The 56,640-nt window shown below is 68.0% G+C and carries 48 protein-coding genes (2 of these 48 running past the window's edge); 25 read left to right on the top strand and 23 right to left on the bottom strand.

The features are described 5' to 3' along the window. On the top strand, positions 1-439 hold the 3' portion of the coding sequence (gene rpiA, locus AVMA1855_RS11260; protein WP_284425760.1) for a ribose-5-phosphate isomerase RpiA. 251 nt of this gene lie to the left of the window's left edge; the window shows 439 of its 690 coding nt (coding positions 252-690); the start codon falls outside the window, past its left edge; the stop codon is at positions 437-439. Between the two features lie 116 nt (positions 440-555). Here rpiA and AVMA1855_RS11265 read toward each other — a convergent pair whose 3' ends face one another. The 5 genes from AVMA1855_RS11265 to AVMA1855_RS11285 all read right to left on the bottom strand — a co-directional run bounded on the left by AVMA1855_RS11265 (position 556) and on the right by AVMA1855_RS11285 (position 7,447). Further along, positions 556-1,191 (bottom strand): glutaredoxin domain-containing protein, encoded by a 636-nt coding sequence (locus AVMA1855_RS11265; RefSeq protein ID WP_284425761.1) that lies wholly within the window; start codon positions 1,189-1,191, stop codon positions 556-558. A gap of 42 nt (positions 1,192-1,233) precedes the next feature. After that, positions 1,234-3,273, bottom strand: coding sequence for a M3 family metallopeptidase (locus AVMA1855_RS11270; protein ID WP_284425762.1), 2,040 nt, complete (start codon positions 3,271-3,273; stop codon positions 1,234-1,236). Positions 3,274-3,331: 58 nt separating this feature from the next. Then, positions 3,332-4,183, bottom strand: coding sequence for a bifunctional methylenetetrahydrofolate dehydrogenase/methenyltetrahydrofolate cyclohydrolase FolD (gene folD, locus AVMA1855_RS11275; protein WP_272569139.1), 852 nt, complete (start codon positions 4,181-4,183; stop codon positions 3,332-3,334). 82 nt (positions 4,184-4,265) lie between these two features. Then, on the bottom strand, positions 4,266-4,892 hold the full coding sequence (locus AVMA1855_RS11280; protein WP_092739228.1) for a response regulator transcription factor: 627 nt from the start codon (positions 4,890-4,892) through the stop codon (positions 4,266-4,268). After that, positions 4,889-7,447, bottom strand: a complete 2,559-nt coding sequence (locus AVMA1855_RS11285; protein ID WP_284425763.1) for a PAS domain-containing sensor histidine kinase — start codon at positions 7,445-7,447, stop codon at positions 4,889-4,891. The genes AVMA1855_RS11280 and AVMA1855_RS11285 overlap by 4 nt, the downstream gene beginning before the upstream one ends. Before the next feature lie 164 nt (positions 7,448-7,611). Between AVMA1855_RS11285 and aceE the strand changes: the two genes are divergently transcribed. The 5 genes from aceE (at position 7,612) to AVMA1855_RS11310 (ending at position 16,360) form a co-directional block, all read left to right on the top strand. Continuing rightward, positions 7,612-10,335, top strand: a complete 2,724-nt coding sequence (gene aceE, locus AVMA1855_RS11290) for a pyruvate dehydrogenase (acetyl-transferring), homodimeric type (protein ID WP_284425764.1) — start codon at positions 7,612-7,614, stop codon at positions 10,333-10,335. A 103-nt stretch (positions 10,336-10,438) separates the two neighbouring features. Further along, complete coding sequence (gene aceF / locus AVMA1855_RS11295; protein WP_284425765.1) at positions 10,439-12,133, top strand: dihydrolipoyllysine-residue acetyltransferase; 1,695 nt, start codon at positions 10,439-10,441, stop codon at positions 12,131-12,133. Between the two features lie 13 nt (positions 12,134-12,146). After that, positions 12,147-14,018 (top strand): dihydrolipoyl dehydrogenase, encoded by a 1,872-nt coding sequence (lpdA, locus tag AVMA1855_RS11300; RefSeq protein ID WP_284425766.1) that lies wholly within the window; start codon positions 12,147-12,149, stop codon positions 14,016-14,018. 201 nt (positions 14,019-14,219) lie between these two features. Beyond that, entirely contained in the window at positions 14,220-15,185 is a 966-nt protein-coding gene (locus AVMA1855_RS11305; RefSeq protein WP_284425767.1) for a tripartite tricarboxylate transporter substrate binding protein, read from the top strand. A gap of 224 nt (positions 15,186-15,409) precedes the next feature. After that, entirely contained in the window at positions 15,410-16,360 is a 951-nt protein-coding gene (locus AVMA1855_RS11310; protein WP_284425768.1) for a class I SAM-dependent methyltransferase, read from the top strand. 61 nt (positions 16,361-16,421) lie between these two features. On the opposite strand, the gene AVMA1855_RS11315 is transcribed toward AVMA1855_RS11310, so the two are convergent. Further along, entirely contained in the window at positions 16,422-17,321 is a 900-nt protein-coding gene (locus AVMA1855_RS11315) for a LysR family transcriptional regulator (RefSeq protein ID WP_284425769.1), read from the bottom strand. 122 nt (positions 17,322-17,443) lie between these two features. Between AVMA1855_RS11315 and AVMA1855_RS11320 the strand changes: the two genes are divergently transcribed. Continuing rightward, positions 17,444-18,394: an NAD-dependent epimerase/dehydratase family protein gene (locus tag AVMA1855_RS11320; RefSeq protein WP_284425770.1), complete on the top strand. Its 951-nt coding sequence runs from the start codon at positions 17,444-17,446 to the stop codon at positions 18,392-18,394. A gap of 34 nt (positions 18,395-18,428) precedes the next feature. On the opposite strand, the gene AVMA1855_RS11325 is transcribed toward AVMA1855_RS11320, so the two are convergent. The 3 genes from AVMA1855_RS11325 to AVMA1855_RS11335 form a co-directional block, all read right to left on the bottom strand. Further along, complete coding sequence (locus AVMA1855_RS11325; protein ID WP_284425771.1) at positions 18,429-18,935, bottom strand: 2OG-Fe(II) oxygenase; 507 nt, start codon at positions 18,933-18,935, stop codon at positions 18,429-18,431. Between the two features lie 152 nt (positions 18,936-19,087). Continuing rightward, the gene (locus AVMA1855_RS11330; RefSeq protein ID WP_284425772.1) at positions 19,088-19,855 is read right to left on the bottom strand and encodes a hypothetical protein; all 768 of its coding nucleotides are present in this window, start codon (positions 19,853-19,855) and stop codon (positions 19,088-19,090) included. A 46-nt stretch (positions 19,856-19,901) separates the two neighbouring features. Continuing rightward, positions 19,902-20,765: a DUF2167 domain-containing protein gene (locus AVMA1855_RS11335; protein ID WP_284425773.1), complete on the bottom strand. Its 864-nt coding sequence runs from the start codon at positions 20,763-20,765 to the stop codon at positions 19,902-19,904. 509 nt (positions 20,766-21,274) lie between these two features. Here AVMA1855_RS11335 and AVMA1855_RS11340 point away from each other — a divergent pair. After that, positions 21,275-22,396, top strand: a complete 1,122-nt coding sequence (locus tag AVMA1855_RS11340) for a sensor histidine kinase (protein WP_284425774.1) — start codon at positions 21,275-21,277, stop codon at positions 22,394-22,396. A gap of 45 nt (positions 22,397-22,441) precedes the next feature. On the opposite strand, the gene AVMA1855_RS11345 is transcribed toward AVMA1855_RS11340, so the two are convergent. Next, positions 22,442-23,125, bottom strand: coding sequence for a TetR/AcrR family transcriptional regulator (locus AVMA1855_RS11345; protein WP_284425775.1), 684 nt, complete (start codon positions 23,123-23,125; stop codon positions 22,442-22,444). A 120-nt stretch (positions 23,126-23,245) separates the two neighbouring features. On the opposite strand from AVMA1855_RS11345, the gene AVMA1855_RS11350 reads away from it, so the two are divergent. Both AVMA1855_RS11350 and AVMA1855_RS11355 read left to right on the top strand, forming a co-directional pair. Continuing rightward, positions 23,246-23,677, top strand: coding sequence for an ABA4-like family protein (locus AVMA1855_RS11350; protein ID WP_284425776.1), 432 nt, complete (start codon positions 23,246-23,248; stop codon positions 23,675-23,677). 19 nt (positions 23,678-23,696) lie between these two features. Further along, positions 23,697-24,536 carry a hypothetical protein gene (locus tag AVMA1855_RS11355; RefSeq protein WP_284425777.1) on the top strand — a complete coding sequence of 280 codons (840 nt, stop codon included), beginning with the start codon at positions 23,697-23,699 and terminating at the stop codon, positions 24,534-24,536. 68 nt (positions 24,537-24,604) lie between these two features. Here the strand turns inward: AVMA1855_RS11355 and AVMA1855_RS11360 are convergent, their stop codons facing one another. The 4 genes from AVMA1855_RS11360 to AVMA1855_RS11375 are packed head-to-tail and all read right to left on the bottom strand — an operon-like array spanning position 24,605 to position 28,570. Continuing rightward, the gene (locus AVMA1855_RS11360) at positions 24,605-25,471 is read right to left on the bottom strand and encodes an isocitrate lyase/PEP mutase family protein (protein WP_284425778.1); all 867 of its coding nucleotides are present in this window, start codon (positions 25,469-25,471) and stop codon (positions 24,605-24,607) included. Between the two features lie 4 nt (positions 25,472-25,475). Continuing rightward, positions 25,476-26,927 (bottom strand): bifunctional 2-methylcitrate dehydratase/aconitate hydratase, encoded by a 1,452-nt coding sequence (locus tag AVMA1855_RS11365; protein WP_284425779.1) that lies wholly within the window; start codon positions 26,925-26,927, stop codon positions 25,476-25,478. A gap of 57 nt (positions 26,928-26,984) precedes the next feature. Further along, the gene (gene prpC, locus AVMA1855_RS11370) at positions 26,985-28,148 is read right to left on the bottom strand and encodes a bifunctional 2-methylcitrate synthase/citrate synthase (RefSeq protein ID WP_284402829.1); all 1,164 of its coding nucleotides are present in this window, start codon (positions 28,146-28,148) and stop codon (positions 26,985-26,987) included. Then, entirely contained in the window at positions 28,145-28,570 is a 426-nt protein-coding gene (locus AVMA1855_RS11375) for an acyl-CoA thioesterase (RefSeq protein ID WP_284425780.1), read from the bottom strand. The genes prpC and AVMA1855_RS11375 overlap by 4 nt, the downstream gene beginning before the upstream one ends. 120 nt (positions 28,571-28,690) lie before the next feature. On the opposite strand from AVMA1855_RS11375, the gene AVMA1855_RS11380 reads away from it, so the two are divergent. From AVMA1855_RS11380 to AVMA1855_RS11410, 7 genes are all read left to right on the top strand, one after another. Beyond that, on the top strand, positions 28,691-30,157 hold the full coding sequence (locus AVMA1855_RS11380; RefSeq protein ID WP_284425781.1) for a short-chain fatty acyl-CoA regulator family protein: 1,467 nt from the start codon (positions 28,691-28,693) through the stop codon (positions 30,155-30,157). Between the two features lie 154 nt (positions 30,158-30,311). Continuing rightward, positions 30,312-30,890 (top strand): sigma-70 family RNA polymerase sigma factor, encoded by a 579-nt coding sequence (locus AVMA1855_RS11385; protein WP_284425782.1) that lies wholly within the window; start codon positions 30,312-30,314, stop codon positions 30,888-30,890. Positions 30,891-30,965: 75 nt separating this feature from the next. Next, entirely contained in the window at positions 30,966-32,054 is a 1,089-nt protein-coding gene (locus AVMA1855_RS11390; protein ID WP_284425783.1) for a FecR domain-containing protein, read from the top strand. A 161-nt stretch (positions 32,055-32,215) separates the two neighbouring features. Beyond that, positions 32,216-34,660, top strand: coding sequence for a TonB-dependent siderophore receptor (locus tag AVMA1855_RS11395; protein WP_284425784.1), 2,445 nt, complete (start codon positions 32,216-32,218; stop codon positions 34,658-34,660). 46 nt (positions 34,661-34,706) lie between these two features. Continuing rightward, the gene (locus AVMA1855_RS11400) at positions 34,707-36,356 is read left to right on the top strand and encodes a PepSY-associated TM helix domain-containing protein (RefSeq protein WP_284425785.1); all 1,650 of its coding nucleotides are present in this window, start codon (positions 34,707-34,709) and stop codon (positions 36,354-36,356) included. Positions 36,357-36,442: 86 nt separating this feature from the next. After that, positions 36,443-36,658, top strand: coding sequence for a DUF3649 domain-containing protein (locus tag AVMA1855_RS11405; protein ID WP_284425786.1), 216 nt, complete (start codon positions 36,443-36,445; stop codon positions 36,656-36,658). Positions 36,659-36,685: 27 nt separating this feature from the next. Beyond that, positions 36,686-37,552 (top strand): alpha/beta hydrolase, encoded by an 867-nt coding sequence (locus AVMA1855_RS11410; protein WP_284425787.1) that lies wholly within the window; start codon positions 36,686-36,688, stop codon positions 37,550-37,552. 50 nt (positions 37,553-37,602) lie between these two features. Here the strand turns inward: AVMA1855_RS11410 and AVMA1855_RS11415 are convergent, their stop codons facing one another. The 5 genes from AVMA1855_RS11415 to AVMA1855_RS11435 all read right to left on the bottom strand — a co-directional run bounded on the left by AVMA1855_RS11415 (position 37,603) and on the right by AVMA1855_RS11435 (position 42,787). Next, complete coding sequence (locus AVMA1855_RS11415; RefSeq protein WP_284425788.1) at positions 37,603-38,355, bottom strand: hypothetical protein; 753 nt, start codon at positions 38,353-38,355, stop codon at positions 37,603-37,605. A 121-nt stretch (positions 38,356-38,476) separates the two neighbouring features. After that, positions 38,477-38,974 carry an EVE domain-containing protein gene (locus AVMA1855_RS11420; protein ID WP_284425789.1) on the bottom strand — a complete coding sequence of 166 codons (498 nt, stop codon included), beginning with the start codon at positions 38,972-38,974 and terminating at the stop codon, positions 38,477-38,479. A gap of 132 nt (positions 38,975-39,106) precedes the next feature. After that, positions 39,107-41,938 (bottom strand): DEAD/DEAH box helicase, encoded by a 2,832-nt coding sequence (locus AVMA1855_RS11425; RefSeq protein ID WP_284425790.1) that lies wholly within the window; start codon positions 41,936-41,938, stop codon positions 39,107-39,109. A 61-nt stretch (positions 41,939-41,999) separates the two neighbouring features. Further along, a complete protein-coding gene (locus AVMA1855_RS11430; RefSeq protein ID WP_284425791.1) occupies positions 42,000-42,521 on the bottom strand; it encodes a hypothetical protein in 522 nt (173 codons plus the stop codon). Between the two features lie 14 nt (positions 42,522-42,535). Continuing rightward, the gene (locus AVMA1855_RS11435) at positions 42,536-42,787 is read right to left on the bottom strand and encodes a GlsB/YeaQ/YmgE family stress response membrane protein (RefSeq protein WP_284425792.1); all 252 of its coding nucleotides are present in this window, start codon (positions 42,785-42,787) and stop codon (positions 42,536-42,538) included. 285 nt (positions 42,788-43,072) lie between these two features. On the opposite strand from AVMA1855_RS11435, the gene AVMA1855_RS11440 reads away from it, so the two are divergent. After that, the gene (locus AVMA1855_RS11440) at positions 43,073-43,456 is read left to right on the top strand and encodes a hypothetical protein (RefSeq protein ID WP_284425793.1); all 384 of its coding nucleotides are present in this window, start codon (positions 43,073-43,075) and stop codon (positions 43,454-43,456) included. Between the two features lie 50 nt (positions 43,457-43,506). On the opposite strand, the gene AVMA1855_RS11445 is transcribed toward AVMA1855_RS11440, so the two are convergent. Continuing rightward, positions 43,507-44,058 carry a C40 family peptidase gene (locus AVMA1855_RS11445; RefSeq protein WP_284404595.1) on the bottom strand — a complete coding sequence of 184 codons (552 nt, stop codon included), beginning with the start codon at positions 44,056-44,058 and terminating at the stop codon, positions 43,507-43,509. Between the two features lie 259 nt (positions 44,059-44,317). On the opposite strand from AVMA1855_RS11445, the gene AVMA1855_RS11450 reads away from it, so the two are divergent. The 5 genes from AVMA1855_RS11450 to AVMA1855_RS11470 all read left to right on the top strand — a co-directional run bounded on the left by AVMA1855_RS11450 (position 44,318) and on the right by AVMA1855_RS11470 (position 47,745). Then, on the top strand, positions 44,318-45,424 hold the full coding sequence (locus tag AVMA1855_RS11450; protein ID WP_284425794.1) for a PQQ-dependent sugar dehydrogenase: 1,107 nt from the start codon (positions 44,318-44,320) through the stop codon (positions 45,422-45,424). Between the two features lie 127 nt (positions 45,425-45,551). Then, complete coding sequence (locus AVMA1855_RS11455; RefSeq protein ID WP_272569259.1) at positions 45,552-46,154, top strand: isochorismatase family protein; 603 nt, start codon at positions 45,552-45,554, stop codon at positions 46,152-46,154. Between the two features lie 158 nt (positions 46,155-46,312). Beyond that, positions 46,313-46,768, top strand: coding sequence for a hypothetical protein (locus tag AVMA1855_RS11460; RefSeq protein ID WP_284425795.1), 456 nt, complete (start codon positions 46,313-46,315; stop codon positions 46,766-46,768). Between the two features lie 164 nt (positions 46,769-46,932). Continuing rightward, a complete protein-coding gene (locus tag AVMA1855_RS11465) occupies positions 46,933-47,301 on the top strand; it encodes a VOC family protein (RefSeq protein WP_284425796.1) in 369 nt (122 codons plus the stop codon). A 36-nt stretch (positions 47,302-47,337) separates the two neighbouring features. Next, the gene (locus AVMA1855_RS11470) at positions 47,338-47,745 is read left to right on the top strand and encodes a GFA family protein (RefSeq protein ID WP_284402811.1); all 408 of its coding nucleotides are present in this window, start codon (positions 47,338-47,340) and stop codon (positions 47,743-47,745) included. A gap of 191 nt (positions 47,746-47,936) precedes the next feature. On the opposite strand, the gene AVMA1855_RS11475 is transcribed toward AVMA1855_RS11470, so the two are convergent. After that, entirely contained in the window at positions 47,937-48,863 is a 927-nt protein-coding gene (locus AVMA1855_RS11475; RefSeq protein ID WP_502870313.1) for a DMT family transporter, read from the bottom strand. A gap of 95 nt (positions 48,864-48,958) precedes the next feature. Here AVMA1855_RS11475 and AVMA1855_RS11480 point away from each other — a divergent pair, with 95 nt between their 5' ends. After that, a complete protein-coding gene (locus AVMA1855_RS11480) occupies positions 48,959-49,828 on the top strand; it encodes a LysR family transcriptional regulator (RefSeq protein WP_284425797.1) in 870 nt (289 codons plus the stop codon). 178 nt (positions 49,829-50,006) lie between these two features. On the opposite strand, the gene AVMA1855_RS11485 is transcribed toward AVMA1855_RS11480, so the two are convergent. Next, entirely contained in the window at positions 50,007-51,626 is a 1,620-nt protein-coding gene (locus tag AVMA1855_RS11485) for a methyl-accepting chemotaxis protein (protein ID WP_284425798.1), read from the bottom strand. A gap of 283 nt (positions 51,627-51,909) precedes the next feature. Here AVMA1855_RS11485 and AVMA1855_RS11490 point away from each other — a divergent pair, with 283 nt between their 5' ends. After that, positions 51,910-53,841 carry a propionate--CoA ligase gene (locus AVMA1855_RS11490; protein ID WP_284425799.1) on the top strand — a complete coding sequence of 644 codons (1,932 nt, stop codon included), beginning with the start codon at positions 51,910-51,912 and terminating at the stop codon, positions 53,839-53,841. Between the two features lie 156 nt (positions 53,842-53,997). On the opposite strand, the gene AVMA1855_RS11495 is transcribed toward AVMA1855_RS11490, so the two are convergent. Next, positions 53,998-56,640, bottom strand: the 3' portion of a protein-coding gene (locus tag AVMA1855_RS11495; RefSeq protein WP_284425817.1) for a sensor domain-containing protein. The gene runs 1,206 nt beyond the window's last position; the window shows 2,643 of its 3,849 coding nt (coding positions 1,207-3,849); its start codon lies off the right edge, out of view — the gene reads right to left on this strand; its stop codon occupies positions 53,998-54,000.

A 56,640-nucleotide genomic window follows, 5' to 3' on the forward strand; every position in this document is an offset into this window, starting at 1 on the left:
CTACATCGACGGCGCCGACGAGATCGACGGGCGGGGCCACATGGTCAAGGGTGGCGGCGCTGCGCTCACGCGCGAAAAGATCGTGGCGGCGCTGGCCCGGCAGTTCGTGTGCATTGCCGACGAGTCGAAGCGGGTGGATGCACTGGGCCAGTTTCCGCTGCCCGTGGAAGTGATTCCCATGGCGGCTCAGCAGATTGCCCGCCGCTTCTCGGCCCTGGGCGGCCAAGCCACGCTGCGCCAGAAAGACGGCGCGCCTTTGGTGACGGACAACCAGCAGCACATTCTGGATGTGCGTGGCCTGCGCATCACCGATCCACTGGCTTTCGAGTCGGAGGTGAACCAGTGGCCGGGCATTGTGACCGTGGGCGTGTTCGCGCACCAGAAAGCCCATGTGTGCCTGCTGGGCACGGCGCAGGGCGTGCGCACCGTTCAATACTGAACACCCTCAGGGCCGGGCCGCCGCCGGCCTGATGGCCCGCTACCGAATGGCACTGCAGACCGTATTGCAATCTGCGGGAGTGACGCCGCGCCCGGTCTGCAGTGCCGAATGTTGCGTCAGAACGTGATGCCTGCCGGGTTGCTTGGCGTTCTGCCACCATTGCCGCTCGGTGCGGCGGGGCGTGGTGCTTCCGCCGGCGCGGCAGGTGCCGCCGCCGCTGCGGGGGTTGCCGGCTTGGCGGCGACCATCGGTGCCGCAGGGGCGCGGCGATAGCTCGGCGGCAGCTGCGATTGCTTGGGGTAGCCTGCCGCGTCGAGGTACTGCATCCACTCGCTGTCCGAAAAGCCGACGAGCTGTTGAGAGCCGATGGTGCCGAACGGCAGGTTGGTCGAGCCGCTGAGGCGCTTGAGCGCATCGGCATCTTCTTCGGTGTTCACCGTGCGTTCGGTGAATGGTACGCCGCGGTTCACCAGCAGGTTGCGTGCGCTCACGCAAGGCGCGCAGTCATTGCCGGTGTAGAGCGTGACCGGAAAACGGGTGGCGACCTGCTGCAGTTCATAAGGCAGGGCCGGGTCGCTGGCGCGTCCGCCGCCGACCTGGGCCGGTGGCGTCTTGGCATCGGGCGCGCGGTCCGAGAAGGTCACTTTTCCATCGGGGCCGACGATGCGGTACACCTGCTGTGCCTGGGCGGGCAGGGCGGTCACGGCCAGGAAAGTCGAAGCCAGCGCGAGGGCGAAGAGCGGTTGCTTCATGTCGTAGGACTCCAAAGGGAACAGTCTCGGGTATCGATGGGCTCAGGCGTTGCCGGCCATGCCCTGGTGGCGCAGCAGCGCATCCAGGCTGGGCGCGCGGCCGCGGAACGCCTTGAACGACTCCATGGCCGGACGGCTGCCGCCCGCTTCCAGAATGGCCTGGCGGTAGCGGCGCCCGGTCTCGGCGCTGGGCAGGCCGTCCGCACCGGCCGTCTCCTCGAACGCGGCATAAGCGTCCGCGCTGAGCACTTCGGCCCATTTGTAGCTGTAGTAGCCTGCGGCATACCCGCCTGCGAAGATGTGGCTGAAGGTGTGGGCGGTGCGGCTGAAGGCCGGCGGCGTCAGCACCGACACCTCGCTGCGGACCTGGGCCAGCAAGGGCATGAAGTCCTGCGACGGGTCGTGCGAGGTGTGCAACAGCATGTCGAACAGCGCGAATTCGATCTGCCGCAGCGTGCCCATGCCGCTCTGGAAATTCTTCGCCGCGATCATCTTGTCGAACAGCGCGCGCGGCAGCGGCTCGCCAGTCTCCACATGGGCGGTCATGTGCTTGAGCACGTCCCACTCCCAGCAGAAGTTTTCCATGAACTGACTGGGCAGCTCGACCGCATCCCATTCGACGCCGCTGATGCCCGAGACATCGCGCTCGTTGATCTGGGTGAGCATGTGGTGCAAGCCGTGGCCGAACTCGTGGAACAGCGTGATGACGTCGTCATGGGTCAGCAGCGGCGGCGCGCCGTTCACGCCTTCGGCGAAGTTGCACACCAGATGCGCCACGGGCGTTTGCAGCTTGCCCGTGTCGGGGCGCAGCCAGCGGGTGCGCACATCGTCCATCCAGGCGCCGCCGCGTTTGCCGTTGCGCGCCGGTTGGTCCAGGTAGAACTGGCCCACCAGCTCGGTGCCACGCTCGATGCGGTAGAACTCCACGGCCGGGTTCCAGACGGGCGCGCTGTCGCGGCGAATGGCCACTTCGAACAGCGTCTCGACGATCTTGAACAGGCCGGCCAGGGCCTTGGGCGCGGTGAAATACTGTTTGACCTCCTGCTCGCTGAAGGCGTAGCGCGCTTCCTTGAGCTTCTCGGAGATGTAGGGCCAGTCCCAGGCCTGCGGATCGGCAATGCCGAGATCCTTCGCGGCGAACTCGCGCATGTCGGCGACGTCTTTTTCGGCGTAGGGCCGGGCACGGCGGGCCAGGTCACGCAGGAAGTCGATCACCTCCTTGGGTGAGTCGGCCATCTTGGCGACGACCGACACCTCGCCGAAATTGGCGTAGCCCAGCAGTTGCGCCTCTTCTTTACGCAGTGCGAGGATTTCGCGGATGAGGGCGCTGTTGTCGAAGCGTTTGGCATCGCCTTCGGCCTGGTCCGAGGCGCGGGTGACATAGGCGCGGTACAGCGTTTCGCGCAAGGCGCTGCTGCGGGCGAACTGCATCACCGGCAGGTAGCAAGGCATCTTGAGGGTGAGCTTGTAGCCGGCCTTGCCCTCGGCTTGCGCGGCGGCCAGTGCGGCCTGCTTAACGTCTTGGGGCAGCCCGTCGAGCTCGTCTTCCCGGGCGTAGTAGGCGAAGGCGTCGGTGGCGTCGAGCGCGTTTTCGCTGAACTTCTGGCTGAGTTCCGCCTGGCGTTCCTGGATTTGCGCGAATCGTTCGCGCGCCGGGCCCTGCAGCTCGGCGCCCGACAGCACGAAGTTGCGCACGGCGTTGCGCAAGGCCTGGCGCTGCTCGGTGTTCAGCGTCTGCGGATCGATGGCCTTGTACTTGGCGTACAGGCGTTCATCGGCGCCCAGGCGGGTCCAGAACTCGGTGACGCGGGGCAGGGCCTCGTTGTAGGCCGCGCGCAGTTCGGGGGTGTCGGCCACGCTGTTGAGGTGGCTCACCGCGCCCCAGGAGCGCCCCAGCGCTTCGGTCGCGACATCCAGCACCTGGGCAATCGATTCCCATCGCGCCGGAAAGTCGGGCGCCGTGACGGTTTCCAGTGCCGCGCTCGCACGTTGCAGCAGCACATCGACCGCCGGAGCCACGTCGCTGGGCTGGATGCGGTCGAACAGGGGGAGGTCGGAGGGGGCGAGGAGGGGATTGCTCATGCGCGGATAGATGGCGTTGGATGGGTCAGGTTCAAGCCGGCCGTGGCAGCAAAAATGGTCAGGCGGCTGCGCGCTCCGCGGCTTCGAGCGTGTTGACGAGCAGCATGGTGATGGTCATGGGGCCGACGCCGCCGGGCACGGGCGTGATCCAGCCGGCCACCTCGCTCACGCCGGCGAAGTCCACGTCGCCGCAGAGCTTGCCTTCGTCGTTGCGGTTCATGCCCACGTCGATCACCACCGCGCCGGGCTTGACCATGTCGGCCGTGAGCACGTTGCGCTTGCCCACGGCAGCCACGATCACGTCCGCCTGCAGGGTCTGCGCCTTCAAATCTTGCGTGGCGCTGTGGCACACGGTCACGGTGGCGTTCTTTTGCAGCAGCATGAGCGCCATCGGCTTGCCCACGATGTTGCTGCGGCCGATGACCACCGCATGCTTGCCCTGCAGCGAGTAGCCGATGGATTCGAGCATCTTCATGCAGCCATAGGGCGTGCAGGGCCAGAAGCCCGGCATGCCGGTCATGAGCGCGCCGGCGCTGGCGATGTGAAAGCCGTCCACGTCCTTGGCGGGCGAGATCGCCTCGATGACCTTCTGCGCGTCGATGTGCGCGGGCAGTGGCAACTGCACCAGGATGCCGTGGATGGCCGGGTCGTTGTTCAGTGCCTCGACGCGGGCGAGCAGCTCGGCCTCGCTCATCGTGGCATCGTACTTTTCCAGCACCGAATGCAGCCCGCTGTCCTCGCAGGCCTTGACCTTGTTGCGCACGTAGACCTGGCTGGCAGGGTTGTCACCCACCAGCACCACGGCCAGGCCGGGGACGGTGCCGCGCGCTTTCAAGGCAGCGGCGCGCTGGGCCACTTCGGTGCGCAGTTGACGGGAGAGGGCGTTGCCGTCGATCAGTTGGGCTGTCATTCGTCGAGAAACTCAGGTTGGCAATGAAAACGGCTGCCTGCCGGCGTTTTGATTGTGCTGGCAGCTATCAAATCAGGAGCAATCAGCCTTTGGGCGCATTCTGGCCGAGGGCGATCTTGAGCAGGTCGGCCACGGTGTTGGCGTTCAGCTTTTCCATGATGTTGGCGCGGTGCGCCTCCACGGTCTTGATGCTGATGCCCAGGTCGTCGGCGATCTGTTTGTTCAGGCGGCCGGCGACGATGCGCTCCAGCACCTGGGCTTCACGGCCGGTGAGCTTGGACAGCAGGGCGTCGCGGCTGGCGGCCTGCTGGTGGCCGGCGAACGATTCGCGCGCCCGGTCGAGCATGCGGTCCACCAGGCCCACGAGCTCTTCCTCGTTGAACGGCTTCTGGATGAAATCGAGCGCGCCTTTCTTCATGGTGTTCACGGCCATGGGCACGTCGCCGTGGCCGGTGATGAAGACGACGGGCAGGGGGGACTTGCGTTCGAGGAGCCGGTCCTGCAATTCCAGGCCGGTCATGCCGCCCATGCGGATGTCGACGATGAGGCAGGCGACTTCGCGGGGGTCGTAGCGCGAGAGGAAGGATTCCGCCGAATCAAAGCAGCGCACCCGATAGTCCTTGCCTTCCAGCAACCACTGCAGGGAGTCGCGGACGGCTTCGTCGTCATCCACGACGTAGACGGTGCCTTTTTTCGGAATCAAGCTCATGCAGGGGTCCTTGGATGTGATGCGTTTGCTACAGAATTCGTAGTGGCATCCGCAGGCTGCGCCAGCGGAAGCCAGAAGGAGAACCGGCAGCCGGTGACCTCCGGGCCATTGTAGAGGTTCTCCGCCTGCATCCTTCCCTGGTGAGACTCGACGATGCTGCGGCACAGGTTCAGGCCCATGCCCATGCCTTCCTGCTTGGTGGAGAAGAAGGCCTCGAACAGATGCTCCAGCACTTCGGGGGCCAGGCCCTTGCCGGTGTCCTGCACCGTGAACTCGATCACCTCGCGGCCTTCGACCTGGCGGGGCACGACACGCAGTTCCACGCTGCGCCGGGGCGGCGGGCGCTGGGCGTGCTCGATGGACTCGGCGCCGTTTTTCATCAGGTTGACCAGCACCTGCTCGATCAGGATGGTGTCGGCCATCACCTGGGGCAGTCGCGCCGCCACGTAGTGGGTCAGGCGCACGTTGTGCCGGCGCAGTTCGATGTCGGCCAGCTCGACCGCCTCGCTGACCATGGTATGGACATCCGCCAGGGCGCGATTGGGCTCGCTGCGCTTCACGAAGGCGCGGATGCGCTGGATGATCTGCCCCGCGCGCTGCGCCTGATGGGCGGTCTTTTGCAGCGCGGACAGCAGCGCCTCTTCGGTGATCTGCCCGCTTTCGATGCGCGAGACCATGCCGCTGCAGTAGTTGCTGATGGCGGTGAGCGGCTGGTTCAGTTCGTGCGCCACGCTGGAGGCCATCTCGCCCATGGTGATGAGCCGGCTGACCGACTGGGCGCGCTCGGCCTGCCGCGCGGCCTGTTCCTCTGCCTGGCGGCGCGGCGTGATGTCGGTGGCGATCACCATCTGGGCCAGGCGCCCGTCCACCCAGTTCAGGTAGCGCGATCGCACTTCGAGCCACTTGCCCAGGTCCGGCAGGTAGATCTCGGCGTTTTCGGACCGGGCGCTGGTGAGCGGATCGGTCGGCAGGCCCATCAGCCCGTCCTCGTCGTCCATGCCGCGCGCGCTGGCAGTGGTGGAGGGCAGCACGCCCGCCTGTGCGACCAGTTGCAGATGCCCGCCCGTCTGCGAGCCGAACCACTGGCGGTACAGCTTGTTGGCGAACAGCAGTTCCTCGCTGCCCAGCGGTGCGACCGACACCGAGGCATCGAGCGACTCCAGCACGATGGTGAAGCGCTCGTGCGATGCGGACAACTGCTCGCGCACGCGGTTGGGCTCGGTGATGTCGGTCATCGACGTCATCCAGCCGGTCTGGTGGCCATGGGCGTCGATCAGGGGCGAGACATACAGGCGCGCGTCGAACAGCGTGCCGCTCTTGCGCTTGACACGCACCTGGAACCCGCCCAGCGTGACCTTGCCGCTCAGCTCGTCGCGCAGCTTGGCGTGCAGCGCCTCGTGGTCGCTCTCGGGCCAGTAGGTATAGGGCGGCGACTGGCCGACCAGATCGGCCTCGTTCCAGCCCGTCATCTGGCAGAACGCAGCGTTCACGTAGGTGATGCGCCCCTGCATGTCCAGGGCGCGCATGCCGGTGAGGATGGAGTTTTCCATCGCCCGGCGGAAGTTGGTTTCGGCCACCAGCGCCTGCTGGGCCTGCATGCGCCGGCGCGTGTGGCGCCAGGTGGCGATCAGCAGCCAGGCCGTCATGGCGCTCAGCGTGCCGACCAGCCAGAACAGCCCGCTGCCCACCACGCCGAGCGAGGTGCGGTAGGCCTGCGCGCGCAGCACGAGGCCGTTGCCCACGGGCGAGACCGGCACTTCGTATTCGTTGGCGCGCGCGGTCCACGGCAGCAGCCCGGAGGCGCTGCGCGGCGTGAGCGCGCTGCCCGCCAGCACCTGGTCGTGCCCGTCCAGCATGGTGACGGCGTAGCGCGCCAGCACCTCGGTCGGCGTGCCGTAGCGCAGCAGGCTGTCGATGGAGTATTCCGCCAGCACCACGCCGGTGAACTTGCCCTGCGCGGCCAGCGGCACCTGCAGCTGCAGCAGCGGGGCGGTTTCGCCTTCGGTGCCGTTGGGCTGGGCGTACACGGGCTGCTGCAGGTCCCGGGCGAGGCTGAAGGTATCGGCGGTGTCGCCGTTCTTGAGCACCTCGCCCGCCACGCGCAACTGGCCGCTGGTGACGGTGGGCGCCGCATGGCTGGCGCGGATGCGCCGACGGTCGTCGATCCAGCTGATGGCCTGCAGTTCAGGGTATTGGCTGATGAGGCCCTCGGCACGCGCCACGAAGTCGGCGCGCTCCAGGTCCTGGTTGGAGAGGTCGCGCGCGATGCGCATGATCTGCTCCTGCCGTTCCAGCAGGCGCAGCCGCACGCGCTGCTGCGCGTATTCCACGTCGCGCTTGAGGGCTTCCTGCTCGCGCTCGCCTTCTTCCATGCGCAAATACCAGAACGCCGCCACGATGGCCGCCAGGAACATCAGCACGGCGGCCAGTGGCGCGAGGGCCGCGAAGCGGTCCTGGCGCGTGGGGGAGAGGCTGCGCCACCAGGTGCGCCACCAGCGCACGGGGGCGACCACAGCGGGCCCGGTGGCCGGGGGCGGAGAAGGCAGACGTTCCATGGGCGGAGTGTAGGGGAGCACTGGAGGCCCTCTTTCGGGGTGAAAAATGTGCACTTGCAGCAATATTTTGCATTATGAAAATGAAAAGCACAATTTGAAATACCAAAAAAATATGAGACACTCGCCCGAAATTTCCAACGCCAGCACCCATAAAGGAGACAGGCATGTCAGCTCAGACCGACCCCCAGGCCGGAAACCCGGCGTCGTCCACCCCCGACACCGATCAGCAGGAAACCCGTGAGTGGATGGATGCGCTGAGCGCCGTCATCGACAAGGAAGGTGCAGAGCGCGCCCACTTCCTGATCGAGCAACTGCTCGAACATGCCCGCCAAAGCAGCATCGACCTGCCTTTCTCCGCCAACACCGGCTACGTGAACACCCTGGAGTCGAACCAGGAAGCCCGTTGCCCCGGCAACCTCGAAATCGAAGGCCGCCTGCGCGCCTACATGCGCTGGAACGCCATGGCCATGGTCGTCAAGGCCAACCGCCACCATCCGCCCGAAGGCGGCGACCTGGGCGGACACATCGGCTCGTTCGCCTCGCTGGCCAACATGTTCGGGGCCGGCTTCAACCACTTCTGGCACGCCGAGAGCGAAAACCACGGCGGCGACCTGCTGTACATCCAGGGCCACGTGTCGCCCGGCATCTACGCCCGCGCTTACCTGGAAGGCCGCCTGTCCGAAGAGCAACTGCTCAACTTCCGCCAGGAAGTGGACGGCAAGGGCCTGTCCAGCTACCCGCACCCCAAGCTGATGCCCGAGTTCTGGCAGTTCCCTACGGTGTCGATGGGCCTGGGCCCGCTGATGGCGATCTACCAGGCGCGTTTTCTCAAGTACCTGCACGCCCGCGGCATCGCCAACACCGAAAACCGCAAGGTCTGGGTGTTCTGCGGCGACGGCGAGATGGACGAGGTCGAATCGCTGGGCGCCATCGGCCTGGCCGCGCGCGAGAACCTGGACAACCTGATCTTCGTCATCAACTGCAACCTGCAGCGCCTGGACGGCCCGGTGCGCGGCAACGGCAAGATCATCCAGGAGCTGGAGAGCGAGTTTCGCGGCTCCGGCTGGAACGTCATCAAGCTGCTGTGGGGCAAGGGCTGGGACGATCTGCTGGCGCGCGACAAGGACGGCGCACTGCGCAAGATCATGATGGAGTGCAACGACGGGGACTACCAGTCGTTCAAGGCCAACGACGGCGCCTACGTGCGCAAGCACTTCTTCGGCCGCGATCCGCGCACGCTGAAGATGGTCGAGCACATGAGCGACGACGAGATCTGGAACCTGCGCCGCGGCGGCCACGATTCGCAGAAGGTCTATGCCGCCTTCCACGCCGCCAACGAGCACAAGGGCCAGCCCACCGTGCTGCTGGTCAAGACCGTCAAGGGCTTCGGCATGGGCAAGATCGGCGAGGGCAAGAACACCGTCCACCAGACCAAGAAGCTCGGCGACGAGGACATCAAGGCCTTCCGCGACCGCTTCAACATCCCGATTCCGGACAGCCAGATCGCCGACCTGCCGTTCTACAAGCCGGCCGACGACACCCCCGAGATGAAGTACCTGCACGAGCGCCGCAAGGCCCTCGGCGGCTACCTGCCCAAGCGCCGCGTGAAGGCCGACGAGAGCTTCACCGTGCCCGCGCTGGAAACGTTCAAGGCCATCCTCGAGCCCACGCCCGAAGGCCGCGAAATCTCCACCACGCAAGCCTACGTGCGCTTTCTCACGCAGCTGCTGCGCGACCAGGCCCTGGGCCCGCGCGTGGTGCCCATCCTGGTGGACGAGGCCCGCACGTTCGGCATGGAAGGCCTGTTCCGCCAGATCGGCATCTACAACCCGCACGGTCAGCAGTACACCCCGGTCGACAAGGACCAGGTCATGTACTACAAGGAAGACAAGGCCGGCCAGATCCTGCAGGAAGGCATCAACGAAGCCGGCGGCATGAGCAGCTGGATCGCGGCCGCCACTTCGTACAGCACCAACAACCGCATCATGGTGCCGTTCTACGTGTACTACTCGATGTTCGGCTTCCAGCGCATCGGCGACTTGGCCTGGGCGGCGGGCGACATGCAGGCGCGCGGCTTCCTGCTGGGCGGCACCTCGGGCCGCACCACGCTGAACGGCGAAGGCCTGCAGCATGAAGACGGCCACAGCCACATCCTGGCTGGCACCATCCCCAACTGCGTGAGCTACGACCCGACGTTCGCCCACGAAGTCGCGGTGATCATGCACGACGGCATGAAGCGCATGGTCGAGCGCCAGGAAAACGTCTTCTACTACCTCACGCTGCTGAACGAAAACTACCCGATGCCCGGCCTGCAGCCCGGCACCGAAGAGCAGATCATCAAGGGCATGTACCTGTGCAAGCAGGCGCCGGCCCTCAAGAAGGACGCCCCCACCGTGCAATTGCTGGGCAGCGGCACGATCCTGCGGGAGTCGTTCTTCGCGCAGGAACTGCTGGAAAAGGACTGGGGCGTGGCCGCTTCCGTGTGGAGCTGCCCGAGCTTCAACGAGCTGACCCGCGACGGCCAGGACGCCGACCGCTGGAACCTGCTGCACCCCACTGAAACGCCGCGCGTGCCGTTCGTGGAGGAGCAGTTGTCCAAGACCACCGGCCCGGTCATCGCCTCCACCGACTACATGAAGGCCTACGCCGAGCAGATCCGCCCCTTCATCCCCAAGGGCCGCGCCTACAAGGTGCTGGGCACCGACGGGTTCGGGCGCAGCGACTTCCGCCGCAAGCTGCGCGAGCACTTCGAGATCAACCGCCACTACATCGTCGTGGCGGCGCTCAAGGGCCTGGCGGACGACGGCGTGGTGCCGGCGGCCAAGGTGGCCGAGGCGATCCAGAAGTACGGCATCAACACCGACAAGATCAACCCGCTCTACGCTTGAACACCGATCGGAGACGCACGGTGAACCCCCACGCTCATATTCATTCGCTGCCCCCCAAGGGGGCACATGCCTCCTTTGAGGCGGCTCGGCAGGAGGCATAAACATGGCATTGGTAGATATCCAGGTCCCGGACATCGGGGATTTCGACGAAGTGGGCGTGATCGAGTTGCTGGTCAAGCCCGGCGACACGGTCAAGGCCGAGCAATCGCTCATCACGGTGGAATCGGACAAGGCCTCGATGGAAATCCCATCGAGCCACGCCGGCGTGGTGAAAGAACTGAAGGTCGCCGTGGGCGACAAGGTCAAGCAGGGCTCTGTCATCGTGGTGGTCGAAGCCGCCGATGGGGCCGCTGCCGAGTCCAAGCCGGCCCCAGCGAAGGCCGAGGCCGGGCAGGGCGCTGCCCAATCGGCCGCACCCGCCCCGGCTGCGGCGCCTGCCGCCGCTCCGGCACCCGCTCCCGCAGCGTCGGGCCCGGTGGAAGTGCACGTGCCCGACATCGGCGACTTCAAGGACGTGGCCGTCATCGAACTGCTCGTCAAGGTGGGCGACACGGTCAAGGCCGAGCAGTCGCTGTTCACCGTCGAATCCGACAAGGCGTCGATGGAAATCCCGTCGCCCGCGGCCGGCGTGATCAAGGAACTCAAGGTCAAGATCGGCGACAAGCTCAATGTGGGCGATCTCGTGGCGATCATGGAAGGCGCCGCAGGTGCAGCCCCCGCGGCGGCGGCCCCTGCGCCTGCTGCTGCGGCCCCCGCACCGCAGGCCGAGCCGAAAGCATCGGCCGCCGAAGAGGCTGCGCCCCAGGCCAGCGCCAAGCCGGCTGCAGCGCCCGCGCCGCACGCCCCGGGTGCCGCGCCCGTCGGCTTGCCGCACGCCAGCCCCTCGGTGCGCAAGTTCGCCCGCGAACTCGGCGTGCCGCTTGAAGAGCTCAAGGGTTCCGGCCCCAAGGGACGCATTACGCAGGACGACGTGCAGGCCTTCACCAAGCAGGTGATGAGCGGCGCCACCCAGACCAAGGCCCAGGCCGCCAAGGCCCCGGCCGGTGGTGGCGGCTCCGGTGCCGGGCTGGACCTGCTGCCCTGGCCGAAGGTGGATTTCGCCAAGTTCGGCACGGTCGAGCGCAAGGACCTGTCGCGCATCAAGAAGATCAGCGGCGCCAACCTGCACCGCAACTGGGTGATGATTCCCCACGTCACCAACAACGACGAGGCCGACATCACCGAGCTGGAAGCCTTCCGCGTCTCCACCAACAAGGAGAACGAGAAGTCCGGCGTGAAGGTGACCATGCTCGCCTTCGTCATCAAGGCCGTGGTGGCCGCGCTCAAGAAATTCCCCGAGTTCAACACCAGCCTGGACGGCGACACGCTCGTCTACAAGCAGTACTACCACGTCGGCTTCGCGGCGGACACGCCCAACGGCCTCGTGGTGCCGGTGCTGAAAGACGCCGACAAGAAGGGCATCCTCCAGATCAGCCAGGAAATGGGCGAACTGGCCAAGAAGGCCCGCGACGGCAAGCTCGGCGCGGCCGACATGCAGGGTGGCTGCATGTCGATCAGCTCGCTGGGCGGCATCGGCGGCACGCACTTCACGCCCATCATCAACGCACCCGAAGTGGCCATCCTCGGCCTCTCCAAGGGCCAGATGAAGCCGGTGTGGGACGGCAAGGCCTTCGTGCCGCGCCTGGTGCTGCCGCTGTCGCTGTCGTACGACCACCGCGTGATCGACGGCGCCAGCGCCGCGCGCTTCAACGCCTACCTCGGCCAAGTGCTGGCGGATTACCGCCGCATCCTGCTGTAAAGGAGCATCCCCTATGGCAGTGATCGACATCAAGGTGCCCGACATCGGCGACTTCGCCGAAGTGGGCGTGATCGAAGTGCTGGTGAAACCCGGCGACACCATCCAGGCCGAGCAGAGCCTCGTCACCGTGGAGTCCGACAAGGCATCGATGGAAATCCCGTCGAGCCATGCCGGCGTGGTGAAGGAGCTCAAGGTCAAGATCGGCGACAAGGTCGCGGAAGGCTCCGTGCTGCTCACGCTGGAGGCGTCCGATGCCGCCAGCGCGCCGGCCGCGGCGCCTGCACCTGCAGCAGTGCCTGCAGCAGCTTCCGAGCCAAAACAGGCTCCAGCACAATCAACACTAGGGCATGCCGCTGCAAAAAGCGTAGCAACCGTTCCGGCGGCCAGCTACGGCGGCACGGTCGACCTGGATTGCGACGTGCTCGTGCTGGGCGGTGGCCCCGGCGGCTACAGCGCCGCGTTCCGTGCGGCCGACCTGGGCCTCAAGGTGATCGTGGTCGAGCGCTACGCCACCCTGGGCGGCGTCTGCCTGAACGTGGGCTGCATCCCCTCGAAGGCGCTGCTGCACGTGGCGGCGGTGATCGACGAGGTCAGCCACCTGAAGGCGGTGGGCATCGATTTCGGTGCGCCCAAGGTGGACATCGACACGCTGCGCGGCCACAAGGAAAAGGTCATTGGCAAGCTGACGGGCGGCCTCGCGGCCATGGCCAAGATGCGCAAGGTGACCACCGTGCGCGGCGTGGGCCAGTTCGTGGGCGCGAACCACCTCGAAGTGGAAGAAACCACCGGCGCCACGGGCCAGGAGAAGACGGGCAGCAAGAAGGTCATCGCCTTCAAGAACGCCGTCATCGCCGCCGGCTCGCAGGCCGTGCACCTGCCGTTCATGCCCAAGGACCCACGCGTGGTGGACTCCACCGGCGCGCTGGAACTCAAGTCGGTTCCGAAGCGCATGCTCATCCTGGGCGGCGGCATCATCGGCCTGGAAATGGGCACGGTGTATAGCACGCTCGGCGCGCGCCTGGATGTGGTCGAGATGATGGACGGACTGATGCAGGGCGCCGACCGCGACCTCGTCAAGATCTGGCAGAAGATGAACGCCAAGCGCTTCGACAACATCATGCTCAACACCAAGACGGTGGGCGCCGAAGCCACGCCCGAGGGCATCAAGGTGACCTTCGCCGCGGCGCAAGAGGGCGGCACCGCGCCGGAACCCCAGGTGTACGACCTGGTGCTGCAGGCCGTGGGCCGCACGCCCAACGGCAAGAAGATCGGCGCCGACAAGGCCGGCGTGGCCGTCACCGACCGCGGCTTCATCGACGTGGACATCCAGATGCGCACCAACGTGCCGCACATCTTCGCCATCGGCGACATCGTGGGCCAGCCCATGCTGGCGCACAAGGCCGTGCACGAGGCGCACGTGGCGGCGGAAGTCATCGCGGGTGAACTGCAGGGCAACAAGGAGCTGGCCGCCGCCGCCTTCAACGCCCGCGTGATCCCGAGCGTGGCCTACACCGACCCCGAAGTGGCCTGGGTGGGCCTCACGGAAGACCAGGCCAAGGCGCAAGGCATCAAGGTCAAGAAGGGCCTGTTCCCCTGGAACGCCTCCGGCCGCGCCATCGCCAACGGCCGCGACGAAGGCGTGACCAAGCTGCTGTTCGACGATTCGCCCGAGGCCCATGGCCACGGCCGCATCCTGGGCGGCGGCATGGTCGGCACGCATGCGGGCGACATGATCGGCGAGATCGCCCTGGCGATCGAGATGGGCGCCGACGCGGTGGACATCGGCAAGACGATCCATCCGCACCCCACGCTGGGCGAGAGCATCGGCATGGCGGCGGAGATCGCGCACGGCTCCTGCACGGACGTGCCGCCGCAAAAGAAGTGAGTCCGGCGCCACTGCGGCGCCCGCATTCTGCAAGGCAGCTTCGGCTGCCTTTTTTCATGGGCCGGAAGGTCGCGATTGGCCGGAGCGTAGGCGCCGAGGGGTCGCCAGCGGCGGCCTATCATGGGTCGAAGTTCGGGCCCGGCGCAACAATGCCGTCACGCGCTGCGATGGACTCGAATCCACCACAGGAGACATTTCCCCATGCGATTGAAATTCTGCGCGCCGGCCGTTCTGCTGGCGCTGTCCAGTGCCGCCATGGCGGCCTGGCCCGAAAAGCCCATCACCCTGGTCGTTCCCTTTCCGCCCGGCCAGGCCACCGACATCTTCGCCCGGGCGCTGGCAGAAAAGCTGGGCGCTCGCCTGGGGCAGCCGCTGGTGGTGGACAACAAGGCCGGCGCGGGCAGCAACATCGGCACCGAGCAGGTGGTGCGCGCCAAGGCGGACGGCTACACGCTGGTGATGGCCGGCAGCGCGATGGCGGTCAACCAGACGCTGTACCGCAAGGTCAACTTCGATCCGCGCAAGGACCTGCAAGGCATCAGCCTCGTCGCCAAGGTGCCGCTGGTGTTCCTGGCGCACCCCCAGTCCGGCATCAAGTCCATGCAGGACCTGGTGGACAAGGCCCGGGCCGAGCCGGGCAAGCTGAGCTATGCCAGCGCGGGCATCGGCGGCACGCAGCACCTGAGCGGGGAAATGGTCAAGGCGCGTGCCAGGATCGAGATCGAACACATTCCCTACAAGGGCAGCGGGCCGGCGCAGGCCGATTTCATCGGCGGGCAGGTGCCCTTGATGGTGGATTCAGTGACGGCGGGCCTGGCCAACATCCAGGCGGGCAAGGCCGTTGCGCTGGGCGTCACCTCTGCCACGCGCTCCAGCCAGCTGCCGACCGTGCCGGCGATCGCCGAAACCGGCCTGCCGGAGTTCAAGGGCTTTGAAGCCGTGGGCTGGCTGGGCCTGATGGCACCCAAGGGCACGCCGCGTGCCATCGTGGACCGCTTGAACCACGAGGTGGTGGACATCCTTTCCAGCGCCGAGATGCAGAAGTTCATCCGCGACCGCGGCTCCGAGCCGTCGCCCAGCACGCCCGAGGCCATGGACCAGTTCGTCGCCCGCGAAATCGTGGAGTGGGGCAAGGCCGTGAAGCAATCCGGCGCGTCGGTGGACTGATCCGGCGCGCTCGCGGGGCGGGCCGGGCAAGGGATGGCCAGGGTGAAAGCGTGCGCAGGCGGCCCTGCGCTTCGGAGTGGCGACAGTTCGTTGGCGCACCGGCCCGCGAACGCGATGGGTGGGCACGCCAGGGATGGCGGTTGCTATGGAATTGGTAGCTGGTGGGTTCGGATCGGCAAGCGGCGGAGGGCTTTTCGCCCTGGTTTCTTTGCCACAATCGCACCATGCAACCCTTGCTCGACGCCATCGCCACGATGGCCTTCCCCACGGACGCCCAGCGCATCTTCCACGGACGCGGCGGCCGGTTTCCCGGCTGCGAACATTGGGCGCTGGACGCCTACCCGCCGGTCTTCGTGCTCACCAGTTTTCTGCCCGTGGCCGAAGAAGACCTCGCCACCATCGGCGCCGCATTGCAAGGCCGATGGGCTCAGATCGCGCCGGGCGAGCCGCTGAACTGGGTGTTCCAGTGCCGCCACGAGCCACTGCGCTTGCAGGGCCGCGCAGAAACCAGGCTGATGGCAGGCGCCGTGCCGGACCCGCATGTGGTCACGGAGCAGGGCGCGCGCTTTCGCGTGCACGTGCTCAAGGGGCAGAACCACGGCCTTTTCCTGGACATGGCGGAAGGCCGGCGCTGGGTTCGGCAATGCGTCGCAGCGCACCAGGCACGCGAACCGCGCGGTGCCAAGGTGCTGAACCTGTTCGCCTACACCTGCGCGTTTTCGGTGGTGGCACTGCAGGCGGGCGCCCGGCAGGTGGTGAACGTGGACATGAGCCACGGCGCCATCGCCATCGGGCAGCAGAACCACCAGCTCAATGGACTGACCACGGGCGCAAGCTTTCTGGCCCATGACATCTTCAGCACCTGGGGCAAGATCACGCGCGGCGGCCCCTACGGCCTGGTGATCGTGGACCCGCCCAGCTACCAGAAGGGTAGCTTCGTCGCCACCAAGGACTACGCGCGGCTCATGCGGCGGCTGCCGGACCTGCTGGCGCCGGGCGGGCACGCGCTGCTGTGCCTGAATGCGCCGGAGCTGTGCCTGGATTTTCTGCAAGGGCAGATGCAGGCGCTGGCGCCGGACTTGGCGTTGGTGGAGCGGTTGGCCAACCCCGAGGTGTTCGCGGACGTGCAGGCGGAGCGGGCCCTGAAGGTGCTGGTGTACAAGGCGCCGGATTGATGCCCGGTAGAGGGCCCATGCTTCTGCGCGGGTGGCCGAATCGCCTCGTGGGTGGGCCGCTTCAGTCGCCGTTCTGGATGTAGCGCCTGAGGCCCGCCGCCAATGCGGCGAAGGTGGCTGCGCAGCGCGGGCTCTCGCGCAGGTCCTCATGCATGGCGATCCAGGTGTCCAGCGCGGGCGAAAACACCGGCTGCAGCACGCGCACCAGCGACTTGTCCCGGGCCGCCAACCCGACCTGGCAAGCACCGATGCCGAAGCCTGCCCGGATCGCTGCCAGTTGCGCCAGATCGCTGTCTGCCCGAAACGCGAGCCCGGGGCGAGCGAACACCGGGAATTGCGCCTGCATCCTGCGCAGAAAGGGCGTCTCGTGGTCGAACCCGATCATCGTGTGGCCGGCCAGATCGTCCATCGACTTCGGCACCCCGTGGGCCGCCAGGTAGCGCTTGTGCGCATACAGCCCCAGTTCCACAGCGCCGATGCGCCTGGCCACCAGGGCCTCCTGCGTGGGCTGGAACATGCGCACGGCAATGTCGGCCTCCCGGTGCAGGAGGTCGTCCGCCGCATTCGACAGCACCAGCTCGATGGTCAGTTGCGGGTGCGCGCTGCGCAGGGCCGACAGGATCGGGGGCAGCACCTCGACCCCGACGATCTCGCTGGCCGTGAGGCGTACCGTGCCGCGCACGCCGGATCCATGGCTGCTGGCCACGCGGCGCAGCGCCGCCGCGGTGGACGCCAGGCCGGCCGCATAGGGTTGCAGTTCCAACGCGGCTTCGGTGGGCTTGAACCCATCGAACGAGCGCGTGAACAGCTTCAAGGCCAGGGCGTTTTCCAGGCTGTCGACATGGCGGCCAACGGTGGGCTGCGTCAAGCCCATCGCCCGGGCGGCAGCCGACAGCGAACCGGTTTCCAGCACCTGCAGGAAGGTCCGGTACCACTCCCAACTCGGTTCGGGATCGGCCATGGTATGCATTGATGAATAGTGGGGATGCGATTTTAGGCAATTTTCTTTTGCCCACCCCGCTCGCAAACTGCAGGCTCGCACCGCTGAAGCACCGGCGGTCCACGATTCAGCAGGACATCACCATGCCACCCATCGCACTCTTCGGCGCCGCAGGCGCCATTGGACAGAGCATCGCCGCTGCGCTTCGCGCCAAAGGCCAGCCCTATCGCGTCGTCGGCAGGACCCGAGCCAGCCTGAGCCAGGCTTTCGGCGCCGATCCGCTGGCCGACATCGTGACCTGGAACCCCGACGACCCGGCTTCGGTGCAAGCGGCCGCGTCGGGCGTGGAGACGCTGGTCTACATGGTGGGTGTGAACTACTGGCAGTTCGAGCTGCACCCGGACGTGATGCGCAAGACGCTGGCGGGCGCCATCGTGGCCGGTGTCCGGAACATCGTTCTCATCGGTACGGTGTATCCGTATGGCCGCCCGCGGACACAGCCGGTGCGCGAAGACCACCCCCGGGCGCCGCACACGTTCAAAGGCCGCATGCGCAAGGCACAGGAAGACCTGGTGATGCAAGCCCATGCCGAAGGCCGGATCCGCGCGACAGTGCTGCGCCTGCCGGATTTCTACGGCCCCGGCGTGCAGGCCAGCCTGCTGCACGGGGCCGCGCAGGCCGCCGTGCAGGGCAGCACCGCCGACATGGTGGGGCCCATCGACCGCCCGCACGAGTTCGTCTACGTGCCGGATGTGGGCCCGGTGGTCGTCCAGCTGGCGAACACTCCCGCGGCATTCGGCAAGATCTGGAACCTGGGCGGAGCCGGCGTGACCACGCAGCGTGAAATGGTGTCCGAAATGGAGCGCCAGACCGGCAGGGCGCTCAAGCGGCGGGTGGTGGGCAAGACCATGCTGCGCCTGATCGGCCTGTTCAACCCGTTCATGCGCGAGATGGTGGAGATGCACTACCTGCTCACCGACCCGGTGCTCATGGACGACTCGGCTCTGCAGCAACTGCTGGGGCCGATCCACAAGACGCCTTATGCGCAGGGCATCCGGCAAACGCTGGCGGCCGCGGCCGAGCGCGGGGGTTGATGCCTGCCTCTTTCATGCAGGGCGTCCAGGTGGTTCAGACGATGGCCGGGCCCTTGGGGTACAGCACATCCGACCGCAGCACGTACTTGGTGCCTTCCACCAGCGTGCCGCCTTCGTGCCAGGTGTCGTGGATGAACACGAGGGCCGTGCCTTGCCTGGGTTGTACCTGGAAGGTCTTGAAGTCGGTGGCGCCTCCCTCGAAGCCTTCGTTCAGGTACACCAGGAACGTGAGCGCGCTGGTCAGGCCGCCTTGATGCCATGGGCCGTCCTTGTGCATCTTGAACCGCTGGCCGGGCGCGTATTTGTAGAAGCGCAGATCCTTGGGCAGGCCCGCCGCATGGGCACCCTCGATCTCCGGCAGTTCCACCTGCGACAGCCTGTGCCACAGCAGCGCCACCCAGTCCGGGCTTTCCACCATCGTGCGCTGGTTGTTGCGCACCTGGGGCAGGGGTCGGGGCCCGCCGTGGGTGCGTACCTCCGCCGCGGTGAAACCCGTGTCTTCAGCCAGCTGGATGAGTTGACCGCACTCGGTGGGCGTCAAAAACTGGGGGATGGTGAAAACGCGAGGACTCAGTGTCACCCGATGCATGGTTCGATCTCCGCCAAAAAAACGTCCGAAGCGCAGCCAAAGGCCAGCGCGCAGGCTGCGTGTTTCGATGGTCTCACAGTGTGTGGAGATGCTGGCTTTGGGGGCTACGGCACATGCCCATCCGCACTGGCCCCGCTGCTGGCTTGCAGCCGGCCGCGGGCTGCGCTGAGCCGCTGAAGCGTCTGGGGGTTGTCCTCGGCCTGCGCCTGGTCCATGCCCGCTTCGACGACGGCCTGCGCGCGCTCCGCCAGGTCGCGCCACGCACCCGGCTCCAGCAGAGCATGGGCTGCCTGAAGCCAATCGCAATGGGGTGGGTAGGCTGCCGACAGCTTGCGCACGGCGTTGAGTGCAAACGGCGGGCACAGGATGGCCTGCACCGCCACCGAGCGCGCGGTGTGCTGTGGCGTATGGCCGCGCCGCCCCTGCCGCAGGGCCAGCAGCGCGATCCAGAGCGCGAACCCGTAGATCAGCGCGAGGCAGCCCAGTTGCGCGGCCTCGCTCGGCCAGAGGAACAGCACCGCGGGCAGCAGCACGAACAGGGTGGCTCCGAGGCCATACAGCGGCCACGCGAAGCCGGCGAAACCCGTGGCGTGCTGGCGCAGGCCCTCGATCGCCCGCGCATCGCCTGGCAGTTGGACACGCTCCGCGTCCCACCGCAGCGTGTAGACGGGCTGGTGCGGCAGCAGCAAAGCAGGCCAGGCCAGGTAGGCCCAGCGGACCTCGAAACCCTGCGTCGCCAGCAGCCCGTGCCAACCCCGCCGGCCCCGGCGCAGCAGGCCGGCATCTGCGGCCAGCGGTACGCAGGCGTCATACCCATAGAAGGCGCAGATGGCGAGCATCACCTGCGCTTCGGGGGCCAGCAGCGTGAACACGGGGTGTCAGAGGTCGGAGGCGAGGGGGCCGTAGCGGGCGCGGTGCTCAGGCTTCCTTCTTGCCGCGGCCGAACAGCTTGCCGATGGCACCGAAGACCGCGGCCACGCCGACGAGCAGGAACTTCCAGAACGCGGCGATGAAACCGCCGATGACCGTCCACAGGCCCTTCTTGGACGCCACGGCCGCTGCGCCGCCCAGCACCAGCGCACCCAGGCCGATCTTGGCGAGCTTGTCACCGTTCTTGAATTCGGCGTAGGTCTGGCCGCTGTTGTAGTTGAAGCCCGTGAGCACCTGCTTGAACTGCTCCGTGTCCTTCGCGAGGTTTTCGGGATCGGACACCAGGATGGCGCTCATCACGCCGGTGCGGCCCAGGATGCGCGAGGTGTAGTTGATCGCCTGGTGGCCGCTTTCATCGCGCAGGCGCAGGCCCCATTCCAGGCGCTTGCTCTGCGCGTCGTAGTGCGGCTCGACCTGCCAGCCCTCGGTGTACAGGGCCTCCATGCCCAGCTTCTTGCGCTGCTGGTTGCCCTCCGCATCCGCGGCCTTGATGGACGACAGCAGTTCGGGGGCGTTGATCTTCTCGTCGTCCTTGATGTAGCCGGTGTCGTCGAACGAAAACACCGCGAACCAGTCCAGCGAACGCGGGGCGATCAGGTAATGGTTGGGCGTGGGCGGATTGCCATACAGCTGCAGCAGTTTGGCCGTGTCCTTTTCGTCCAAAAAGGCGTATCCCTTCGGGATCTTGATGGTGGCGTTGCTGCCGATTTCGCCCTGGCCCTGGTCGATCCAGTGCAGTGCCTTGACTTGCTCCGCGAGTTTTTCCTGGCGCTGCTGCGATTCCGGCGCCTGGGCCCAAAGGGCCATGGACATGCTGATGCCCAAGATGGCCGTAGCCAACGACTTGATCATTTCTTACCCTGTTATGAATTGGTTTTTGGAGTGTGCGCACGGGCCTTGCGCCCAGCCCGTGGCTGGAGCAGACACCTCTCCCGCCCGGCGCCACGGCAAATGTACCCGGTGCGCCACACCACCCAACCGCCCCGGACAGGGCACGAAGATGGCCATGATCCGGTCAGCATCGAAGGGTTGCGTCAGGGCGTTGTCGAAATCCGGAATGCCCTCGTGCTGCGCTGCGCCACTGCTGCAACGCCACTCGAGCAGGCCAGCGACAGAGGGGGAATTTCGTTCGGCACGAGGTCAAGAATGACTACATCGAAATGGCCACCGGGCGCCTGCGGCAGCCCCCGCCGGCCATCGTAAGCTGGCCTGTGCGGACCGAACGGGATTTCGAATCATCGGCGGTTCGCAGAGCAGGCCTGCGCAGTCACGGTGCCCATCGACACCACCCCGCGCTCGGGCTTCATCTTGTCTTGGTAACCACCACGTTACTTATCGTTAAGGCCGATAGGAGTATTGCCATGCGCCTTGCGCAGTTCATTCGCCACGCTCGGGAAGAAATCCTCGCCGAGTCATTTGCCTACGCGACCCGCATCCCCTCGCTGCAGGGCTCGGCTGCAAGCGTCTTGCGCAATCACCTTCCGCTGGTGCTGGACGCCATCGCACTGGACCTGGAGCAGCCGCAAAGCCGGGAACAGTCCATCGACAAATCCCTGGGGCATGCCGCGCCCCCTGCCGAGGAGTCCGCCGCGCAGTCCCATGGCACGCTGCGGGCCCGCATCGGACTGGACATAGAGCAGCTGGTGGCGGAGTACCGCGTGATTCGCTCCTGCGTGCTGCGCCTGTGGATGGAATCCGGCCAGCCGACCGCCTTCGCGATGGACGACACGGTGCGCTTCAACGAAGCCATCGACCAGGCGGTCGCGGAGTCGGTGGCGTTCCATGCGGCCGAGGTCGCCAAGTGGCGGCATATCTTTCTCGGCGTGCTGGGCCACGACCTGCGTGGCCCCCTGAACGCCATGCTGCTGACCGCGCAATTGCTGGAGCGGGTCGGGAGCCAGAACCCTGAGCAGGCGACATACCTGGTCGGCGCATTGCTGCGCAATGGCCGCTACCTGAATGTGCTGCTCGACTCACTGCTGGAATACAACAAGGCCACGCTGGGCGTGGGCACGCCGCTGCATCGCCAGGCGGTCGACTTGGGCGCGGCCTGCCAGGAAGAATTAGAGATGCTGCAGCAGGCTTTTCCCAAGCGCCGGATCCGCTGGCAGATCACGGGCGATGCCCGGGGCGACTTCGACCCGTCGCGTGTGCGGCAGGCGGTCTCCAACCTGGTATCGAACGCAGCCCAGCACAGTCCGGAGGGCAGCGAAGTCGCCGTGATCGTCGCGGGGCAGGCGGCAGCGGTGGAGATCACCACGGAGAACCTGTCCGATCCGATTCCCCCGGAAGTGCTCGATACCTTGTTCGACCCCTTGCGACGCAACGCCAGCCCTTCAGGGGCTTCGTCGGGGAACCTGGGCCTGGGCTTGTTCATCGTGCGGGAGATTGCCAAGGCGCACCAGGGCGAGGTGACCGCCTCGACGGCGGACGGCGTCATCCGGTTCAAGATGGTGTTGCCCAAATCTTCAAAGGCGGCCTGAGGCCCCTGCGCGCGCTACCCGGTCGCAGTAGCGCGCGCTTTGGTGCTATGAGGTGGGCCCAATGGCCAACGCCAGTTGGTCGATGGCGCGGTCGATGATTGCCTGCCGCTCCTCTTCGGCAAAGGCCTGCAGGAAGCCTGCAGTTCCTTCGATCAACAGGTAGGAAAGGCCGTGGACAAGGCCCCAACTGGAAGCCACCGCCGTGGCCGCCTCGATAGGCGAGGCGGCGGGCCCCAGCGCAGCCTCGATGCACGACCGCAGCAGCGCCAGCGGGTTGGCAGGGCCTTGGGGTGCGCATTCCGTCGGCTCCTGGGGAAGCCGCTGGCCGAAGAACATCAGCCTGAAAAGCTGCGGATGGGCCCGCGCAAACATGACGTAGGCCCTTCCAGAGGATGCCAATCGCGCTTGGGGACCAGGTTTGCCTTGCGCCATTTCGCGCTCCATCGCCTCCGACAACTGGTCAAAGCCCCGATGCGCCAATGCGGACAGCAGGGCTTCGGTGTTCGGGAAGTGGTGCGCGGGCGCCGCGTGGCTGACTCCCGCACGCCGTGCCGTGCCGCGCAGCGAAAAGCCCGCAATGCCCTTGTCGTCGAGTTCAGCCGCGGCCGCATCGAGCAATGCGGCACGCAGATCGCCGTGGTGATAGCCGCGCGGCGCTGGCAGCGGGGCTGGGGCGGGCCGGGCGCGTCGTTTCGCCGTGGCAACTGCGGGTGTCTTGCTGGTGGGCATGTCTTGCTTGTCCAAAAAACGTCAGGCATGAAAAAACCCGAGTTTATCTAGACGCTGTAAAAATTAATGTTTACAGTGCCTAGATTCAATGCCTTTAACCGAATTCATCCGAAGCCTGCCATGACACTGGACTCCATTTTTTCAATCTCCTCCGGGCTGGCTCTGCTGGGCTGGATGGTCTTGGTGGTCAGCCCGGTCATGCCCCGATGGTCCAACCGCCTGGCGGCCTGGGTGATTCCCTCGTTGCTTGCCACGCTCTATACAGCGCTCATGCTGGCGCATTTCGCCGCAGCGCAGGGCGGCTTTTCTTCGCTCGATGACGTGGCGCGCCTTTTCGCTTCAAGGCCGGTGCTGCTGGCGGGTTGGCTGCATTACCTTGCCTTCGATCTGGCCATCGGTGCGTGGGAAGTGCGGGATGCGCGCCGGCGATCGGTCAGGTTCTGGCTCGTCCTGCCCTGCCTGGCGGCCACCTTTCTGTTCGGCCCGGCCGGCTTTCTCCTGTACCTGATCGTGCGCAGCACCGCGCCACGGCGCCAGACCGAGGCAGGCTGACGTGTCCGATACAAGCACCATGGCTGTCGCTGCCGAATTCACCCCGTCTCTGCGACCACCCTGGCGGTCGTCGCTCGCGCAGTGGGATGGCCCAATGGTCCGGCTCGGTGGCGCGCTGCTGGCCGGTCTGCCTGTGCTGGTGCTGGCCGGTCTGCTGGACGACCGGGAATGGCACGGGCTTACGCTGTGGACGAAGCCGATCAAGTTTGCGATCGGCTTTGCCCTCTACCTCATGAGTCTGGGCGGCTTTGCCGCCTTCATCGACCCGGCTTGGCGACAGCGGCGGGTGTTCCGGGTGGCGATCTTTGCCGGCCTGTTGGCCATCGCCATGGAGCAGGCCATCATCACCCTGCAGTCGGCGCGGGGCGTGGGCTCGCATTTCAACATCGCCACGGCCTTCGACGCGGCGCTTTACAGCGCAATGGGTGCGGGTTCCCTGGTGCTCCTGGCCATGGTGCTGCCCATTGCATGGGGTCTTGCACGCCATCCCGGCATCCGGCCGCTGTCCGCGAGCATGCGCCAAGCGCTGGTTGCCGGACTGCTGTTGACTTTCGGGCTCACGCTGATCACCGCCGGGACCATGGCGGTGATGGGAAGCCATCGTGTCGGTGCAGTGCCTGGCACCAACGAGGCGATGGCGTGGATGGGCTGGCTGCCACATGCCGGCGACTTGCGCGTGCCGCATTTCTTTGCCACCCACGCCATGCACGCCGTCCCGCTCGCAGTGCTGATGCTGGGCCCGCTAATGCGGTTAGGCCAGCGCGGCGTCGTTGGCGTGGCTGCGATCTACGGCGCTGTCGTCCTGGCGATGTTCGTGCAGGCTTTGCAAGGCCATGCGTTTCTTGCGTTCATCGGATAGCGCGCACCATCGGCTTCGAAGGACCGTGTATCCACGGCTGGCGAGGGGGATTCGGCTACCCGGCCGCATCAGACATAGCGCTGCTCCAGGGCATCCCACGCGGGCTTGCCCACCAGGCGCTGGCGCTCGGTAAAAGGGACCACCAAGGCCGGGTCTTCGCCGAGGCACTTCGTCTCGCGCAGCACGGTGAGCGCCTTCTGCATGCCGGCCACCGCGCCCTGCAGCGCCGCGTTGGCATACAGCACGATGCCGTAGCCCAACTGGCCCAGTTCCTCGGCCCCGACGATGGGCGTGCGCCCGCCGATCACCATGTTCATGAGCTGGGGCGTGGCCAGGCGCCCGGGCAGCGCGCGAATGTCCTCGGCCGTGGTGACGGCCTCGACGAACAGAAGATCGGCCCCGGCTTGCGCGAAGCGCTCGGCACGCTCGATGGCCGCCTCAAGGCCCAGCGTCGCGGCCGCGTCGGTGCGAGCCATGATGAGCAGGTCGGGATCGGTGCGCGCATCCACCGCCGCCTTGATCTTGCCGACGGCCTCTTCGCAGGCGATCACCTCCTTGCCGGCAAAGTGCCCGCAGCGCTTGGGTGCGACCTGGTCTTCGAGCTGTATGCAATCGGCGCCGGCCCGCTCCAGCACGCGCACGGTGTGCCGCACGTTGAGCGCGTTGCCGAAGCCCGTGTCGGCATCGACGATCAGGGGCAGGGCGGCCGCGTCGCGAATGCGCGCCGTGTGGTCGGCGATCTCGTGCAGGCCCATGAAGCCCTGGTCCGGCAGGCCGAACCACATGTTGGTCACACCGGCACCTGTGACGTAGAGCGCTTCGAAGCCCAGGTCTTCGACGATTCGGGCCGACAGCGCATTGAAGGCGCCCGGCACCAGCACGCCGCGGCGGGCCTCCACCAGTGCGCGCAGATGTTTGCGTGGGTTGTGGGCCATGGCGTCAGATCACGTAGAGGTCGATGTATTCGTGCACCGGCAGCGCCTCCAGCGTCTGCGCATCGAGTGAGGCCGCCAGGATCGCGTCCTGCTGCTTCGGGGGGAAGCTGCGCGCGAGGTTGCGGCGGAACTTGGCCTCCAGCAATGGAATGCCTTCGGCGCGCCGGCGCCGGTGGCCGATGGGGTATTCGACCGCCACTTCGGGCAGGGCGCTGCCGTCGTTGAACACCACGGTCAGCGCATTGGCGATGCTGCGCTTTTCCGGGTCGTGGTAGTCGACGGTGTAGCGGGGGTCTTCCACGCAATGGATCTTGGCGCGCAGCGCATCGATGCGCGGATCGGCCGCCACGCCGGCTTCGTAGTCGGCCGCGGTGAGCCGGCCGAAAATCAGTGGCACCGCCACCATGTACTGGATGCAGTGGTCGCGGTCCGCCTCGTTGTTCAGCGGGCCCTGCTTGTCGATGATGCGGATGCAGGCCGCGTGCGTGCGGATGGTGATTCGCTGCACGTCGTCCACGGTCTTGCCTGCATCCCGCAATTGCTGGTGCAAAGCCATGGCGGCTTCGACCGCGGTCTGGCTGTGGAACTCGGCCGGAAAGCTGATCTTGAACAGCACGTTCTCCGCCACATAACTGCCGTAGGGGCGCTGGAAGCGGAACGGCTGGCCCTTGAAGGACACGTCGTAGAAGCCCCAGGTTTTCGCGGTCAGTGCCGAGGGGCAGCCCATCTCCCCGGTCTGCGCGATCAGCGCCAGGCGCACGGCACGGCTGGTGGCGTCACCCGCCGCCCAACTCTTTCGGCTGCCTGCGTTGGGCGCGTGGCGGTAGGTCCGCAGGCTTTGTCCATCGACCCAGGCCAGCGACACGGCGGCCAGCGTCTCGTCGCGCGACAGGCCCAGCAATTGGGAGACGACCGCGGTCGATGCCACCTTGACCAGCACCACATGGTCGAGCCCGACCTGGTTGAAGGCGTTTTCCAGCGCGATCACGCCCTGGATCTCGTGGGCCTTGACGATGGCGGTGAGCACGTCGCGCATCACCAGCGGTGGCTTGCCCGCCGCCACGGCGGTGCGGCTGAGCCAGTCGGCCACGGCCAGGATGCCGCCCAGGTTGTCCGACGGATGGCCCCATTCGGCGGCCAGCCAGGTGTCGTTGAAGTCGAGCCAGCGGATCGACGCACCGATGTTGAACGCGGCCTGCACCGGGTCGAGCTGGAACGCGGTGCCCGGCACCTTGGCGCCCTGGGGTACCGAAGTGCCCTTGACGATGGGACCGATGAGCTTGCGCGCCGCGGGGTATTCCAGCGCCTCCAACCCGCAGCCCAGGGTGTCGATGAGGATGTGGCGGGCGGTGGTGAGCGCGAGTTCCGAGGTCACCTCGTAGCGGAGCGCGTAGTCGACGATATCGACGATGACCTGGTCGTATTCGGGGCGGATGTTGCTGATGGGCGCGGACATGGGGCAGGGGTGTCGAGTGGTGTTGAACAAAGAAGAATGGAATGCGCCGATGCGGCTTCAGGTGCGGTCCGCCAGGGCGACGAAGGCCTGGTCTTCGGGCCCCGTGTAGTTCGCGCTGGGCCGGATGATCTTGTTGTCGATGCGCTGCTCGATCACGTGCGCGGCCCAGCCGCTGGTGCGGGCGATGACGAACAGGGGCGTGAACATGGCCGTGGGCACGCCCATCATGTGGTAGCTCACGGCGCTGAACCAGTCCAGGTTGGGGAACATGTTCTTGGCCTCGCGCATCACCGCCTCCAGCCGTTCGGCGATGTCGAACATGCGGGTCGATCCCGCCTCCTGCGACAGGGTTTTGGCCACGCCCTTGATGACCGCATTGCGCGGATCGCTCACGGTGTAGACCGGGTGCCCGAAACCGATCACCACCTCCTTGGCCTCGACGCGGCGGCGGATGTCGGCCTCGGCCTCGTCGGGGTTGTCGTAGCGCTTCTGGATCTCGAAGGCCACCTCGTTGGCGCCGCCGTGTTTGGGGCCGCGCAGCGCGCCGATGGCACCCGAGATCGACGAATACAGGTCGCTGCCGGTGCCGGCGATGACGCGTGCGGTGAAGGTGGAGGCATTGAACTCGTGCTCGGCATACAGGTTGAGCGAGGTGTGCATGGCGCGCTCCCAGCTCGCCGGCGGCTTGCGGCCATGCAGCAGGTGCAGGAAGTGCGCGCCGATGGAGTCGTCATCGGTTTCGACGTCGATGCGCCGGCCCTGGGTGGACCAGTGATACCAGTACAGCAGCATCGAGCCGAGCGATGCCAGCAGCCGGTCGGCGATGTCGCGCGCGCCGGGCGTGGGGTGTTCGTCCTTTTCGGGCAGGGTGCAGCCGAGCGCCGACACGCCGGTGCGCATCACGTCCATCGGGTGGGCATGCGCAGGGATCTGCTCCAGCGCCGACTTGACGCTGGCCGGCACCCCGCGCATCGCCCGGAGCCGGGCCTTGTAGGCGCGCAGCTCCGCGGTGGTCGGCAGTTTGCCGTGCACCAGCAGGTGGGCGATTTCCTCGAACTCGCAGACCTCGGCGATGTCGAGGATGTCGTAGCCGCGGTAGTGCAGGTCGTTGCCGGTGCGCCCGACGGAGCACAGCGCCGTATTGCCGGCCGTGACGCCGGACAGCGCCACGGATTTCTTGACACGGGCGCCCGGGGGCGCGGTGGGGGTCGCGAGGGTCATGCGATTTCCTTTGCATAGGGGAGGGGATCGTTGGGCAATGCGGCATCGGAGCGGGGGATGGGTGCGGGGCGCCCGGCGGCGTCCACCGCCACCATTTCGAACACGCCCCGAAGCACCTCCTGCTGCGGCCCACCCAGGGCCTGCGCCAGGCCGGTCACGCAGACGGTCATCGAACTGCGGCCCACCCGGCTCACGCGGGCCTGCAGCGTGAGCACATGGCCCACCGGCACAGGCGACACGAAGTCGATGCCGGTCACGCTGGCCATCACCACATCCCGCTGGGCCACGCTGCGTCCCACGAGGAACGCCGCTTTGGCCATGGATTGCAGGGCATGGCCTGCGAACAGCTTGCCGTGGTGGTTCGCCTGGCAGGGAAAGACGATGTCCTGGAACGCGAAGAGGGGGCCGCTGGGGGTTGTCATGCTTCGCAATCTACGCACAATGAAGGCATTGATAAAGCACTGAAAAGGCGAAGCTTTGCGAATGAAAAACAGCCGGTTTGCAAATTCTGCGAATTTTTCTTCTGGGTGGCGGGCGACACGATGAAGAAAACCTTCATGGGGGTGCGCCTGCGCAAGCTGCGCGCCGAGCGTGGCCTGTCGCAGATCGCCATGGCGCAGGCGCTGAGCCTGTCGCCCAGCTACCTGAACCAGCTGGAACAGAACCAGCGGCCGCTCACCGTGGCCGTGTTGCTCAAGGTCAGCCGCACGCTCGGGGTAGACGTGCAGCAGTTCTCCGAAGACGAAGAGGCGCGCATGGTGGCGGGCCTGCAGGAGGCGCTGGCGGACAACCCCGGGGGTGAGTCTGTCGCGCTGCCGGAGCTGCGGGAGATCGCCTCGCAGATGCCGGCCGTGGGCCGCGCGCTGCTGGCGCTGCACCGGCGCCACCTCGAAGCCACGCAGCGACTGGAGGCACTCGCCGTGCGCCTGGGCGATGGCCGGGGGGAAGAAGGGGGGCCGGACAATGGCCAGGCCCCCCTTGCACCCGTGCAGCCCATGGCCTTCGAGCGCGTGCGTGACTTCTTCCTTTCGCACCAGAACTACCTGGATTCCATCGACCGCGCCGCCGAGCAACTGGCCGCCGAAGCGCAGGCCGAGGGCGGTCTGCTGTCCGACTGGCTGGCGCGGCGCCTGCAACAGCAGCACGGTGTGCGCACCGTACCCTCGCAGGACGACATGGGCACGCACCTGCGTAGCTACGACCCGGGCAGCAAGGTGCTGCGGCTGTCCCCGTCGCTCGACCCCGGCCAACTCGCGTTCCAACTGGGCACGCAGTGGGCGCTGCTGGCGCAGTCAACGCTGCTCGATGCGCTGGTGGACCTGCCGGAATTCCGGCACGACCCGCAGGCGCGCTCACTCGCGCGCATCGGCCTTGCCAACTACTTCGCGGGGGCCTTGCTGCTGCCCTACGCCGTGTTCCTGCAGGCCGCCGAAACCGCGCGCTACGACATCGACCGGCTGGCGCGGCGCTTCGGCGTCGGCTTCGAGACCATCTGCCACCGGCTCAGCACGCTGCAGCGGCCCGGTGCGCCGGGCGTGCCGTTCTTCTTCATCCGCGTGGACCGGGCCGGCAACATCTCCAAGCGCCAGTCCGCCACCCATTTCCATTTCTCCAAGACGGGTGGCACCTGTCCGCTGTGGAACGTGTACGAGGCGTTTTCGCAGCCCGGCAAGATCCTGCCGCAACTGGCGCGCATGCCGGACGGGCGCAGCTACCTCTGGATCGCCCGGACGGTCTCCACGGGCCAGGGCGGCTTCGGCGCGCCGAGCAAGACCTTCGCGGTGGCACTGGGCTGCGACATCCGCCATGCGCCCCGGCTGGTCTATTCGCGCGGCATGGACCTGGACGATCCCGAGATCGCCACGCCCATTGGAATGGGCTGCAAGGTGTGCGAACGCATCGGCTGTCCGCAACGGGCCTTTCCATTCCTGGGCCGGCCGCTGGATGTGAGCGAGAACGAAAGCCGCTTCACCCCGTACCCGGCCGGGGACAGGGCGGGCCGTGGGTAGCCGCGCACCGTGGCACGGGCCGATGAGCGCATCGGCGAACATGGCGCATGCAGTTCGAAGTGAATCTCATTCACTGCATCTCCTATACTGCGGCCTTCACTTGCCTTTTGCGCCATCGATCCTGCGTTCGCGGGGTCTGGCCATGTCGATGGGCATGGCCCATTCCCTGGTTCAGATTTCCGTGTTCGCGCGCTATTACCGAGAGTTGCTGAGGTTCCTGCAGGGGTCCGTCCAGGATCGCGAGATGGCGGCCGACCTGGCGCAGGAAAGCTATGCGCGGGTACTGGCAGTGCAGCGGTCGGGCGAGAACATCTCGGAGCCACGGGCGTTTCTGTACCGCACTGCGCGCAACCTCGTCATCGACCAGTACCGCCGCGACGCGGTGCGCGGCCAGCATGCCCCGCTGGACGGAGACGATGGCTTCGAGCAGGCCGCGCAGGCCTTGGCCGGTCCACGGGCCTGCGAGCCCGAGGTGGCGGCCATGTCCTCCCAGACCGTGAACGCTTTGCTGGCTGCCATCGGCGAACTGCCGCTGCGCTTCCGCGAGGCCTTCATCCTGCACAAGTTCGATGGCCTTGCCCAGGCGGACATCGCGCGCCGCATGGGCATCTCGGTGACGATGGTGGAGCGCCACATCCAGCGGGGCATGCAGGCCTGCCGCGACTGCCAGGACCGGCTGGGAGGCACGCCCCGCACATCGGCACAGCCCACGCCAAAGGAAAGCCCGCGATGACGCGCTGCCCATTCCTGGGTCCGCAAGGTTGGGATGGCGCTGCGCCGTGCGTCTACTGCCAGGTACCCTTTTGAAATGTCCATGACCGATCCCCACCGCGCGGCCCCCTCGTCCAGCGACCTCGATACCGAGGCGCTGGCGTGGTTCGCCCGTCTGGACCGGGAACAGGGCGCCGAGCAGAACGCCGAATTCCAGGCCTGGCTGGCCGGGCACCCCAGCCGACAGGCGGCATTCGCCCGCTGGCAGGCCGACTGGCAACGGCTGGACCAGCTGCCTGCGGCCGGCGTGGCGCAACTGCGGCGGCAACTGGCGGCCGAGCAGGCCCAGGCGGACCGCAAACCCGCGCTGGCGCCCACCGGGCGCAGGGCGTGGCTGCAGGGTTGGTCGGCCCTGGTGCCGCAGGCCGCCGTGGCGGCGGTGGTCTTGCTGATGGCCGGGGGCGGCAGCTACCTGGCCTGGGACCACTGGCAGCAGCAGCCGGTTTTCGTGCAGAACTTCTCGACGGAACGCGGCCAGCAGCTGGACGTGCAACTGCCCGACGGCAGCCGCCTGCGGCTCGATACCGCCACGCGGGTGGAGGTGGCGCTGTACCGCCAGCGGCGCGAGGTGCGCCTGCCCGAGGGGCAAGCCGTGTTCCAGGTGCAGGGCGATGCGGCCCGGCCGTTCGATGTCCTCGCCGGTGCCGTGAAGGTGACGGTGGTGGGCACGCGTTTTTCCGTGCGCCACACCGCCAGCGTGCCCGGCGACAACGGCGTGCGCGTGGCCGTGGAGGAGGGACGGGTGCGCGTGGCGGCGGCCGGCGGCGCCGTGAGCCCACCCGGGCAGCCTGGTACGGCCGCGGTGGTGCTCACCGCCGGGCAGCAGGTGGCGGCCGATGCCGAGGGCCGCATGGCGCCGGTCGGCCCGGTGGCGACGGCCGGCGTCGCCCCCTGGCGCGACGGGCGCATCACCTTCGACGATGTGCCGCTGGCGCAGGCTCTGGCGGAGTTCGAGCGCTACGGGCCGACCGGCCTCGTGGTGCGCGATGCGGCCGTGGGCGCACTGCGCATGACCGGCACCTTCGACCCGCGCCGCCTGGACAACTTCCGGCAGGCGCTACCCAAGGTGCTGCCGGTGCGCCTGCAGGGCGAGGCGCCGCACACCGAAATCGTCGCGGCGCACTGAGCCGGCCTTGCGCCAGGCGTGCGCGCACGTGCGGTCCGACCCCGGGGCCAAGCCACTGAATCGCCTTTCTAAAAAAAGCGCAAAACCCAGGTTGGGGTTTTGCCAAGCCATGCGTCTACCTGAGAAGGCTTCTTATTCCCAACCTTCCGGAGATCGTCCGCATGTCCCGTTTTCGTTTCCATCCTGCCCCGTTGGCCGTGGCGGCCGCCCTGGCGCTGGGCACCTTGCCCACCCATGCCCAGTCCGGGGCCGGTGCGCAGGCTGCGGCATCCGTGCCGGTGGACATCCGCATCGCGGCCCAGCCCCTGGCCCAGGCCCTGGATGCGCTGGCGCGGCAGGCGCGCCTGGAGCTGATGGTGCAACCCGCACTGGTGGAGGGCAAGGTGGCGCCGGCCGTGCAAGGGCGCCTCACCGCCCGCGAGGCCCTCAACCGCCTGCTGGCGGGCAGCGGGCTGTTCGCGGAGATCGAAGGCACCTCGGTGGTCGTGCGCCGCGTGCCGCAAGGCGCAGGCACGGCCACGCTCGCACCCGTGACGGTATCGGCCCAGGCCGAGCGCCCGGTGGCGACCGAGCACACGGGCTCGTACACCACGCGCGCCATCACGGTGGGCAAGGGCGCCCAGGCGCTCAAGGACATTCCCCAGTCGATCAGCGTCGTCACGCGCCAGCTGATGGACGAGCAGAACATTACCTCGGTCTACGACGCGCTCGCCAGCACCACCGGCATCACGCTGGCGCAAAGCCCGCAGGGCGGCAAATACATCTATTCGCGCGGCTACGACCTGACCACGGTGCAGTACGACGGGGTTCCACTCAACCGCGGCATGTACGGGCGGGCGAGCAACTATTCGTCCAGCATGGCGATCATCGACCGGGCCGAGGTCCTGCGCGGCGCTGCCGGCCTGCTGCAGGGCGAAGGCAGCCCCGGCGGGGCGGTCAACCTGGTGCGCAAGCGTCCTCTCGGCACCAACGTCACCACCGTGGAGGCCCGCGTGGGCTCGTGGGACCGCTACGGCGCGCAGTTGGACGCCAGCCGCGTCCTGAACGAAGAGGGCACGCTGCGCGGCCGCGCGCTGATCGACTACGAAGACCACCACTCGTTCATGGACTACGTGAACCGCCGCAGCCCGACCGTGTACGGCACGCTGGAATACGACGTCTCGGCCGCCACGCGCATCAACTTCGGGGCCAGCTCCGAAGAAACGCGGGGCCGCCCCTCCATGAACGGGCTGCCGCGCTACGCCACCGGCGGCGACCTGAACCTGCCCCGCTCTACCTACCTGGGCGCCACCTGGAACCGGCAGGAGTCGTCCAACCGCGGGCTGTACTTCGATGCGGCGCACCAGTTCAACGACGACTGGAAGCTGCAGTTCACGGCGATGCACCTCAAGGAGGAGCACGACCTGAAGTACGCCGGGGTCAACCGGGCGGTCAACCCGGCGCTGATGCAGAGCGCCAACATCGTGGCCCGGTCCATCGCCGACATCGAGACCTCGGGCATCGACGCGAACCTGACCGGAAAATTCGACGCCTTCGGCCGGCGGCACGAACTGGTGAGCGGGGTCAACTACACGCACACCACGAACGACACCATCTACGGCTTTCGGACCAACTACAACATCTTCGGCCTGAACAGCTACAACCCCGACTTCCGCGAACCCACGGACGCCGAGATCTACACCGGCACCCGCGAGGCGCGGCAGGGCAAGGCCCGGCAACTGGGCTTCTACAACGCGGTGCGCCTGCAACTGACCGACCCGCTCAAGCTGGTGGTCGGCGCGCGCGTCAGCTGGTTCCGCACCGACTGGGACACCGTCACCACCGGCGCGGCGCCGTCCACCTCGGCCACCCACAGCCGCGAGAACGCCAAGGTCAACCCCTATGCCGGGCTGATCTACGCGCTCGACCCGCAATGGTCCGCCTACGTGAGCTATGCCGACATCTTCAAGCCGCAGTCCGAGCTGAACGAGGCGGGCCAGTTGCTCAAGCCCATGGTGGGCGCCAATTACGAAGCGGGCCTCAAAGGCGAGCTGATGGACGGCAAGGTGAATGCCTCGTTCGCCCTGTTCCGCGTGGACCAGAAGAACCGCGCGCAGGAAGACTTCAGCACCAGCCCCACCTGCCGCAGCGACTACTACTGCTACACCGACACGGGCGAGGTGCGCAGCCAGGGCCTGGATGCCGAGGTCAGCGGCGAAGTCGCGCGCCACTGGAACCTGTTCGCCGGCTACACCTTCAACCAGACCAAGTACCTCAAGGACGTGAGCAGCCAGGGCCTGTCCTTCAACAGCTACACGCCCAAGCACCTGTTTCGCCTGTGGAGCACCTACCAGCTGCCGGGCGAGTGGAACGCCATCACCCTCGGGGGCGGCGTCAACGCGCAAAGCGGCAGCTACCGCCAGATCGGCGCCGTGCGCGTCACCAACGGCGGGCGGGCGGTGTGGAATGCGCTGGTCAAGTACCAGATCAACCGCCACTGGACCGCGGCACTGAACGTGAACAACGTCTTCGACAAGCGCTACTACAGCTCGGTCACCGCGCTGGTCAACGGCAGCTACTACGGCGACCCGCGCAACGTGATGCTGACCCTGCGCGGCGCGTTCTGACCGTGCGCAGTCGATCGCGCAGCGAACGGCCAGGGATGGGGCCCGCATGAAAGGCAACGGCAACTTCCGCCAGTCCATGTCGTGGCTGCACACCTGGTGCGGCCTTGTCTGCGGATGGCTGCTGTGCGCCATCTTCCTCACGGGCACGCTCAGCGTGTTCCGGGAGCCGATCACCCGCTGGATGGAGGCCCGGCCCGTGCTTGCGGACGCCGGGGCCGGCACACAGGGGGCCGTGCCGCACGCTCTGGCCCAGGCCGTGCGGCACCTGGCCGCGCAGGCACCCGGCGCGCGCTTTTGGCGCATCGAGCTGCCCCAGGCCCCGGGCGATGCCCTGCTGCTGGCGTGGCGCGATGGCCGCGCCAACCAGATGGCCGCGCTGCACCCGGTGACCGGCGCCGTGCTGCCCTTGCCCTGGGGGCGGGCGACCGAAGGCGGGCGCCACTTCATGTCATTTCACTACATGCTGCAATGGAACGCGCTCGGCTTCTGGGTGGTCGGCTGGGTGTCGATGGCCATGCTGGTGGCGCTGGTGTCCGGCGTGGTCGTGCACCGGCGCATCTTTCAGGATTTCTTCACGCTCCGGCCGGGCAAGGGCCAGCGCTCGTGGATGGACGCCCACAACGCCACCGCCGTGCTGACGCTGCCCTTCCTGTTCATGATCGTCTACACCGGGCTGGCGATCTTCTACACCTCGTACATGCCCTGGCCCCTGCAGGCGGCCTACGGCAGCGGCGAGACGGCCTATGCCCGGTTCCAGGCCGAGTTGCACCACGGCGAGGGCGAAGCGCTGCGCCGCCCCCGCACGGGCCGGCCCGCGGCCTTGCACGATCTGGCACCGCTGCTGCAAAGGGCCCGCGACCTGACGGGCCAGCCACCGCGCATGGTGGTGATCGAGGCACCGGGCGATGCGAATGCCACGGTGCGCGTGCTCGGCCCCCGCGAAGCCGAGCCGGGCGCAGGCCAGCGCCGCGCCTTGCTGAACCTGGTGGCCACCGCGGTGTTCGACGGCGTGATCGGCACCGTGCTGCAGGTGCGCCGGCCGGACCCCGACGTCGCCTTCGCTTCGGAGCAGGTGCACGCCGTGATGGAGTCGCTGCACTTCGCCCGCTTCGGTGGCTGGCCGATGAAGTGGCTGTACTTCGCCAGCGGTCTGCTCGGCACCGTGATGGTGGCCACCGGCACCGTGCTGTTCAGCGTGAAGCGGCATCGCGCCTGCGGCAACGAGTTCGGCCGTGCCACGGCCGGCGTCTACCGCGCCATCGAGGCCCTGAACGTCGCGGCCGTGGCAGGCATCGGGGTGGCCTGCATCGGCTACCTCCATGCCAACCGCCTGCTGCCCGCCGAACTGCCCGGCCGCGCGCTGTGGGAGATCCGGGCCTTCCTGGCGGTCTGGCTGGCCACGCTGCTGCACGCCGCGCTGCGCCCGCCGCGCCGGGCCTGGGTGGAGCAACTGGGCGCGGCGGCGGCGCTGTGCGTGGCGCTGCCCGCGCTGAACGCCTGGACCACCGGCCAGCACCTGGGCCGCTACGCCCTGGCGGGCGATGGGCAGCGCGCCGGCGTGGAGCTCGCCGCGCTGGCCTTCGGCGCGGCGCTGGCGTGGGCCGCGTACCGCACCGGGCAGGGCTGGCACGGCGCGCGCAAGGCGGTGCCAGGCGTGCCCCGGCGCCCTGCGCCGCGCGGCGGGGTGCAGGGATGAGCCGCCCCCTTCGGCCAGCGACGCGTTCAGCCAGCCGGCTCGGCGTTGCCAGCCGGGTGCTGGCCGCGTGCGCGGGGGGGTACGCCGTGGCGTCCCTGCTTGCCGCCGTGCTGGCGCTGGCCGCGCCGCGCCTGTGGGGAGGGAGCCGAGCGGATGGCGTGTTGCTGGCGACGTTGCTCAGCTTCGTGGTGTACGCGGCCATCGCGCTATGGGTGTTCTGCGCGCGCAGCGCGACGCGGGCCTGGCTGGGCCTGGGCGTGGCGGCAGCGCCCTGTGTTGGCCTGCTGTGGTGGTGGCGGTGACCCCATGGGCCGCTAGCATCGCTGCCCATGAAACCTCGAAGAATCCTCGCGGCACTCGCTGCCGCTTTTTTGTGCCTCGCGGTTTTGCTCGGTGCGGGCGAAGTCCTGAGCCAGCCGCACCACCGGCCCGTGGGCGCGGCCCCGGGCGATCTGCCCGCGAGCCCGGTGCGGTTCGATACCGTCACGGGCCAGTCCCTTGCGGGCTGGCTGGTCCGTGGCGATGCCGGGGCCGGGGCGGTGCTGCTTTTGCATGGCATCGGTGCGGACCGGCGGCAGATGCTGGGCCGGGCCCGGTTTCTCCATCGCCTGGGCTATTCGGTGCTGCTCATCGATCTGCCCGCCCATGGCGAGAGCGCCGGGGACCGGGTGACCTTCGGCTGGAACGAATCGCAAGGCGTGGCGGCGGCCCTGGACTACCTGTCCGACGCGCTGCCCGACGAGAAGATCGGCGTGATCGGCGCATCGCTCGGGGCGGCGTCGCTCGTGCTGTCCCTCCCTGACGTGTCCCTGGAGGCCGTCGTGCTGGAGTCGATGTTCCCCACGATCGAAGACGCGGTCTCCGACCGCCTGGCGATGTACCTGGGGCCGGCGGGCCGGTGGCTCACGCCGCTGCTGCTGTGGCAGCTTCCCGTGCGGCTGGGCGTTTCCGCGGATCAGCTGCGGCCCATCGCCGACCTGCCGTCGCTGCACGTGCCGCTGCTGATCGCGGCCGGATCGGAAGACCGCCACACCCCCCTGGCGGAAACCCGGCGCATCTACGCCGCGGCCGACGACCCGAAGGCGTTGTGGGTGGTCGATGGTGCGGCGCATGTCGATCTGCATGCGTTCGATCCGCCGGCCTACGAGGCGCGGATTTCGGCGTTCCTCGCGAAACACCTGCGCGACAGCGACTGAGGCGGTACGCCGTGCCGGGCGGACTCGGGTGTGAAGGGTGGGCGAGCCCCTCAGCGCCCGCTAGCGGCCGACGTGGCGGGTCCTTCGTTGTCGGCCGGGTCACCACCGGGCGGGTGGGTTGCCACTCCCATCCCGCTCCCTCCGGCCCCCATATCAACGCCGGCGCCGCCCCCACTGCCTCGCACACCGCCATCGGCATTGGCGCGCCGGGCGCCCGCGCCACCGCTTCCTCCGGGCCGCAGCGGCCCCTGCACGGGAATCGGCAGGTGCTGTGCAATCGGCTCCAGGTCCAGCGCCGCCCGAATGAACTGCCGCAGCGACACCACCAGCTGCGCCGTTTCGATGCTGCGGCCGGCCACCATGTCCTGCGCGGCCTGGGCGGCAAGCTGCACCTGCTCTTCGGTGCCCAGCAGGATCACGTCGGACAGCGCGGCCTCCACCGCGTCGCGCACGCGGCGTTGGCGCTGGGTGCTGGTCAGCGGTGCCAGCGCCTCTTCTCCGGTGGCCGGATCGCCTTCTGCAGAAGCCAGCGATGACATTGGGTTGGCAGCCGGCCGGCGCAGGTCGCGCATGTGCGCCGGGCTCACCTGCAACTGCCCGGTGAACGAGCCGCCCAAGGTCTTGTAGGCGGCGATCAGGGTCTTGAGCCGCTCGTTGATCTGCCGGTTTTCGCGTTGTTGGCGGCGCTGGATGGTCTGCATGAACACGAGCCGGATGCCCACCATGAGCAGCGAGGCCAGCAGCAGCCCCAACGCGGTGGTGAGCAGGGTGTGCCAGGAACTGAAGTCGAGCATGTTGCGCATGGCGGACGCGGGGCGCTGGCGCCGCCGCGAAAGGAGAGTGGAGGGCAGGCCATGATAGGCACGGGCACCAGGCGCTGCGCCCGTAGCCGGGCGGCACCGTTGGGCCCTCGCAGGGTGCGGCTCAGGCGGGCGGCGCCGCGTCCAGCACGTCGACGACCCGCTTCCAGTCCGCCGCATCGACCGGCGTGATGGACAGGCGGCTGCCTTTTTGCAGCACCTGCAGACCGGCGAGCTCCGGCCGGGCGCGCAATTCGGCCAGGGGCAGCAGGCGGGTCTTGCGCAGCGCCTGCACGTCCAGCAGCAGCCACCGCGGTTGGTCCGGGCGGGATTTGGGGTCGTGGTAGGGCGATTCGGGGTCGAACTGCGTCGGGTCCGGCCGCGTGGCGGAGGCCACGCGCGCCAGGCCGGCAATGCCCGGCTCCGGACAGCTGGAGTGATAGAACAGCACGCCGTCGCCCACCTGCATGCCGTCGCGCATGAAGTTGCGCGCCTGGTAGTTGCGCACGCCGGTCCAGGGCACGGTGGCATCCGGGGCGGCCAGGGCGTCGTCGATGGAGCATTCCTGCGGCTCGGACTTCATGAGCCAGTAGCGGGGTTCGGGGGGCGGGGTCGTCGTCATGGCGCCATTCTGGCGGGATGCGGTGCAAGGATCGAGCCCTTCCTGCCGTCAGAGGGTCGTTGCTATTTATTTAATAGCAATGAAGGCATGATTCACTAGGGCATGGGGCCAAAAACACCCTTATTCGCGAATTCACCGCATGCGCGCCGGTCCCGTGCCGCCCCACCGGATCGCATCGTGCGCCGGGATGGCCAGTGGGTTGTCCTGGGGTTCCGACAAGGGGGCGAGCAGGGCGTTCAGGTCCGCCTCGCTGAACTTGGCCGCACCCGCGGCGTCGTGCCCCAGCACCCCCTGCGCCAGCGCCTGCTTGCGGGCCTGCAGTTCCAGCATGCGTTCCTCGATGCTGCCTTCCACCACGATCTTGTAGACGAACACCGGCTGGTCCTGCCCGATGCGGTGGGCACGGGCGGTGGCCTGCTCCTCCACGGCGGGGTTCCACCAGGGGTCCAGGTGGATCACCGTGTCGGCGGCGGTCAGGTTCAGGCCCACGCCGCCGGCCTTGAGGCTGGCCAGCAGGACGGGCGGCGCGCCCGCATCGCCGCGGTCCTGGAAGCGCCGCACCACGGCGCCGCGCGCGCGGGGCGGTGTGTCTCCGGTCAGCGCGAGGAAGGGCAGGGCGAGCGCCTCCAGCGTTTCGGCCACCAGGGCGAGCATTTCGGTGAACTGCGAGAACACCAGCACGCGGCGCCCTTGCGCGACCAGGGCGGGCAGCGCGTCGGCCAGCCATTCGAGCTTGGCGCGCTCCATGGTGGCGGGCTGCGCCCGGGCGGCCTCGCTGCCCTTGACCAGGCGCGGATCGCAGCACACCTGCCGCAGCTTGAGCAGCGCATCCAGCAGGGTGATCTGCGCGCCGTCGAAGCTCTGGCGCTGCAGCACGCGGCGCACCTGCTTGTCGGCGGCGGCACGCACCGCTTCGTACAGCTCGCGCTGGCGGCCCTGCAGCGGCAGCCGCAGCACGACGTCGGTGCGCGGCGGCAGTTCGGTGGCCACGTCCTGCTTGCGGCGGCGCAGGATGAACGGGCGCACGCGCCGGGCCAGCACCTCGGCCCGCAGGGTTTCGCCGTTCTCCTCGATGGGCTTGCGCCAGCGCTGGGAGAAGCTGCGCGCATCGCCCAGAAAGCCGGGCATGAGGAAGTCGAACTGCGCCCACAGCTCGCCCAGGTGGTTCTCCAGCGGCGTGCCGGTCAGGCAAAGCAGATGCGGCGCGTTCAGGCGCCGCAGGGCGCGGGCACTGCGGCTGCCGGCGTTCTTGACCATCTGCGCCTCGTCCAGGATCAGCAGGTGCCACGGCTGCGCGGCCAGCACGTCGATGTCGCGCCACACCAGCGGGTAGGTCGTCAGCACCAGGTCATGTTGGCCGATGCGGGCAAAGCGCTCGCGCCGGTCCGCGCCGTGCAGGCTGAGCACGCGCAGGCCCGGGGCCATGCGCTGCGCCTCCGCTTGCCAGTTGAAGACGAGCGAGGTGGGCAGCACCACCAGCGCAGGGTGCGCCAGCCGGTCCGCTTCCTTTTCGGTGAGGACATGGGCCAGCGCCTGCGCGGTTTTCCCCAGGCCCATGTCGTCGGCCAGGATGCCGCCCAGCCCTTGGGCGCGCAGGTATTGCAGCCATGCGAGGCCGTCGAGCTGGTACGGCCGCAGCGGCACCTGCAGCCCGGCCGGCGCGGCCACGGGCGCAGGCGTGCCGATGGCCTTCAGCCGCCGCGCCAGATGGGCCAGGCCGGCATCGCCCTGCAGCTGCCAGCCGTTGTCCCAGCCGCTGACCGTGCCCACGCGGTGCGCCTGCACCAGGCCGGCGCGCAGGGCCTCGATGCGCCGCATCTCCCAGGGGCCCAGGCGCAGCGGGTCGCCGTCCTGGCGCTGCCGGCCGGCGTTGCGCAGCGGATCGGTGAGCAGGTCCACCATCGCGCCGACGATGGCCTTGAGCGGCGCCGCCGGCGCATCGATGCGCCGCCCGCCGGGCGCGCGCAGCGAGACGGTGGCGTGGTCGTCGATGGCGGCCATCTGCGCGGCGTTCAGCCAGCGCGGCTCGCGCCGGAGCAGATCGGCCAGCAGGGGCGCCAAGTCCAGCGTCTCTCCGTCCACCTCGATGCCCAGGCTCAGCAGCCAGGCCCCTTCGCGTTCGGGCAGATGCAGCTTTTGCACCGGGCGTTCGCGCGGGCCCAGCGGGCCGGCGAGATCCTTGCCCAGCAGCTCGCCGGTGTCGGGGTCCAGGCGCAGCGTCCAGCGCTGCACGGGAACGCTCTCGTGCGCGAAGCCGGGCAGCACCGACACGGCCCAGCCGTGGGTCTGCAGGCGCGGCACCTGCTCGGCCCAGAAGTCGCCGAAGGCCGCCTCCTGCGGCAGCGTCCAGACAGGGCCCAGCAAGGGAGCACCCGTACGGTCGCGCCACTGCAAGGCCGTTTCGGGCACCGGCAGCAGGCCCAGGTCGCGCACGAGGTCGATGGCATCCGCCTCGGCCGCCCCATCGCGCTGCAGGCGCAGCACGGGGCCGCCGGTGTCGTACAGCTCCTGCACGGCCGGCGGGCGGCTGTTGAGCACCGAGGTGGGGGCGGGCATTTCCCAGGCGGCGCCATCCGGCGTGCGGTAGGTCCAGTCGATGCGGGCCAGCGTGACCTGATCGCCGCGCGGTCCGATCGGCCCGTGGGGCCGCAGGCCCAGCAGGCCGTCGCCACGGCCCAGCGTCTGCAGCGTGATGCGCGGCTGGAATCGGCCCGGCGTGGCGAGGGTGCCGTCCGCCGGGTCCGGCGGCGCGGACGGGGCGGCGGCGCGGGGCGCATCGCCGCGCATGCGCGCCATGACCTGCGCGGCCTCGGCATCGGACAGGGTGGGCAGCCGCGCGAGTGTGGCGGCATCGGCCTGGCGCTGCAGCGCTGAGACCCAGGCGCCGATCGCGTGCTCGCGCGCAGCCGAGGCAACGGAAGGGCGCTTGGCGCGAGGGGAGTCAGCGGGGTGGCGCGGCGGCATGGGCGGCCATTGTGCCGGGCGAGCGGCCGCGTTCGAATGCGGGGGCCGCCGGGTGGCGGATTCAGCGCTTCGAATCGGCCCGTGGCGCCGGCAGGGTGAGTTGGGCCGCCTTGGCGACTTCCACGCAATCGCGCAGGTGCTGCTCGCCGAGCAGGCGCAGCGTGGTGTAGCCCAGCACGGCCGCCACGGCCTGGCCGGCCAGCGGCACATATTTGGCCGCCTGCTTGGCCGTGAGTCGCATGCCCACGGCCTGGGTGGCCCGGATCACCAGCTCGCGGGTGACGAACTTGCCGATCAAGGCCGACCCGACGAGGCCGACCGCTTTCTGCACCTGCTCGCGCTTGTGGGGCGTGAGCCGGTCGATCTGCTCGGGAGTCAGGCCGAACTCCGCATTGATCTGCGGCACCAGTCGGGACAGCAAGGCCGCGTCCACCGCCCAATCGAGGCCCGGAATGGGCACGGTGCCCGCGGCGGCGGCCATCAGTGCGCGCCGGTGTAGCAGGCGGCGGCTGCGCTGCACGGCCGCCAGCAGATCGGGGTCGTTGCCGGCGAGAGCCGAGGCACTGGGAACGCGTTTCGCCACGGGGCGGCCGCCTTTCAGTTCTTGCTCTTGAAGAAGCCGTACACCAGCAGCAGCAGCATCGCGCCCAGGATGGAGGCGATCCAGCCGGCTGGCTCGCCCTCCTGGTACCAGCCCATGGCGAGTCCGATGTAGGTGGCCAGGAACGACCCGGCCACGCCGAGCAGCGCCGTCATGATCCAGCCGAGCTTGTCATCCCCCGGCTTGAGAGCGCGGGCGAGCAGGCCCACCACGAGACCGACGAGAAGAACACCGAGGACGGAGAACATGGGCAGGCAATTTCTGGTTGAGATAGGGCGAATCTACCCGGCGGCCCGCAAGGCGCCATGTCGGACGAGGCGCACTGTGCCGCCGGCCCGGAATGGAGGTTCTCACAAAGAACCGGATGAGGGCGGTGCGCACCAAGACAGTGCATTCTCGGCAGGCCGGTGCGGCGGAGCCTGGGGCGCCGGCTGTGGGAGTCGGCCGACAAGCCGACGCGCGTGAATCCCGCGCTCGGCGAATTCCCGGCTAGATAAGGTCATGGCTCTCCCACAAGAAAAGAAAGGAAAGCCATGCTCATCCGATCCCCTCGCACTGTCTTGTCCGCCACCGTGCTGGCGCTGGCCGCGGCCACCGGGGGCGCCATGCTGCCCTCGACAGCCCTTGCCCAGAGCGATCAGGCATCGCTGGAGCGCGGTGCACGGCCGGACACCACGCCCGCGCAACGCCACCAGACCGCGATCCGCGAGGCGGGCGGTGGTTTGAAGGTGGCTTTGGAAGAATGCCGGGCGGGTGAAGCCGGCGCGCGCAAGTCGTGCGAGTCGCAGGCCCGGGCCCGCTACCAAGCCGATATGGCTGCCGCCAAGGAAATGCTGCGCAATCCCGATGCCCGTCCGGTGAATGTGGTGGGCGAACCCATTCGCAGCACGGAAACCACGACGGTCATCAAGCCCTGACGGCCTCAGGCGAAGTCACCATGCGCAAGCGGTGCAACGTGCCGAAACGCTCAGTTGGCCGAGCCGTCCTTGCCAGTGTCGTCGGTGCTCACACGGCGGGCGCCGTTGAAGCGGCGCTGCCAGTAGGAGGCGCCCATGTCTTCCACGCGGACTTCCGCACCGCTGCGGGGCGAGTGGATGAACTTGCCGTCGCCCACATACATGCCGACATGGCTGAAGGCGCGGCGCATGGTGTTGAAAAAGACGAGGTCGCCCGGTTGAAGGTCTTTTTTCTCGATCTTCTCGGTGGCGGCCGCTTGCTGGTCGGCGCGACGCGGAAGCACGAGGCCAGCCGCCTTGCCGTAGATCGTGCGGATGAAGCCGCTGCAATCAAAACCGGTTTCGACGTCGTTGCCCCCCCGGCGGTAGGGTACTCCGAGGAATCCCATGGCCGTGGCGACGACTTCTCCGGCCTTGTCCTGCACGTTGTGCCGGGCTTCCTGCAGCTGCGAGAGCATGGTCTTCTCGCGGACAAGACGGTCCAGATCATCAGAGGGCGCATTGTTGGGGGCGGCGTGGGCGCTGGCGCAGGCCAGCAACAATAGGCAAATCCATCGAGACATGGGGCGCGAGGGTAACACGCGTCTCCGAGCATCTTTTGGCAAAAAATGTCGCAAAGGTTCAGGCTTCATGGCTTTTGACTATGGATCAGCGGGCGTGGCATGCTTTGGCACAGGCGATCCAAGCAAATTGGGGGCCTGCCCCATAGGCACAGTGCATAACGGCGTTACATTCATCCACCAATTCCGTCGCATGAAATTTGATAAATATGTGCGTTTAAATCGTTTTCTGCGCGTTGCGCTGACATCCTGCACCGCCGCCATGGCGCTCGCGCATGGAACGGCGGGGGCCCAGACTGCCATCCCGGTCGCCCCCCAGGCGGCCAAAAACCAGGCCAACGCCGTGACGGTGGCGCAGGACCTGTCCAATCCCTGGGCCGTGGCGTTCCTGCCGGGCGGGCGGTTCCTGGTGACGGAGCGTGTGGGCCGCCTGCGGGTGGTGGAGGCCAATGGCCGCATCAACCCGCCCATATCCGGCCTGCCGCCTGTCGTGTTCGGCGGGCAGGGCGGCCTGCTCGATGTGGTCACCGACACGGACTTCGAACGCAACCGGCGCATCTTCTTTTGCTACTCCGAGCCCGCGGCGCAGGGCGAGGCTGGCAACAGCACCGCCATGGCGAGCGCAGTGCTGGCCCCTGGCGAAACCGCCTTGAGCGACGTGCGCGTGATCTTCAGCCAACGGCCCAAGGTGCAGAGCTCGCTGCACTTCGGCTGCCGCATCGCGCAGGCCCGGGACGGATCGATCTTTCTGGCCGTGGGCGAGCGCTCCACCCGCAAGGAAGACGCCCAGAAGCTCGACGGCCACCTGGGCAAGATCATCCATGTGCAGCCCGATGGTTCGCCGGGCCCGGGCAACCCGACCGGGGCCGGCGCGCTGCCAGAAATCTGGAGCTGGGGCCACCGCAACCCGCAGGGCGCGACCATCGCCCCGGACGGTCGGCTGTGGATCAATGAACACGGCCCGCAAGGGGGCGATGAAATCAACGTGCCCCAGGCCGGCCGCAATTACGGCTGGCCGGTCGTCACCTACGGCGAGAACTATGGCGGCGGCAAGATCGGGGAAGGGCTGACGCACAAGGCGGGCATGGAGCCGCCGCTGCACTACTGGGTGCCGTCCATCGCGCCCTCGGGCATGGCCTTCCTGACCAGCGACCGCTACGGCGCCGATTGGCGGGGCAGCCTGTTCGTCGGCTCGCTCAAGTTCAGCCGCCTGCACCGGCTGGAGCTGGCGAACGGCAAGGTGGTGCGCGACGAATACCTGCTCGGCGGCCTGGCCGAACGCATCCGCGACGTGCGCCAGGGTCCGGACGGCTGGCTGTACCTGCTGACCGATGGCCCCCAGGGCCGGCTGCTGCGCCTGACGCGCTGACTACCCCTGTGCGGATCGGGCGACCCTGGAGCCGGTCCACCCCCGTCGTACTGTCTCAAGGAACCTGCGCCAAGCACGGCTGCGACAATCCCCGCATCTTTCACCTTTTGCCCAGCGCACCCCGCCCATGCTGCTCGACGCCTCCGAATCCCAACTCGTCCTGGTCGATTACCAGGAACGCCTGATGCCCGCCATTTTCGAAGGCCCGGCCGTGCTGGCCAACGCGCTGCGCCTGGCCCGGGCGGCCCAGTTGATGGAGGTGCCGGTCTGGGGCACCGAGCAAAACCCATCGCGCCTGGGGCCCAACGACCCGGCGCTGCGTGCGCTGTGCCGCAAGACCCTGGCCAAGATGCATTTCAGCGCCGCCGAGGAAGGCCTGGGCGAATGGCTGCGCCCCGAGCCCAAGCCCCCTGCCGGCAACGCCCGCAGCCTGCCCAAGCACCTGCAGAAACCCCAGCCCACGGCCGAAGAGCCCGGCGCCATCGTCATCGCCGGCTGCGAGGCCCACGTTTGCCTGCTGCAGACGGCGCTGGACCTGCTGGAGGACGAATTCGACGTGTGCGTGGTGACCGACGCCTGCGGCTCGCGCACCGAGCGCAACCGCGACGCCGCCTTCGACCGCCTGGCCGGCGCGGGCGCCGAACTGGTCACGACGGAGATGGTCATCTTCGAATGGGCGCGCACGGCGGAACACCCGGCCTTCAAGGATTTGCTGGCGCTGGTGAAGTGAGCCTGGGGTGGGGGAGCGGGCCGGCGAGCCTGCCCCTGTCCCATCCCTGGGCAGTGCCCGGTGACCGGGTTGATAGGATCTGATCGCGTCCTTGGCGGCCGTCCCCTCCGGGGCTGCTGCAAGGTTTGGAGTTTTACCCCATAAGGAGTTTTCACCCCATGCATTGGAAGTCCGCTTTCGCTTTGCTCGCCCTGTCTGGTGCGACCCTAACTACATTCGCGCAGTCCGACCGGCAAGTGGCCGAAGACATGGTGACCCGCTCAGCCAATGTCTGCCCTGGCCACAGCACCGAGCGCACCACACCCACGGTCAAGGCCGTGCCCGTCGGCGCATTGCGGGTCATGCGGGACCGCGGCCTGGTGATGTGCCCGGACCGTCGCCTCGATGCCGACGCACCGGCCGTGTTCTACGGCAGGGTCGGTGTGTTCGCATGGAACCCGGAAGTGGCGGCGGCTTCGGCCGTGATCGTCCAGCAGATCGGCGCCATGACCCGCAAGGACGAGTACCCGGTGGAGACGCTGGTCTGGGATGCCAAGGGCAACCCCCTGAAACAACGCACCGTGCCGGCCTTCGAACCCAGGCCCGGCGCGGCGGTGCTGTACAAGATCCGTTGATGCGAGGGTGACCGCTGTGGCGGCCGGGTCCTGTGCCTCGGCGTGAATTGATCTGCCGCAATGCAGATTGGCAAGCCAGCCGCTACAACCGACATGGGCGGGCTTGGCGGACACGGGGCCGTAAGGGCCGGCCTCCACCCTGACATCCCCGAACGGGAGTTCTTATGTTCGACCACATCGGTATCCGCGCCAGCGACAGCGAGGCCAGTGCGTCCTTCTTCCTGCGCGCCCTGGCGCCCCTGGGGATCACCGTCGCCATGAAGGGGCCGCACGGGGCGGGTTTGGGCAAGAACGGCAAACCCTCGCTCTGGATCTACGATGCCGAAGACCGGCCGAGCCCGCTGCACCTGGCGTTCACGGCGGAAAGCCGGCGCCAGGTCGACGCGTTCCATCGTGCGGCGATCGAAGCCGGGGGCCAGGACAATGGCCCCCCAGGACTGCGCCTGCACTACCACCCGCACTACTACGCCGCCTTCGTCATCGCGCCCGATGGCCACAACGTGGAAGCGGTGTGCCATCTACCGCAGGATTGAAGGCGCATGCCAACACCACGGTCGAAGGAGCCAACGATGAAGGTTGAAGGAAGCTGCTACTGCGGCGCCATCGAATACGAAGCGCAGGTACAGCCCGGCACCACGACGGTCTGCCACTGCGCGGACTGCCAAGCCCAATCCGGCTCCGCCTTCCGGGCAAACATCGCCGCGCCGGCAGACGGTTTCCGGCTGATCAAGGGGCAGCCCCGCACCTACACCAAGACGGCCGCCAGCGGCAACCAGCGCCTGCTTGCGTTTTGCGAAGTCTGCGGGAGTTCGCTGTATGCCTGTGCGCTCGAGAATCCGCAGTCCTACTCGTTGCGGATCGGCACTTTGAAGCAACGGCAGGAACTGGGCACCCCGCAGCGCCAGATTTGGACACGGCGTCGTCACGATTGGGTGGGCCTGCCAGACAGTGTGGAGTCGTTCGACGGGCAGCCATGAGCCGGGCAGGGCGGTGCCCGTGCCACTGCAACCCTGCAGGTTCGCAGAAGCTGCCGGGTTCCTCCATCTGCAAAGCCTGGTGAATGGCCTCTGACGGGCGTGTCGGCGGAAGTCGGCCCTGAGACATCTCCGCGAGAGGATTCTTGGAGCGGCATGCCAGCGCGCCTTCCGTTCCAAGTCGTGTGGCCGCACTATCGGGTCTTGATGACGAAGAGCGCCAGCGCCATCAGGCCGACACCTGACAGTTGGGTCGCGCTCAGCATCCGGCCGTAGACCGCCCAGTCCAGCAGCACTGCCATCAATGGATAGACGTACTGCAGCACGGCAACCCTGCCCAGAGTCAGGCAGGCCATTCCCGTGAACAAAATGGCATAGGCCAGACCGGTATGCAGCACGCCCAGTCCTGCCAGCCAGGCCCATGCGGCGGCGTCCGAGGGCCAACCATGCGCCCATGGGACCCACAGCAGCACCAGCATCCCCACCGCGCACTGCCACCACGCCAGTGCGAACGGGGTGACGACCTTCTCTGTCTTGGCGATGATCGTCACGCCGGCGTAGCTGAGCGATCCTCCCAGACACATCAGCAGGCCCGTCAGATAGTCGGACCCGGATGCGCCGGCTAAGGAGCCACCGCCCCATAGGCCGGTCGTCAAGACCAGACCGCCCAATGCCACGGCGGTTGCGGCTTTCTGCGCGGCAGTGACATGCTCGCGCAGCACCAGCGCACCGAACACCATGATCCACACCGGCTGAATGTGGAAGACCACCGTCGCGACGGCAATCGACGTGCGCGGTATGGCGGCAAAGAACAGCGCCCAGTTCACGACCATCAGGCAGCCCGTCGCGCAGACGATCCACCCGCTGCGACCGCGCAGGCGAAGTTCTCGCGTTCGGCCCGTGGCGACGCCCCATGCCAGCAACGCCAACGCTCCGAATGCGCAGCGAAACAGCACGGTCACCAGAGGGTGTTGATTCGCCTCTTCGACGAACACGCCGACGGTGCCCAGCAGCACGCCCCCGGCGATCATCAGCCATTGGCCCTGCGCTTCCCGCTTGGCGCAAGCGCCGACCTCAATGGGGCGCGATGGTTGCAACGTGGCGGAAGGCTTGTGGTCCATGCCCCGATGCTCATGCCGCGGCGGATTGCCGTAAAGCAAATAGTTCGATAGCCTGATATTCGACAATCGAATTCAATAAGCATCGAAAGCATTCAATGAGTTACCCCGATCTGCAAATCGACTGGCTGCGCGCCTTTGTGGCGGTGGTGGATGCGGGCTCGCTCTCGGCGGCAGCACCCCTGGTTCACCGCTCCCAGGCGGCTGTGAGCATGCAGATCAAGAAACTGGAGGCCGCCCTGGAACGGCCGGTGCTGCTGCGCGGGCCTCGCCACCTGCAGTTGACGCCGGCGGGCGCCGAGCTGCTGGGCTATGCGCGCCGCATGCTGGCCCTTCAGACGGAGGCGCAGACGGCGCTTTTCGGGCCGGACTTGTCCGGACGCGTGCGACTCGGCGTTCCCGATGACTATGCATCGACCTACCTGACGCCGGTGTTGCGCAGCTTTGCGGGCCGCTACCTGGGGGTGGAGATCGAGCTGACCTGCGAGCAATCCACTTCGCTCATTCCCAAGGTCGTGCGGGGTGAATTGGACCTGGCGCTCGTGTCCCGCGACAAGCCGCAACGGGGCCGGCTTCTCTTTCAGGAGCCCTTGGTCTGGGCCGGCGCTGCGCAGCATGAGGTGTGGCGCAAGACCCCGCTGCCCATTGCCGTCTACGAGGAAGGCAGCATGGCCAGGACCGCTGCGCTGTCCAGCCTCGCGGCCCATCGCCGGGCCTACCGCGTCGTTTACCACAGCTCGAGTCTGGCGGGACAACTGGCTGCGGTGGAAAGTGGCCTTGCCGTCGCAGTCTTTACCCGCTGCAGCGTGCCTGCCCATCTCCAGGTATTGCAGAACCTGCCCGCGGGATTCGAACTGCCCCCCTTGATTTCCATGGAAGTGGCCGCGCTGCGCAGCAAGGCATCCAGGCACTCGGCGGCAGTGGACGCCATGCAACAGCAGCTACTGAAAACGCTGGCCAGGCCATAGGCCCGGCGCCTGGATGGCGTGCGGTGTTGGCAAGGGTGTCGTCACCAGGCTGACATCGGCACCATGCGCCCCGAGCCGTGGAGAAGCGTCACCGCGAGGAGGCCGACATTCCCTTGCCATGCGATCCATCGCCAGCCGAGCGATTCGTGCGCCGATCTGAAACGGCACCAGCCCTCCCTCATTGAAGCCGCGGCACGCCAGCCCCCGAGGGCGAACCAAGCGCCCCGCGCGCCACGCCCACGCTGCCCATCGCATTGAGCCGGAACCGCGCCACCGTCGCCGCCAGGCGGCTGGCCTGGTCGTTCAGGCTTTCCGCGGCGGCAGCGGATTCCTCCACCAGGGCCGCATTCTGCTGGGTCATCTGGTCGAGCTGGTTGACGGCGGTGTTCACCTGGCGGATGCCGTCCGACTGCTCGGAGGTGGCGGCGGTGATCTCTCCGATGATGTCGCTCACGCGCTGCACGCTGTTCACGATCTCTTCCATGGTCGTGCCGGCGTCCTGCACCAGGCGCGAGCCTGCCGCGACCTTCTCGACCGAGTTGCCGATGAGGGCCTTGATCTCCTTGGCCGCGTCGGCCGAGCGGCCGGCCAAGCTGCGCACCTCGCTGGCCACCACCGCGAAGCCGCGGCCCTGCTCGCCGGCCCGTGCGGCCTCGACGGCGGCATTCAGCGCCAGGATGTTGGTCTGGAAGGCGATGCCGTCGATCACGCCGATGATGTCGCTGATCTTGCGCGAGCTCTGGTTGATCTCGTCCATGGTGGACACCACCTGGGTCACCACCTGCCCGCCGCGCGCGGCCACTTCGGCCGCCGAGCTGGCGAGCTTGTTGGCGGTGGCGGCGGAGTCGGCCGACTGGCGCACGGTGGCGGTCAGCTCTTCCATCGAACTAGCGGTTTCCTGCAGGTTGCTCGCGGTCTGTTCGGTGCGCTGGCTCAGGTCGGCGTTGCCGGTGGCGATTTCGCGTGTGGCGGTGGCGATGGAGTCAGCCACGTTGCGCACCTCCATCAGCGAGCCTTCGAGCGCACCGCGCATGGAGGCCAGGGCGCGCAGCAGCATGCCGGTTTCGTCGGTGGCGTGGCGGCCGTGGTCCTGGCCGGTGAGGTCCATGGCCGCGATCTGCTCGGCCACCTGGCGCGCTTCGGCCAGCGGCCGCGTGATGCTGACCGTCAGGCGCCAGGCCAGCAACGCCGCCAGCAGCAGCGAGCCCACGCACAAGGCCGTCAGCAAGCCGGTGGCGGCCTGGCTGGCCGCGCGGATGCGTTCGCCCGCCGCGTCCAGTTCGCTGCGTTGCAGGTCGGCCATCCTGGCCATGGTCTTTTGCAGGTTGACGGACGCTGGCTCGTAGCGTTCGGAGAACGCCCGGGCCGTGGCCTCGGCATTGCGTTCCTTCTTGAGGCGCGACACCTCGTCGCGGGTGGAAAGGTACGCCTTGCGGTTCTCTCCGATCTGCGCGAACAGCGCCCTCTCGGCGTCGCTGTCCAGCATCTTCTCGATCTGCTGCTGCAATGCCGATGACTGCTTGCTCGACTCGGCCGCGGTGGCGGCGAAGAAGTCCGCCAGCGAGGGATCGCTGCTCTTGGCGATGGCGGCCACGCGCTGCGCGCCGTTGGTGATGTTGCGATACCAGTCGCTGGCGGCCCGCTCCTTCGCCAGCGACGTGTTGAGCATGGTGTTCATTTCTTGCGTGACGGCCCGGAGCTGGACGATGCCGTACAGGCAACTGACCAGAAACAGCACCAGGATGGTGCCGAGCACGAGTGCCAGGCGGCGGCCGATGGTGAAACGGGTGGGTGTCATGAAGATGCCTTCCAGGACGCTGAGCCAGAGGAAATGGGAAATAGGGCCTCGGGTGACTGGGGTGATGCCCTTGCCCGATGTTTCAAAGTGTAGGTGGGCGGTGCGCCAAGGTGGGGAGGGCAAACGAGAGCATGGCGCCTCGCATGGCGGAATTCGCTCCATTGCGACAGTGGACGGGGCGCGTGGTGGTCAGGGGGCGGCCGCAGCGCCGTCAGGGCGGCGTCGGGATCCGTGGGCAGAATGGCGCGGTCCTGGCAAAAGAACGATCCCAAGGAGACAAGCCATGCCCCGTTACGCCGACTTCCACCGCCGGTCCCTCGACGACCGCGACGCCTTCTGGGCCGAGCAGGCCCGCCTGATCGACTGGCACACCCCGCCGCAGCAGATCTGCGATGACAGCCATCCGCCGTTCGCGCGGTGGTTCGTGGGGGGCACCACCAACCTGTGCCACAACACGGTGGACCGCCATCTGGCCCGCCGGGCCGACCAGCCGGCGCTGATCGCCGTCTCCACCGAGATGAACACCGAGCGCACCTATTCCTTTGCCGAACTGCATGCCGAGGTGCAGCGCATGGCGGCCGCGCTGCGGTCGCTGGGCGTGGGGCAGGGCGACCGCGTGCTGATCTACATGCCGATGGTGGCCGAGGCGGTGTTCGCCATGCTGGCCTGCGTGCGCATCGGCGCGCTGCACTCCGTGGTGTTCGGCGGTTTCGCGGCCGCGTCGCTCGCCACGCGCATCGACGATGCCGAGCCCGTGGCCATCGTGAGCGCCGACGCGGGATCGCGTGGCGGCAAGGTGGTGCCCTACAAGCCGCTGCTGGACGAGGCCATTGCCCAGTCGCGCCACCAGCCCGCCGCCGTGCTGCTGATCGACCGGGGCCTGGCGCCCATGGCCCGGCAGGCCGGCCGCGACCACGACTGGGCGGCGCTGCGCGAGCAGCACCTGCATGCGGATGTGCCCTGCGAATGGGTGGACGCCACGCACCCCAGCTACACGCTGTACACCAGCGGCACCACCGGCCGGCCGAAGGGCGTGCAGCGCGACACGGGCGGCTATGCGGTGGCGCTGGCGGCCAGCATGCGGCACATCTTCGGCGTGGGCGCTGCAGAGGGCGGGGCAGCGGCCGAAGGCGCCGCTGCGAACCCGGGCGTGTTCTTCGCCACCAGCGACATCGGCTGGGTGGTGGGCCACAGCTACATCGTCTATGGCCCGCTGATCGCCGGCATGGCCACGCTGTTGTACGAAGGCCTGCCCACCCGGCCCGATGCAGGCGTGTGGTGGGGCCTGGTGGAAAAGTACCGCGTCACGCACATGTTCTCGGCGCCGACGGCGGTGCGGGTGCTCAAGAAGCAGGACCCGGCCTTTCTGCGCCGGCACGACGTGTCCAGCCTGCAGGGCCTGTGGCTGGCGGGCGAGCCGCTGGACGCGCCCACGGCCGAGTGGATCGCCCAGGCGCTGGGCGTGCCCGTGATCGACAACTACTGGCAGACCGAAACCGGCTGGCCCATCCTCACCCTGGCCCGCGGCGTGGAGCCGCAGGCGGCGCGCCTGGGCAGCCCGGGCCGGGCGATGTACGGCTACGACGTGAAGCTGATCGACGAGGCCACAGGCGAAGAGCTCACCGGGCCCGACCAGAAGGGCGTGCTCGCCATCGAAGGGCCACTGCCCCCGGGCTGCCTGCAGACCGTGTGGCGCGACGACGAGCGCTTCGTGCAGACCTATTGGAAAAGCCTGCCCGGCCCCATGCGCTACAGCACCTTCGACTGGGGCATCCGCGATGCCGACGGCTACTACTTCATCCTGGGGCGCACCGACGACGTGATCAACGTGGCCGGCCACCGCCTGGGCACGCGCGAGATCGAGGAGAGCATCGCCGGCCACCCGCAGATCGCCGAGGTGGCGGTGGTGGGCGTGGCCGATGCGCTCAAGGGCCAGGTGGCCATGGCATTCGCCGTGGTGCGCGATGCGGCGGTGCTTACCGATGAGGCGGCGCGCCTGCGGCTGGAGGGCGAGGTGATGCAGCAGGTGGCCCAGCGCCTGGGCGCCGTGGCGCGACCGGCACGGGTGCACTTCGTGGCGGCACTGCCCAAGACGCGCAGTGGCAAGCTGCTGCGCCGCGCCCTGCAGGCCGTGGCCGAGCGGCGCGACCCGGGCGACCTGACCACGATGGAAGACCCGGCGGCGCTGCAGCAGGTGAAGGAACTGGTGGGCTGACGGCCCGCACGCCGATGGCCGCTCAGGCGGCCAGGCCCCGATGATCGCGGTTTGCTACTGTTTTTGCAGCACTATGCCCTAGTATTGATTGTGCTGGAGGCCGTTTTGATCCCAAGGCGTTGCCGCTGCCGTGTTGGCGCCGGTGCGCGCCCGACGCTACAGGCCCCGCGGCCGCCAGCCCTCGGGCGCATGCCATTGCGCCAGCCACTGCGGCAGTTCATCCGCCGGCATGGGCCGGGCGATGCAGTAGCCCTGCGCCAGCGCGCATCCCATCTGCTGCAGCATCTGCCCTTGCTCCACGGTTTCCACGCCCTCGGCGACGATGGAGTAGCCGAACGACCGCGCCAGGCCGATCACGCCCTGCACGATGGCCAGGTCGCCCGAGTCGGTCATCATCCCGTGCACGAAGCTCTGGTCGAGCTTGAGCGTGTCCATGGGCAGGCGGCGCAGGTAGGTAAGCGACGAATACCCCGTGCCGAAGTCGTCCAGCGACACCGTCACCCCCAGGTCGCGCAACTGCTGCAGCTGCAGCGCGACGTGGCCGATGTCGTAGAGCGCCGCGCTTTCGGTGATCTCCATGTCCAGCAGGCTCGCGGGCACGTCGGGCCGCTGCGCCAGGCGCCCGGCCAGCCAGTCGGCAAAGCCTTCGCGCTGCAGGTGCTGGGCCGAGATGTTGACGCTCACCGGCAGCCGCAGGCCGGCGCGCAGCAGGGCGGCGATGCAGTCCAGCGCCGTGTCCACCACCCATTCACCGAAAACCGTCTCCAGGTCGGTGCCGTCCATCAGGTGCAGGAAGGCGCCGGGCGACAGGGTGCCGCGTTGCGGGTGATGCCAGCGCGCCAGGGCCTCGGCGCCCACCACCGTGCCCTGGCGCATGTCCACCTTGGGCTGCAGGAAGAGGGCGAATTCGCCCGCCGCGATGGCATCGCGCACCTTCTCGCCCTGTTCGCGGTGGCTCTTCAGCGCGCGCTCCTGCGCGGCGTCGAAGGCGTGGAAGCGGTTGCGCCCGGACTGCTTGGCCGCGTACATGGCCTGGTCGGCATGGCGCAGCAGGGCATCGGCGTCCGCGTCGTCGTCGGGATAGATGGTGTAGCCCACGCTGGCCGTCACCGTCACCGCCACCCGCTCGGTGCCCAGGGTGTAGGGCGCGGCCACGCTTTCCATCACCCGGCGCAGCAGGCGCTCGCCGTCGGCGCGGGTTGCGAGGTCGGGCAGCAGGATGACGAATTCGTCGCCGCCCAGCCGCGCCACGCAGTCCACGGGGCGCAGCGCCCGCGTGAGTCGGCCGGCCACGATCACCAGCAGGCGGTCGCCCGCGTCGTGGCCGAGCCGGTCGTTCACGGGCTTGAAGCCGTCCAGGTCGAGGTAGGCCACGCCCAGCAGACGGCCCCGCTCGCGCGCCCGCGCCATCACCTGCTGCAGCCGCGTGGCCAGCAGCACCCGGTTGGGCAGGCCGGTGAGCGCATCGAAATGGGCGAGCTTTTGCAGCAGCTCTTCCTGCACGCGCTGGCTGCTCACATCGATGCCCACGCCCAGCATGCGCTGCGGCCGGCCGGCCTCGTCGTGGTCCACGATCTTGCCCAGGTTGCGCACCCAGCGGCCGGGACCCTGGGGCAGGGCGATCTGCCAGGTCGCGTCGAACGGCGTGGCGGGATGGGCGGTATGGCGCGCCAGTTCGGTGGTCACCGCCTCGATGTCGTCGGGTGCCATGCCCGCCGTCCAGTGCACGGGCGTGGGGTCTCCGGCGGCAGGCGGCAGGCCCTGAAGGTCGCGCCAGCGGCGGTCGCCGGTAAGCGTGCCGGTCTGCAGGTTCCAGTCCCACAGGCCGATGGAGGCGGCCGAAATGGTGAGCGACAGCAGCGCCTCGCGTTCGCGCACCTGGTCTTCCATGCGCTTGCGCTCGGTGATGTCGTGCCCCGAGAACAGCCAGGCCTGCACGCCGTCGATCTCGGTGGCGTGCATGGACTGCAGCACCGTGCGCAAGCCGTCGTGGCGCGTGCGCATCGTGATTTCCAGGCCGTTGACGGCGGTGCGGTCCTGAACGGATTCCACCAGCGCCGCACGCACCTGCGGGGTAATGATGCCCAGCTCGACGGCGGTGCGGCCGATGGCCTCATCCCGGGGAATGCCCAGCAGGGCCTCCCAGGCGGGGTTGACGTCGATGTAGGCGCCGTCCTCGCGGCGCGACAGGCCCATGGGGTAGGGCATGAGTCGGAACACGCGGGCGAAGCGGTCTTCCGACTGGCTCAGCCGCTCGCTGGCGCGCCGGGATTCGTCGATGTCCTGGATCACGCCCCGCACGCGGGTGACGTGTCCGTTTTCCAGCACCGGCTCGGCGCTGGCGGTCACCCAGATGTGCCGGCCGTCGTCGGCCCGCTGGATCTGCACCTGCATGCTCCATTCGGCCTGGTCCACGACGCATTGCCGAAAGCGCTCGCGCAGGGCCTCGCGGAACTGCGGCACCACGAACCGCTCCAGGTAGTCGGTGCGCGGCAGCGGCGCGTCGGGCGGCAGGCCGTGGATGGCGTACGAGACATCGGACCAGTACACCAGCCCCTCCCCGACGATGTGCTCCCACGCGCCCATGCGGGCCATGCGGCCGGCCTGCTGCAGCAGGCGGTTGGCGTCCATGAGCTGGGCGCGGCTGCGCTCCTCGGCCGTCATGTCGTGGAACACGAAGACGATGCATTCCTGGCCCGAGACCGTCACGGGCCGCGCCGACATCAGCCCGGGAATGGGCCGGTTGCCCCGCTGCGCCACCATGGGCATGCGGTCCACGTAGCCGTCGCGGCGGTGCAG

It is taken from the genome of Acidovorax sp. SUPP1855 (assembly GCF_030158955.1).
Lineage (GTDB): Bacteria > Pseudomonadota > Gammaproteobacteria > Burkholderiales > Burkholderiaceae_C > Paracidovorax.

Coding starts and splice junctions, on each gene's coding strand:
- AVMA1855_RS11265 (WP_284425761.1), bottom strand. CDS start 1,191: ATGAAGCAACCGCTCTTCGCCCTCGCGCTGGCTTCGACTTTCCTGGCC.
- AVMA1855_RS11270 (WP_284425762.1), bottom strand. CDS start 3,273: ATGAGCAATCCCCTCCTCGCCCCCTCCGACCTCCCCCTGTTCGACCGC.
- folD (WP_272569139.1), bottom strand. CDS start 4,183: ATGACAGCCCAACTGATCGACGGCAACGCCCTCTCCCGTCAACTGCGC.
- AVMA1855_RS11280 (WP_092739228.1), bottom strand. CDS start 4,892: ATGAGCTTGATTCCGAAAAAAGGCACCGTCTACGTCGTGGATGACGAC.
- AVMA1855_RS11285 (WP_284425763.1), bottom strand. CDS start 7,447: ATGGAACGTCTGCCTTCTCCGCCCCCGGCCACCGGGCCCGCTGTGGTC.
- aceE (WP_284425764.1), top strand. CDS start 7,612: ATGTCAGCTCAGACCGACCCCCAGGCCGGAAACCCGGCGTCGTCCACC.
- aceF (WP_284425765.1), top strand. CDS start 10,439: ATGGCATTGGTAGATATCCAGGTCCCGGACATCGGGGATTTCGACGAA.
- lpdA (WP_284425766.1), top strand. CDS start 12,147: ATGGCAGTGATCGACATCAAGGTGCCCGACATCGGCGACTTCGCCGAA.
- AVMA1855_RS11305 (WP_284425767.1), top strand. CDS start 14,220: ATGCGATTGAAATTCTGCGCGCCGGCCGTTCTGCTGGCGCTGTCCAGT.
- AVMA1855_RS11310 (WP_284425768.1), top strand. CDS start 15,410: ATGCAACCCTTGCTCGACGCCATCGCCACGATGGCCTTCCCCACGGAC.
- AVMA1855_RS11315 (WP_284425769.1), bottom strand. CDS start 17,321: ATGGCCGATCCCGAACCGAGTTGGGAGTGGTACCGGACCTTCCTGCAG.
- AVMA1855_RS11320 (WP_284425770.1), top strand. CDS start 17,444: ATGCCACCCATCGCACTCTTCGGCGCCGCAGGCGCCATTGGACAGAGC.
- AVMA1855_RS11335 (WP_284425773.1), bottom strand. CDS start 20,765: ATGATCAAGTCGTTGGCTACGGCCATCTTGGGCATCAGCATGTCCATG.
- AVMA1855_RS11340 (WP_284425774.1), top strand. CDS start 21,275: ATGCGCCTTGCGCAGTTCATTCGCCACGCTCGGGAAGAAATCCTCGCC.
- AVMA1855_RS11345 (WP_284425775.1), bottom strand. CDS start 23,125: ATGCCCACCAGCAAGACACCCGCAGTTGCCACGGCGAAACGACGCGCC.
- AVMA1855_RS11350 (WP_284425776.1), top strand. CDS start 23,246: ATGACACTGGACTCCATTTTTTCAATCTCCTCCGGGCTGGCTCTGCTG.
- AVMA1855_RS11355 (WP_284425777.1), top strand. CDS start 23,697: ATGGCTGTCGCTGCCGAATTCACCCCGTCTCTGCGACCACCCTGGCGG.
- AVMA1855_RS11360 (WP_284425778.1), bottom strand. CDS start 25,471: ATGGCCCACAACCCACGCAAACATCTGCGCGCACTGGTGGAGGCCCGC.
- AVMA1855_RS11365 (WP_284425779.1), bottom strand. CDS start 26,927: ATGTCCGCGCCCATCAGCAACATCCGCCCCGAATACGACCAGGTCATC.
- prpC (WP_284402829.1), bottom strand. CDS start 28,148: ATGACCCTCGCGACCCCCACCGCGCCCCCGGGCGCCCGTGTCAAGAAA.
- AVMA1855_RS11375 (WP_284425780.1), bottom strand. CDS start 28,570: ATGACAACCCCCAGCGGCCCCCTCTTCGCGTTCCAGGACATCGTCTTT.
- AVMA1855_RS11380 (WP_284425781.1), top strand. CDS start 28,691: ATGAAGAAAACCTTCATGGGGGTGCGCCTGCGCAAGCTGCGCGCCGAG.
- AVMA1855_RS11385 (WP_284425782.1), top strand. CDS start 30,312: ATGGCCCATTCCCTGGTTCAGATTTCCGTGTTCGCGCGCTATTACCGA.
- AVMA1855_RS11390 (WP_284425783.1), top strand. CDS start 30,966: ATGTCCATGACCGATCCCCACCGCGCGGCCCCCTCGTCCAGCGACCTC.
- AVMA1855_RS11395 (WP_284425784.1), top strand. CDS start 32,216: ATGTCCCGTTTTCGTTTCCATCCTGCCCCGTTGGCCGTGGCGGCCGCC.
- AVMA1855_RS11400 (WP_284425785.1), top strand. CDS start 34,707: ATGAAAGGCAACGGCAACTTCCGCCAGTCCATGTCGTGGCTGCACACC.
- AVMA1855_RS11410 (WP_284425787.1), top strand. CDS start 36,686: ATGAAACCTCGAAGAATCCTCGCGGCACTCGCTGCCGCTTTTTTGTGC.
- AVMA1855_RS11415 (WP_284425788.1), bottom strand. CDS start 38,355: ATGCGCAACATGCTCGACTTCAGTTCCTGGCACACCCTGCTCACCACC.
- AVMA1855_RS11420 (WP_284425789.1), bottom strand. CDS start 38,974: ATGACGACGACCCCGCCCCCCGAACCCCGCTACTGGCTCATGAAGTCC.
- AVMA1855_RS11425 (WP_284425790.1), bottom strand. CDS start 41,938: ATGCCGCCGCGCCACCCCGCTGACTCCCCTCGCGCCAAGCGCCCTTCC.
- AVMA1855_RS11435 (WP_284425792.1), bottom strand. CDS start 42,787: ATGTTCTCCGTCCTCGGTGTTCTTCTCGTCGGTCTCGTGGTGGGCCTG.
- AVMA1855_RS11440 (WP_284425793.1), top strand. CDS start 43,073: ATGCTCATCCGATCCCCTCGCACTGTCTTGTCCGCCACCGTGCTGGCG.
- AVMA1855_RS11445 (WP_284404595.1), bottom strand. CDS start 44,058: ATGTCTCGATGGATTTGCCTATTGTTGCTGGCCTGCGCCAGCGCCCAC.
- AVMA1855_RS11450 (WP_284425794.1), top strand. CDS start 44,318: ATGGCGCTCGCGCATGGAACGGCGGGGGCCCAGACTGCCATCCCGGTC.
- AVMA1855_RS11455 (WP_272569259.1), top strand. CDS start 45,552: ATGCTGCTCGACGCCTCCGAATCCCAACTCGTCCTGGTCGATTACCAG.
- AVMA1855_RS11460 (WP_284425795.1), top strand. CDS start 46,313: ATGCATTGGAAGTCCGCTTTCGCTTTGCTCGCCCTGTCTGGTGCGACC.
- AVMA1855_RS11465 (WP_284425796.1), top strand. CDS start 46,933: ATGTTCGACCACATCGGTATCCGCGCCAGCGACAGCGAGGCCAGTGCG.
- AVMA1855_RS11470 (WP_284402811.1), top strand. CDS start 47,338: ATGAAGGTTGAAGGAAGCTGCTACTGCGGCGCCATCGAATACGAAGCG.
- AVMA1855_RS11475 (WP_502870313.1), bottom strand. CDS start 48,863: ATGGACCACAAGCCTTCCGCCACGTTGCAACCATCGCGCCCCATTGAG.
- AVMA1855_RS11480 (WP_284425797.1), top strand. CDS start 48,959: ATGAGTTACCCCGATCTGCAAATCGACTGGCTGCGCGCCTTTGTGGCG.
- AVMA1855_RS11485 (WP_284425798.1), bottom strand. CDS start 51,626: ATGACACCCACCCGTTTCACCATCGGCCGCCGCCTGGCACTCGTGCTC.
- AVMA1855_RS11490 (WP_284425799.1), top strand. CDS start 51,910: ATGCCCCGTTACGCCGACTTCCACCGCCGGTCCCTCGACGACCGCGAC.